52 protein-coding genes and 2 pseudogenes (1 of these 54 only partly in view) are annotated in these 56,751 nt (G+C 58.3%); 13 read left to right on the plus strand and 41 right to left on the minus strand.

Translation table 11 applies throughout. The annotated features are described in order from the left end of the window. Window positions 1-27: 27 nt before the first annotated feature. Window positions 28-363, plus strand: a complete 336-nt coding sequence (locus tag ACWKWX_RS14715; RefSeq protein WP_483828172.1) for a DJ-1/PfpI family protein — start codon at window positions 28-30, stop codon at window positions 361-363. A 606-nt stretch (window positions 364-969) separates the two neighbouring features. Here ACWKWX_RS14715 and ACWKWX_RS14720 read toward each other — a convergent pair. From ACWKWX_RS14720 to ACWKWX_RS14740, 5 genes are all read right to left on the minus strand, one after another. Further along, a complete protein-coding gene (locus ACWKWX_RS14720; protein ID WP_483828173.1) occupies window positions 970-2,478 on the minus strand; it encodes a hypothetical protein in 1,509 nt (502 codons plus the stop codon). 643 nt (window positions 2,479-3,121) lie between these two features. Next, window positions 3,122-3,367, minus strand: coding sequence for a hypothetical protein (locus ACWKWX_RS14725; RefSeq protein WP_483828174.1), 246 nt, complete (start codon window positions 3,365-3,367; stop codon window positions 3,122-3,124). A 184-nt stretch (window positions 3,368-3,551) separates the two neighbouring features. After that, a complete protein-coding gene (locus ACWKWX_RS14730) occupies window positions 3,552-4,217 on the minus strand; it encodes an HNH endonuclease (protein ID WP_483828175.1) in 666 nt (221 codons plus the stop codon). Beyond that, window positions 4,214-5,740, minus strand: coding sequence for an AAA family ATPase (locus tag ACWKWX_RS14735; RefSeq protein ID WP_483828176.1), 1,527 nt, complete (start codon window positions 5,738-5,740; stop codon window positions 4,214-4,216). Before ACWKWX_RS14735 ends, ACWKWX_RS14730 begins: the two co-directional genes overlap by 4 nt. 292 nt (window positions 5,741-6,032) lie before the next feature. Beyond that, window positions 6,033-6,509: a hypothetical protein gene (locus ACWKWX_RS14740; protein ID WP_483828177.1), complete on the minus strand. Its 477-nt coding sequence runs from the start codon at window positions 6,507-6,509 to the stop codon at window positions 6,033-6,035. Between the two features lie 549 nt (window positions 6,510-7,058). Between ACWKWX_RS14740 and ACWKWX_RS14745 the strand changes: the two genes are divergently transcribed. Both ACWKWX_RS14745 and ACWKWX_RS14750 read left to right on the plus strand, forming a co-directional pair. Further along, a protein-coding gene (locus ACWKWX_RS14745; protein ID WP_483828178.1) for an IS3 family transposase occupies window positions 7,059-8,221 on the plus strand; the annotation gives its coding sequence in 2 pieces (ribosomal slippage) (window positions 7,059-7,314 and window positions 7,314-8,221; 1,164 coding nt in all). Between the two features lie 806 nt (window positions 8,222-9,027). Next, window positions 9,028-9,672 (plus strand): hypothetical protein, encoded by a 645-nt coding sequence (locus tag ACWKWX_RS14750; RefSeq protein ID WP_483828179.1) that lies wholly within the window; start codon window positions 9,028-9,030, stop codon window positions 9,670-9,672. A 190-nt stretch (window positions 9,673-9,862) separates the two neighbouring features. Here ACWKWX_RS14750 and ACWKWX_RS14755 read toward each other — a convergent pair whose 3' ends face one another. The 13 genes and pseudogenes from ACWKWX_RS14755 to ACWKWX_RS14815 form a co-directional block, all read right to left on the minus strand. After that, entirely contained in the window at window positions 9,863-11,323 is a 1,461-nt protein-coding gene (locus ACWKWX_RS14755; protein WP_483828180.1) for a P-loop ATPase, Sll1717 family, read from the minus strand. 14 nt (window positions 11,324-11,337) lie between these two features. Next, window positions 11,338-12,177 carry a DUF4062 domain-containing protein gene (locus ACWKWX_RS14760; protein ID WP_483828181.1) on the minus strand — a complete coding sequence of 280 codons (840 nt, stop codon included), beginning with the start codon at window positions 12,175-12,177 and terminating at the stop codon, window positions 11,338-11,340. Window positions 12,178-12,628: 451 nt separating this feature from the next. Beyond that, complete coding sequence (locus tag ACWKWX_RS14765; RefSeq protein WP_483828182.1) at window positions 12,629-13,291, minus strand: hypothetical protein; 663 nt, start codon at window positions 13,289-13,291, stop codon at window positions 12,629-12,631. Between the two features lie 101 nt (window positions 13,292-13,392). Beyond that, window positions 13,393-15,807, minus strand: coding sequence for a hypothetical protein (locus ACWKWX_RS14770; protein ID WP_483828183.1), 2,415 nt, complete (start codon window positions 15,805-15,807; stop codon window positions 13,393-13,395). 188 nt (window positions 15,808-15,995) lie between these two features. Beyond that, window positions 15,996-16,355, minus strand: coding sequence for a DUF3732 domain-containing protein (locus tag ACWKWX_RS14775; RefSeq protein ID WP_483828223.1), 360 nt, complete (start codon window positions 16,353-16,355; stop codon window positions 15,996-15,998). Between the two features lie 82 nt (window positions 16,356-16,437). Continuing rightward, window positions 16,438-17,040 (minus strand): hypothetical protein, encoded by a 603-nt coding sequence (locus tag ACWKWX_RS14780; RefSeq protein WP_483828184.1) that lies wholly within the window; start codon window positions 17,038-17,040, stop codon window positions 16,438-16,440. Between the two features lie 15 nt (window positions 17,041-17,055). Further along, a complete protein-coding gene (locus ACWKWX_RS14785) occupies window positions 17,056-17,526 on the minus strand; it encodes a hypothetical protein (RefSeq protein ID WP_483828185.1) in 471 nt (156 codons plus the stop codon). A 622-nt stretch (window positions 17,527-18,148) separates the two neighbouring features. Beyond that, entirely contained in the window at window positions 18,149-18,349 is a 201-nt protein-coding gene (locus ACWKWX_RS14790; RefSeq protein WP_483828186.1) for a hypothetical protein, read from the minus strand. A 27-nt stretch (window positions 18,350-18,376) separates the two neighbouring features. Continuing rightward, entirely contained in the window at window positions 18,377-18,805 is a 429-nt protein-coding gene (locus ACWKWX_RS14795; RefSeq protein WP_483828187.1) for a hypothetical protein, read from the minus strand. A gap of 9 nt (window positions 18,806-18,814) precedes the next feature. Next, window positions 18,815-20,863: a hypothetical protein gene (locus ACWKWX_RS14800; RefSeq protein ID WP_483828188.1), complete on the minus strand. Its 2,049-nt coding sequence runs from the start codon at window positions 20,861-20,863 to the stop codon at window positions 18,815-18,817. Further along, window positions 20,860-22,752: a hypothetical protein gene (locus tag ACWKWX_RS14805; RefSeq protein ID WP_483828189.1), complete on the minus strand. Its 1,893-nt coding sequence runs from the start codon at window positions 22,750-22,752 to the stop codon at window positions 20,860-20,862. Before ACWKWX_RS14805 ends, ACWKWX_RS14800 begins: the two co-directional genes overlap by 4 nt. 1 nt (window position 22,753) lies before the next feature. Beyond that, window positions 22,754-24,100, minus strand: coding sequence for a hypothetical protein (locus tag ACWKWX_RS14810; protein ID WP_483828190.1), 1,347 nt, complete (start codon window positions 24,098-24,100; stop codon window positions 22,754-22,756). A 1,774-nt stretch (window positions 24,101-25,874) separates the two neighbouring features. Further along, window positions 25,875-26,579 (minus strand): annotated as a pseudogene (locus tag ACWKWX_RS14815) (mechanosensitive ion channel domain-containing protein); the annotation flags it as partial. Window positions 26,580-26,743: 164 nt separating this feature from the next. Here ACWKWX_RS14815 and ACWKWX_RS14820 point away from each other — a divergent pair. The 3 genes from ACWKWX_RS14820 (at window position 26,744) to ACWKWX_RS14830 (ending at window position 28,993) form a co-directional block, all read left to right on the plus strand. Further along, window positions 26,744-28,081, plus strand: a complete 1,338-nt coding sequence (locus ACWKWX_RS14820; protein ID WP_416422931.1) for a DEAD/DEAH box helicase — start codon at window positions 26,744-26,746, stop codon at window positions 28,079-28,081. Between the two features lie 218 nt (window positions 28,082-28,299). Beyond that, complete coding sequence (locus tag ACWKWX_RS14825; protein WP_416422933.1) at window positions 28,300-28,704, plus strand: transcriptional regulator; 405 nt, start codon at window positions 28,300-28,302, stop codon at window positions 28,702-28,704. Window positions 28,705-28,867: 163 nt separating this feature from the next. Next, window positions 28,868-28,993 (plus strand): PA1414 family protein, encoded by a 126-nt coding sequence (locus ACWKWX_RS14830; protein WP_416422934.1) that lies wholly within the window; start codon window positions 28,868-28,870, stop codon window positions 28,991-28,993. A gap of 54 nt (window positions 28,994-29,047) precedes the next feature. Here the strand turns inward: ACWKWX_RS14830 and ACWKWX_RS14835 are convergent, their stop codons facing one another. The 6 genes from ACWKWX_RS14835 to speB form a co-directional block, all read right to left on the minus strand. After that, window positions 29,048-29,296, minus strand: coding sequence for a phosphopantetheine-binding protein (locus tag ACWKWX_RS14835; RefSeq protein ID WP_416422935.1), 249 nt, complete (start codon window positions 29,294-29,296; stop codon window positions 29,048-29,050). Window positions 29,297-29,306: 10 nt separating this feature from the next. Then, window positions 29,307-29,534, minus strand: a complete 228-nt coding sequence (locus ACWKWX_RS14840) for a phosphopantetheine-binding protein (protein WP_416422936.1) — start codon at window positions 29,532-29,534, stop codon at window positions 29,307-29,309. A 137-nt stretch (window positions 29,535-29,671) separates the two neighbouring features. Then, the gene (locus ACWKWX_RS14845) at window positions 29,672-31,051 is read right to left on the minus strand and encodes a sodium:solute symporter family protein (RefSeq protein ID WP_416422937.1); all 1,380 of its coding nucleotides are present in this window, start codon (window positions 31,049-31,051) and stop codon (window positions 29,672-29,674) included. Between the two features lie 90 nt (window positions 31,052-31,141). Next, window positions 31,142-32,641, minus strand: coding sequence for a purine-cytosine permease family protein (locus ACWKWX_RS14850; protein ID WP_483828191.1), 1,500 nt, complete (start codon window positions 32,639-32,641; stop codon window positions 31,142-31,144). Between the two features lie 49 nt (window positions 32,642-32,690). Next, entirely contained in the window at window positions 32,691-33,098 is a 408-nt protein-coding gene (locus ACWKWX_RS14855) for a YybH family protein (RefSeq protein ID WP_416422939.1), read from the minus strand. A 10-nt stretch (window positions 33,099-33,108) separates the two neighbouring features. Next, complete coding sequence (gene speB, locus ACWKWX_RS14860; RefSeq protein WP_027977277.1) at window positions 33,109-34,059, minus strand: agmatinase; 951 nt, start codon at window positions 34,057-34,059, stop codon at window positions 33,109-33,111. 249 nt (window positions 34,060-34,308) lie between these two features. Here speB and ACWKWX_RS14865 point away from each other — a divergent pair, with 249 nt between their 5' ends. The 4 genes and pseudogenes from ACWKWX_RS14865 to ACWKWX_RS14880 all read left to right on the plus strand — a co-directional run bounded on the left by ACWKWX_RS14865 (window position 34,309) and on the right by ACWKWX_RS14880 (window position 37,617). Continuing rightward, window positions 34,309-35,202: a LysR family transcriptional regulator gene (locus ACWKWX_RS14865; RefSeq protein ID WP_416422940.1), complete on the plus strand. Its 894-nt coding sequence runs from the start codon at window positions 34,309-34,311 to the stop codon at window positions 35,200-35,202. A 165-nt stretch (window positions 35,203-35,367) separates the two neighbouring features. Next, a pseudogene (locus ACWKWX_RS14870) lies at window positions 35,368-35,673 on the plus strand (PAS domain-containing protein); the annotation flags it as partial. 138 nt (window positions 35,674-35,811) lie between these two features. Further along, entirely contained in the window at window positions 35,812-36,927 is a 1,116-nt protein-coding gene (locus tag ACWKWX_RS14875) for a methyl-accepting chemotaxis protein (protein WP_473006820.1), read from the plus strand. Window positions 36,928-37,026: 99 nt separating this feature from the next. Continuing rightward, window positions 37,027-37,617: a tRNA-uridine aminocarboxypropyltransferase gene (locus ACWKWX_RS14880; protein ID WP_483828192.1), complete on the plus strand. Its 591-nt coding sequence runs from the start codon at window positions 37,027-37,029 to the stop codon at window positions 37,615-37,617. On the opposite strand, the gene ACWKWX_RS14885 is transcribed toward ACWKWX_RS14880, so the two are convergent. The 6 genes from ACWKWX_RS14885 to ACWKWX_RS14910 form a co-directional block, all read right to left on the minus strand. Continuing rightward, window positions 37,602-38,255: an HAD family hydrolase gene (locus ACWKWX_RS14885; RefSeq protein WP_473005638.1), complete on the minus strand. Its 654-nt coding sequence runs from the start codon at window positions 38,253-38,255 to the stop codon at window positions 37,602-37,604. The genes ACWKWX_RS14880 and ACWKWX_RS14885 overlap by 16 nt on opposite strands. A 772-nt stretch (window positions 38,256-39,027) precedes the next feature. Continuing rightward, window positions 39,028-40,017, minus strand: coding sequence for an ABC transporter ATP-binding protein (locus ACWKWX_RS14890; protein ID WP_473005639.1), 990 nt, complete (start codon window positions 40,015-40,017; stop codon window positions 39,028-39,030). A gap of 1 nt (window position 40,018) precedes the next feature. Further along, window positions 40,019-40,816: an ABC transporter permease gene (locus ACWKWX_RS14895; RefSeq protein ID WP_483828193.1), complete on the minus strand. Its 798-nt coding sequence runs from the start codon at window positions 40,814-40,816 to the stop codon at window positions 40,019-40,021. Next, complete coding sequence (locus ACWKWX_RS14900) at window positions 40,803-41,645, minus strand: ABC transporter permease (RefSeq protein ID WP_483828194.1); 843 nt, start codon at window positions 41,643-41,645, stop codon at window positions 40,803-40,805. Before ACWKWX_RS14900 ends, ACWKWX_RS14895 begins: the two co-directional genes overlap by 14 nt. Then, a complete protein-coding gene (locus ACWKWX_RS14905; protein ID WP_483828195.1) occupies window positions 41,642-42,448 on the minus strand; it encodes an alkaline phosphatase family protein in 807 nt (268 codons plus the stop codon). The genes ACWKWX_RS14900 and ACWKWX_RS14905 overlap by 4 nt, the downstream gene beginning before the upstream one ends. Before the next feature lie 113 nt (window positions 42,449-42,561). Then, complete coding sequence (locus tag ACWKWX_RS14910; RefSeq protein WP_416422947.1) at window positions 42,562-43,626, minus strand: ABC transporter substrate-binding protein; 1,065 nt, start codon at window positions 43,624-43,626, stop codon at window positions 42,562-42,564. Between the two features lie 343 nt (window positions 43,627-43,969). Between ACWKWX_RS14910 and phnR the strand changes: the two genes are divergently transcribed. Beyond that, complete coding sequence (gene phnR, locus ACWKWX_RS14915) at window positions 43,970-44,689, plus strand: phosphonate utilization transcriptional regulator PhnR (RefSeq protein WP_476298873.1); 720 nt, start codon at window positions 43,970-43,972, stop codon at window positions 44,687-44,689. Here the strand turns inward: phnR and ACWKWX_RS14920 are convergent. From ACWKWX_RS14920 to minC, 8 genes are all read right to left on the minus strand, one after another. Next, window positions 44,664-45,146: an MEKHLA domain-containing protein gene (locus tag ACWKWX_RS14920; protein WP_416422949.1), complete on the minus strand. Its 483-nt coding sequence runs from the start codon at window positions 45,144-45,146 to the stop codon at window positions 44,664-44,666. The two genes, phnR and ACWKWX_RS14920, sit on opposite strands and share 26 nt — an antisense overlap. Window positions 45,147-45,235: 89 nt before the next feature. Further along, window positions 45,236-47,401: a mechanosensitive ion channel family protein gene (locus tag ACWKWX_RS14925; RefSeq protein WP_473005643.1), complete on the minus strand. Its 2,166-nt coding sequence runs from the start codon at window positions 47,399-47,401 to the stop codon at window positions 45,236-45,238. A 79-nt stretch (window positions 47,402-47,480) separates the two neighbouring features. Further along, window positions 47,481-47,648, minus strand: coding sequence for a hypothetical protein (locus ACWKWX_RS14930; protein ID WP_483828196.1), 168 nt, complete (start codon window positions 47,646-47,648; stop codon window positions 47,481-47,483). Between the two features lie 173 nt (window positions 47,649-47,821). After that, window positions 47,822-49,111 (minus strand): M18 family aminopeptidase, encoded by a 1,290-nt coding sequence (locus ACWKWX_RS14935; RefSeq protein WP_416422952.1) that lies wholly within the window; start codon window positions 49,109-49,111, stop codon window positions 47,822-47,824. Window positions 49,112-49,289: 178 nt separating this feature from the next. Beyond that, the gene (locus ACWKWX_RS14940) at window positions 49,290-49,925 is read right to left on the minus strand and encodes an RluA family pseudouridine synthase (protein WP_027977289.1); all 636 of its coding nucleotides are present in this window, start codon (window positions 49,923-49,925) and stop codon (window positions 49,290-49,292) included. A gap of 89 nt (window positions 49,926-50,014) precedes the next feature. Further along, window positions 50,015-50,266, minus strand: a complete 252-nt coding sequence (gene minE / locus ACWKWX_RS14945) for a cell division topological specificity factor MinE (protein ID WP_008366588.1) — start codon at window positions 50,264-50,266, stop codon at window positions 50,015-50,017. Further along, on the minus strand, window positions 50,266-51,078 hold the full coding sequence (gene minD / locus ACWKWX_RS14950; protein WP_027977290.1) for a septum site-determining protein MinD: 813 nt from the start codon (window positions 51,076-51,078) through the stop codon (window positions 50,266-50,268). The genes minE and minD overlap by 1 nt, the downstream gene beginning before the upstream one ends. A gap of 139 nt (window positions 51,079-51,217) precedes the next feature. Next, window positions 51,218-51,961 carry a septum site-determining protein MinC gene (gene minC / locus ACWKWX_RS14955; protein WP_416422953.1) on the minus strand — a complete coding sequence of 248 codons (744 nt, stop codon included), beginning with the start codon at window positions 51,959-51,961 and terminating at the stop codon, window positions 51,218-51,220. A gap of 112 nt (window positions 51,962-52,073) precedes the next feature. On the opposite strand from minC, the gene ACWKWX_RS14960 reads away from it, so the two are divergent. Together ACWKWX_RS14960 and ACWKWX_RS14965 are read left to right on the plus strand one after the other, a co-directional pair. Beyond that, the gene (locus tag ACWKWX_RS14960; protein ID WP_416422954.1) at window positions 52,074-53,009 is read left to right on the plus strand and encodes a lipid A biosynthesis lauroyl acyltransferase; all 936 of its coding nucleotides are present in this window, start codon (window positions 52,074-52,076) and stop codon (window positions 53,007-53,009) included. Window positions 53,010-53,122: 113 nt separating this feature from the next. Continuing rightward, the gene (locus ACWKWX_RS14965; protein WP_483828197.1) at window positions 53,123-54,259 is read left to right on the plus strand and encodes a patatin-like phospholipase family protein; all 1,137 of its coding nucleotides are present in this window, start codon (window positions 53,123-53,125) and stop codon (window positions 54,257-54,259) included. A gap of 78 nt (window positions 54,260-54,337) precedes the next feature. Here ACWKWX_RS14965 and ACWKWX_RS14970 read toward each other — a convergent pair whose 3' ends face one another. The 3 genes from ACWKWX_RS14970 to ACWKWX_RS14980 all read right to left on the minus strand — a co-directional run. Next, window positions 54,338-55,192, minus strand: coding sequence for a pirin family protein (locus ACWKWX_RS14970; protein WP_483828198.1), 855 nt, complete (start codon window positions 55,190-55,192; stop codon window positions 54,338-54,340). A gap of 185 nt (window positions 55,193-55,377) precedes the next feature. Next, on the minus strand, window positions 55,378-56,154 hold the full coding sequence (locus tag ACWKWX_RS14975) for an MlaA family lipoprotein (RefSeq protein WP_473005647.1): 777 nt from the start codon (window positions 56,152-56,154) through the stop codon (window positions 55,378-55,380). Further along, window positions 56,147-56,751: the 3' end of a serine/threonine protein kinase gene (locus ACWKWX_RS14980; protein ID WP_416422958.1), read on the minus strand. The gene runs 694 nt beyond the window's last position; the window shows 605 of its 1,299 coding nt (coding positions 695-1,299); its start codon lies beyond the right edge, outside the window; its stop codon occupies window positions 56,147-56,149. Before ACWKWX_RS14980 ends, ACWKWX_RS14975 begins: the two co-directional genes overlap by 8 nt.

Here is a 56,751-nt window from a genome sequence, read left to right on the forward strand (position 1 = left end):
CACAGCTGGAGGGGGAGGCACGAGTGTGTGATCTCCCCTTACAACTGGTCAAGCTGTGGCCATGATCATGGCTTGACGAAGATCCCGGGGGCTGCAGGCTTGCTGAAAGGCTACAAAGCGACCTCGCACTGGTCATGCCGAGAAGCCTTGGCCAGGTTCGGAGCGGTTCCCACAGATACGCGGGTGGTTCGTTATCGGAATAGGATCACCGGAGCAGGGGGCACGGCAGGGCTGGATTTCGGCCTAAGTATGGTTGCCGAGTTGCGTGGCCAGATCTATGCCGAGTGCACCCAGCTGATGAGTGAGTACGACCCTGAGCCACCTTTCAACGCGGGGTCAATGAAACCGCTCCACCAAACGTGAAGAAGGCCATGATCGATTTGGTGGCTGACTTTTCAAAGAAGGCTGAAGCACTCGCCGGTCTCACTAAGGGCTGATGTCCCCAGTGGATCGGGATGAGCCTGGATGGCGTCCTGATCCTTGAGCTTCAATTAAACTCAATGAGTTGAGTACGATTCGGCAAACTAAGAGAAGCCGTCGAGAGGTCGATTAATTCTAGTCCCCTACAGATGGACGAGCTCAAGATCGACAATCTCCCCCACGCAGACGTCATCCCAGATGACCTGCTTGGTGGAGACTGTTGAGGGTGATTTCGACCTTCGCATCGTCCGCCGTCCCCATGGGGTTTGGGGGGCCCCGGAATCACTTCCGGCGTCGGCCTAATGGCCAAAGCGTTCAGCGCATCATCCCAGGATGACTGCGACCTTGTACATGGCAACGACGGTTGTACAGGGAGAGCGCCGCTAAAACGGTGAGCAGAATGAGAGAATTCATTCGATCTGCTTGGCGTCTGGTGGTCGATGTATCTCGAGTGCTCCGTGCGGGCCTCGCGCTACTTGACTACTACGACCGTCATAATCCTTAACCAGCAACCCGCCTGAGGCTGCTCAGGCGGGTTCTACTCAGCGGTTATCGGGCCGTTCCTCCGTTGGTAGAAACGAAAAGAGAGAGTTTTTCGTCCAGTAGATCTAAGTCACGAGTGTCGAGGATGCGCGTAATACCTTCGTTAATAGAGTTTGTTATAAGGAGACGCGATTTGAAAACCTCCTGCTGACCGAGAATGGTACATGTCATGTAGTTTGCACGTGCCATCCAGTAACGAAGTGATCCTTCTGAAGCATTAAAGTTAATATGCTTAAAATCGACCTTATTCAGGAACTCGAAGAGTCCGCCTGAAATGTGCTTTCTGCCATACCAGAATGGCTTGAATGGCGTGCTTTTAGCTTGCTCTGTTAGTATTAACGCGACTGCGCCAATCAGAGGCATTAGAGATACTTTGTCATCAAGATCTGCACGGGCAAACATTTCTGAGAACTTGCCGACATGCGATATCGCTTTTTGGTAAGTCGGTTCGTCGATGAGTCGTCCAAATAGCCTGGAGTAGAAATGAATGAAGCCAGGTTGGTTATCCTGGAAGAAGCTCTCGCAGCTGCTGGTGTTTATGTAAATAAGCTGTGGGTGGTGATTGCCATAATTAACATTCCACATCAGCGTATCAATGTCTTCCATTGCTTTGCCGAACGGCGGCTCGATAGACACGACAACATCATGCAGCTCTGCATAGGCCTGCATGTGATGGTAATGCTCAAGCTGAATCATATAGGTAAACAAGTGCTCATCTAGTGCCAGCTTTGCAGGTTGGCGTTCTGGGAAGTGGAAAGTCTCCCTGACGCAGTCTGCAATGTACGTGGCTAGAGCACTATGGGCCCTGACGTCGCCATGGCTCTGATGCGCAGCTGTATTAGTAAGGAGCTCTTCTACGCCATCCAGTATGCTTCGCATCTGCCCATACGTAGACATGATGTTCTTAAGTCTTTCACGCGGTATTTCAAAGCTCAGATGTGCTTTGAGGTCAGCAATGATCTCTACTTCTTCAGTGGAGCCGTCGATGCCGTATGAGTCGCGAATTTCAAACGAAGGTTTTCCGCTTTTCTGGGGTGGGGCTAGAAGAGTAAATAAGGTCTTATACTCTCGCTGGAATCTGTAAAATGTTTTTAGAACTTTAAGCGCTTTTGATTTGTCTTCTTCGAAGAATTCCGAGAACTTTCTGTCAAGTAGTGATTCGATTCGGGTTTTAATGGTCTTTAAGGTTTCGTGCGGGTCTATCCCATTGTTGTCATTTAGTAATTCTTCTTCTAGGCTTACATACTTCCTGAGCTCTTCCGGAACCTCCCGAAAATTCCCAAGGTCGTATACGCCGGGGAATACTTTTTTCCTCTCATCATCAGTCAGCATCCTGTTGACCAATTCATGCAATTGACTCACCCCCTCCGGGCCCCCGCCTAGGAATCTGTTGCCAACGCGGTCTTTCCGAAATTTTCGGTGGTGTACATACTCATGAGAGGCAAAAGTGGCATCTTCGCCGAAGCATTCCTTGACCTGTTCTTCCATAATATCCCGAAACATCTCTATGTCCATAACATGCTCAATGTAAAAAGCTTGGGGTGGCATAGTGCCATATTTCTGGTTTTGATGATGCTGATGGCGAGTGCCAGATGGAGGCTCGGCTCAATGCGCCGGGGGGGACGTGCCGGTCGACCTCTCTTGGGGTGTGCGCCGGGAGATGGTGAGTCAGAACTGCGGCCAATGTATCCTAACGACATGCGACCTCATGGAGATCCGTTGGCGTGACTCGACAAACTTGCCCTGAGCCGAAGGAGATCCCCTCGGATGCCTACGAGCGCAAGACGGCTCGTCAACGCCCACCGTTCTTGAATCAGGAGACGTTGGACACCGTTGTCCGGGATCATCAGGCCTATCTGAGCGAGCTCACTAATCGCACACCTCTGAAAAGGGGGAGGGGAGGAAGAAAGACCTCGACAAGGTGTTACTGGCTGACGACCCTCTGTACAACAGCCAGGCCGTTACGGCTCTGAAGTCGTACCACCAGGCCCAGGCTGACGGAGTAGTGGGAGCAGAGCTGGGGCGCTTGGCCTTCCTGCAGGAGCCTCATTAGCCGCCTGAAGCGCCTTCTCGCCTGCGTTACGCTGATTACCTGCATGTTGAAGCTTCTCATGGCGAAGAAGGTGTGGACTGAGCTGAAGGTGGCCAGCATCCGTGGCTAGCTATCCCCAGCTTCCTTCATGTCGGGATGGACGTCGTCGAAGAAATTGACGTCCAGCTCGAAATCCAGAGGGCCCAACCAGGCCAGCAGGTCAGCCCGAAGCGCTCCCTCGGCATAAGGCTCAACGTCCACCCAGTAGCTGTAGATTCCGTCATCCGAGGTGGTCGCAGTTACTTTCGCGTCTATCAGAAGCTCCGCGTCCTCCTGGGATATCCGGAGCTCGCTCGCCAAAGCTTGCGCCATGCTACTGCGGGGACAGTTCTCTTAGGCTTCAGCGCCCTGCTGTCGCGCCGTGTGCTCCCATTCATCACCACGTCACGATCTGCATCCGTTTTTCTAACCTGCCTGACAGAGCGCTCAAACCGGCCAAAGGGTCGGTCTTTTGCTCTGGAAACGGCGTCATGATGCCTAAAAGATATGGAAATGTTTAGGGCGCATGGTTTTCAGCGAAGTCTGGATTAATGGTAAAATTTATTGTGCCGAGAAAATTTGATATTTCCTGGGGGGTTGTGTCTGGCTTGCATTTGTTCAGGAAGTCACTAACTTTCTTAGTTATTGCGTAACTAAAATCTTGCCACTCACCATAGTCATACGAGAACCTAAGTAGGTTGCACGTGATAAATGTCTCCCTGCCTTTGTGCTTGTTTTTTGGCATGTATATTACTTTTCCTGAAAAGCTGGCGATCTCCATGTGATCCTCATATTTGTCGTAGTGAGGGTGTATTATTTTGTAGGATTCTTTATCTCTAGGGTAGAGTGCTTTTGGTCTGAGTGCAAAAGTTAGCACGTCTTGGTCGAGCTTGCTTAAGTTGCATTCCTTACATGCTAGAGCAAGGTTTTCTGGCTCAAACAGAAATCTAGGATGTGCTGATTTTGCAATAATGTGTTCCACGTCCCAGCTCAGTCCATGGTTTTCTCTTTTCAGCATTCGGCAATAGGCGCATTTATAGCCTTGTTGTTTCAGATAGTGGCTCCGGATTGACGCTCTGAGGGGAACCATCGGCCCAGTGGTTTCGTTCCATATCTTATGGTTTGTCCCATCGTACTTTTTAATGTAGTCGGAATCGTCCACGCCAAAGACTATCGGCTTCATAAGTAAAGTGCTCCGAGCTGGCTGATCAGGTGGTAAACCGGATCTGTATTGCTCATTTTGAGCTGGATCTGAAATAATTTTTTTGCCGCTTCCCTATCGTCCTGATTAAAATTTTCTCGTTTAGCGATTTTTGTGAGGAGTATTAGGACGGTTCGCAATAGGTATTCGTTGTTCTGTCCTGGTGACTGAAATATCTCTGCGAGTTGGAAGTCCGCAGATCTCTTTGCGTACTCATAGGGTTTGTAAAGTCTGCCTTCCTCGAGGCCTAATACATATCCATTGTCAGTCACAAGTCCTGAAACTAATTGTGGTGAGTGCGTTGCAATTACGAAGTGACAGCCGCGAAAGTCAGCAAAAACTTCTTGAAGTTGCTTAACTAAACTGCTTTGCCATTGCGGGTGGAGACTGATTTCCGGCTCGTCAATACAAATTAATGAGCCGTTTTGAATAGAGCCAGCGATGCCCAGCATCATCGTAAGCATACATTGCTGACCTGAGCTTGCTTGGCTAAGTCGCAGTCGAGACTTGTTACTGTTCTTGAGTAGTGTTATATCGTATATTTTTATGATTCCGACTTTTAAAAATGTTGAAAGCTCACGGAGTAAATTTCCTCCAATGCCCGTATCTATATCCCAGAGGTAAACTTCGAGGTGGGATTTCTTTTGGCGCTTCAATGTGTCGTAAAATTTATATTGATGGTCGTCGTCGTAGGGGAGGTAGCTAAATTCATCTGATAGGAAATCAATAATTTCCGGGTTGCAATTAAAGTGTATTTCTGATTTTTCCGCGTCCGATAGCTTGTTGAACTGTTTTGCGTCTAGAGCTATCTTTATGTCTAGGTAAGGAGCAAATCCAAGATATTCGAATATTTTAGATAGCCTGTATGCATTTTGCTGCCCTTTCATAACTCCGTCTATTAGTGAAGAGAGGCTGCTTGGTACGCTGCTTCCATTTGGTCGATCTGATCCGATATAGCTGTACTTAACCCCACTAGGCTTTTTCTTCGATTGGCTCGAACTCGGGAATCGGTCATGGCGTCCTGTTGATACTGCGATGACATGTGTGGGGCAAACAGCAGACCCTGTAGATAGCTGTACATCATCGTCGTTGTGGTTGTTTATTGATTGGCCAAATTTTTGTGGAACGAAATAGAGGCTTGAAGTCTCTGCAACTTCCCTTGAAGGTCTCTGGCGAGGCGAATTATACGATTCTGAAGGGTTTGGAAGGCTTTTTAGATAATCTTGGGTTTTATAAGATGCCTTTAGGTGTTCATTCAGTGTCGCTGTATATCTCAAGGATTCTTCAGGTGAGCTAATGAAATGAGACGTCAACGCTTCAGAATAAGATATATCCTGCCTTGCGAATACATAGGTGCTAACAATTTTTCTCAATAGCCGACTCTTGCCGGCAGCGTTTTGACCTACGACCATCGTAAATGTATTGTCCGTCCATTCGCTTATCTGGCTGTCGCTCAGAAAAACTCTTTTTCCATCAGCCCAGACTGACTCTATTTGAAACCGCATCAATGATGATCCTTATCGATAGTCGAGCGCCGCTTGAAACCAAGTGTGGGGGGCGAGCCTCTGAGAAGGACTCAATTTCATCGACGTCAAGCAACGGATAGTGTCTAAAGAAGGCAATATGCCATCTTGCCTACTGCACCGCCAGTGGATTGTTATGCAAGCGCCATTTGGGCATCTGTGGATATGTCTAATCTTCTAAGCTTACCGGGGGAAGTGAGACGCTAAGAACGCTCGGGACTGCACAGCGGTTGCTGCCCCGTGGCTAGGCTCTGCAGTCGGCCACCCAGTTCACTTACATATCAGAATGGAAGTCGTCGAAGGGATTGACGTCCACCTCAAACTCCAACGTGCCGAACCGGGCCAACAGATCTGCTCGCAGAGCTCCCTTGGCATACGGCTCAACGTCCACCCAATAGCTGTGGCTCATCCCGTCATTCGAGGTGTGCGCTTTAACTTCCGAGTCTGCCAGAAGCTCCGCATCCACTAGGGATACCTCAAGCCCACTGGCCATCGCTTGCGCAATGCTAATGCTGGGACGGTGCTCCTCGCCTTCAGCGGTTTGCTGGGGCGTCATGTACTCCCATTCAGTCCTGCGATCACGGTCTGCATTCGTTTCGCAAGTGATGATGCAAACACCGTCCTCACCGAGCGACCACCTGCCATCCCGCCGAATCAGATTAACATCCGCCTTAAGGAAGAAAACCCTACCGTAGTAGACACGGTCAGGATCCAGCTGCCAATGAGAAGCACCTGAGAGCGCCACGGACATCCAAATGCCGCCTCGTCGTACCCGTTATTCTCTAATCAGAAAGCAAGCTCTTCAATTGCGGGCCCGAAAGCGTAATGTGCCTTGACCTCAAGCATTCGTTTCTAATGCATTCACATGATCGGAGCCAATGGCAACTGTCGGCAATGTCGACACATGATGTCGCGCTCAAGGCGGAAAAAGGTGTAGCAGGGAGCGCTCATCACCTGCTCCATCGAGCTTGGTTCGCCATTTAGCAGGCCTAAGGGAAAGCCGCACACATGCCATATCCAGGACAGCCAATCGTTGGTTTCATCGCGAATCTCAGCCCGCTTTATCAGTCCGAGGAAATGCTCGGCTTCCGTGCAGCCAGATCGCTTCGGGACGGGACTTTGATCCTCCCTTATCCTGAGGACGACAGGGAGGCAGAGGATGCGATGTTGATCGTCTGGTGGCAGGGTGATCCGAACAGAGCCACTGAGGTGCTGGGCTCTGTCATAGCGACTACTTGTAGTGGTCTAATGAAACCGGACACCCATTTAGGCGAGAATGCTCGCCATAGAGAGGTGTCTGATGACCAAGCAACGACGTACCTTTACCCCCGAATTCAAACGTGAAGCCGCCAGCCTGGTGCTTGACCAAGGCTACAGCCACATTGAGGCAGCCCGGTCGCTCGGGCTAGTTGAATCAGCATTGCGTCGGTGGGTCAGCCAGCTCCAGCAGGAGCGTGGCGGTGTCACCCCGACTAGCAAGGCGTTAACACCTGAGCAGCAAAAAATCCAAGAACTGGAAGCCCGAATCAATCGTCTGGAACGGGAAAAGTCGATCCTAAAAAAGGCTACCGCGCTCTTGATGGCCGAGGAGCACGAGCGCTCGCGTTAGTCGATCAGCTTCGCTCCGAGGAGCCGGTTGATCTGTTGTGCTCGGTATTTGAAGTCACCCGATCTTGCTACTACGCGTACTGTCGAAAACGCCGATCCCCTGACGCCGAACGGGTGGTTTTGCGCAGCCGTGTGAACGAACTGTTTACCCAAAGCCGAAGCGCTGCGGGCAGTCGAAGCATCATGCTGATGATGAAAGAAGACGGCATGCAAATCGGGCGATTCAAGGTACGTAAGTTGATGCGCGAGATGAACCTGATCAGCAAACAACCGGGCTCCCATGCCTATAAAAAGGCCACCGTTGAGCGACCTGATATCCTGAACGTGCTTGATCGAGAGTTCAGCGTGGTGTCCCCCGACAAGGTCTGGTGCGGTGACATTACGTACGTTTGGGCCGAAGGCCGATGGCACTATCTGGCAGCGGTCATCGATCTTTATGCGCGCCGGGTCGTAGGCTGGGCGTTCTCATCCAATCCTGACGCTGACCTGGTTATCAAGGCATTGGATATGGCCTATGAGCAGCGTGGCCGGCCTCAGAATGTGCTGTTTCACAGCGATCAGGGCAGCCAGTACGGCAGCCGGATTTTCCGCCAGAGACTATGGCGATACCGTTTCACACAGAGCATGAGTCGGCGTGGTAACTGCCATGACAACGCGCCAATGGAGCGGCTATTTCGCAGCCTGAAAACTGAATGGATACCGACGGTGGGCTACATGAGCGCCGCGTTGGCTAAACAAGATATCGGTCGTTTTCTGATGGAACGGTACAACTGGCGGCGACCGCATCAATTCAACGAAGGATTAGCGCCTGCCGTTGCCGAGGAAAAACTTAACGCAGTGTCCGGGATCAGTTGACCACTACAACTGCAGTCGTTGATTACGTCGGTTTCCACAGTCTGGGGAATGACGCTGATCACTCCACGGGCCTCTTGGCGCACCTCTATCAGCACTTTGAGGTTAAGACGGGCGCAAGCCTCCATTTGCCTTATCTCGAGGATGATATGCCCTGGTTGGTGAAGGTTTTTCGTCTGGCCAAGAGCATGGGGCCAAAGCTTGCTTTCGAGGTTTTGAAGAAAGCGGCGGGTGTGTAGGAGGGTACGTTCCGCTGCGCAATGCTGATCTAGTGCGTGCCGCTGCGCGGACGGTTGTCGTGAACCAAGCCGCGATGCGTCTTGGCCCTAGCGGGCTTCCATCCTTACGTCTGCGCGCTCCGCTTGCATTTGCGAGAAGTGAGTCTTCCAACTGGGGGCAGCGAGCATCAATTGCCCAAAGACAAACGGCTTGGGAGGGCGCAATGCCCGTACCAGATTTGGGCGGAGTTATCCATTTATCCACTCTCCATCCCAACCATCTAGCGCTGCATGGATGGATAACCTTGCTTTCCGCAGAAGGCGCTGAGGCGACCGAGCAATGAGGGGATTCATCGGAAGGGGATCGACGTGACTCGGGCTTGCCGGAAGAATCCCAAATGTTCCTCTTTGGTGGTTCAACGGAAGCCACGATTTTTTTGAGCTCTGAGCGCTCGAGGTGATGGCTCAATGATATCTTTCGCGATGCGGGCGATACCTAGCCGGGTGCCGCCTGAGCGATGGTACAGGCTAATCATTGAGTCAGGTTAGCGGCGCCGTTGAGCACTCCAGAACATTACAGGGATATTGAGCATGCAACTTTTCATGAGACTGGCGGCCTTGATCGGTGTTTTGATAATTGTTGGCAGCGGCATTAGTAAGTGTTCTATGGACGATAAACCAGTAGCCAAGGATGAGCCTCCTGTTAAGTCGGTACCTACCAATCCAGCCCCCGATGAGAGTACAAGTACGCCGACTCAAGCGGCCCCGCGCATAGCAGACGGTGCCAGCGGCGATGAGCTTGGCGAGCCTGGAAAACGCCGTTCAGCCAAGGTCAAAATGCTTGAAGAAGAAATCCGAGCACCTCGCCTTGAGGATGCGCTAGGCCAGCACGACAGCTCTGTACTTTCGATTGTTCCAGCCAAAGGGTTCAAGGATGGTGTTGCGGGGGTCTTCAAAAAATACCATCTGCATGTCAACCAGAACTCGTCGGTAGATTGCTTCCCAGGAGTAAAAGTCAGAGGAGAGTCGAGAGACGGTTGTCTCATCGGTATCTACGTAAGCCGTCAGAGGGCTTCCAACAGATATTCCGAGCTGGCCGGGTGGTCAGCTGTCTGGTTTAGAGGGGTGGATGATCCTTCATTCCGTCCGGTCAGTCCCTTTGCGGAACACCTCTCGAACGCTGATGATTCCATGCTGAGGATTGGCGGGTTCATGGAGATTTCGGATCGGCCATGACTGTACATGGATTTCTTCGGGAATAGGGCATACTTGCGCTCAGCGCACCGCGTTATGGTTTTCTAGCTTCAACCCAAACATAGCCGTTTACCTGTCCCTTAGCTTATGGGGGGAACGGTGCCCTCCCTTTCAGGGGGGACGTTTATTCTGAGCATGCCTCACCTCATGAGGCATGCAAGGAAGGAGGGGGTCAGTGAATATTCAGGAACTTTCTATAGGATGGATGCAGAGACCACTTCACATTATCCCTTCTGTTTTCGATTGAACGGTACAAATCAGGGTCGTCTGTGAAGTGGGTGAATTCGACACCGTCCAAGTGTATGTGGGAGATGAGGCCGAGTTTGTAGATGAAATCGGCTAGGTCTTCTACACCGACATAAGGCTTCCCATCAACCGTTGGTATGCTTTCCTTGTTGCGCCCTCGTAAGTAGTTGAGTTCAAGTGTCTCCTCTAACTCTGAGCAAGAGAATTCTTTTTTTGTGGCTCGCAATGCATCAATTAAGTGGTTCAGATCATCAAATTGATGTATGTGCTCTTTTATCAAGTCGTCTCGGCGGTTGGCCCCAAAATCCGACAATATATAGTTAATATGATCTAAGGTGATTTTCTTGGTGTACGGGTTTTCCTTGGCTTTTTTCGCGGCCATTCGACAAAGCTGCCCCATCCACCGAGGTCGGCGGTTAGAAAAAGCAGAAATTGCATCGAAAAGCTTAGCATCCTTACTATTTCGCCATTCAATTGGTGAGGTGAAAACCATGTCAAGAATTTTGTTGTAATCAGTTGCAAGCTTGAACCTTGCTTCCGTTGACTGAGGGTGATTGTTTACAATGTAAACAAGGATTTTTTGAGCTAGCATGTCTCGCATTTGGCGTTTAGTCCAGACGATGCTGATGATGTATTGCTGCAGTTTATCTAAATCTTCTAGGTGGCGTAGACATGACCATACATCACTCCTCACAGTTGTGCGAACATTCAAGCCCTGATAGTCGTGCGCGAGAGAGCGAATCGCGCTGAAGAATGCTCCAACTTTTGCTTGGCTTTCTCTGTTGTTCTGGAACTTGGCATCTATGTCATCAATGAGTAGCCAGACTTGCCGTCTTTCCTCGCTTTCTTGATAGCGCTTGAGTAAAAGTTCGACATTGGTAGGTATGGATTTTTTAATTTCAACGCCCAGTAATGGGATCTTTCCCAGCATCCTAGCACTCAGTGCGCCAATAATGTTCTTGCTTCTTATGCCGTCCAGTTCCGCGAGCTCTACCATGGACATGGTGTCGTCAGTAAGCGCCAAGCCAATTTGCGCTCCGATTTCCATGGCGATTCGTTTGCAAATAATTTGCTTCCAGTAGTTTTCCAAATAAGAATGATCATTTCCTGCGAAACTGCCTAGCCCTAAAAGATCGTTTCCTTTTACGCGGATGACGAGAGGGGTGTTGTAAAGCTGTTCATGTTTTAGCTTGTAGTCAAGTCGAGACAGGAGGGCGGATTTTCCCATTCCTTTACGAGCGCTTACAATCGATAGTTTTTCGCCTGGATCGTAGAAGTCGTCGAAGTCGTTGTTTTCTATATAGTAAGCATTGAGATGCTCTAAATCCTCATCCTCGCCTGCTTCGTTGCCGAAAAGTTTCTTGTCGCGTAAGTTTATAGAGATCATTTTAGGTTAAGATCTTATTGGGCAGGAATGGCATCGGCAAAAGTGTAACCTTGATTGGTAACTTGGTAGCTGTCCCCCTTGCTTCCGCGCGTTGTTACAAATCCAAGTTCAAGCAGTTCATTGAGAGCCCCTTCCCATTTGGCAAGTTCTCTAGGGGTGCGAGAAGTAATAAGGTTTTTGCCATTTGTCTGTAGGTCTGTCCCGCCCAGATAGCGGATGTGGAGGATCGTTCCTTGGCTATCAGCGCAGGCTTCCTTTAAAAGTATCTCTGCTTCAGAGCTCAGCTTTGGTACTGTTGAGTCTAGTGCAGTCCAGTTTGTAGCGGGCTCGCCAGCAGTCTTGAATAAGTTATTTTCATTAATAATGATTTGCAGTTGGCGGGCAAACTTGTTTCGAAATTCCGTTAAATCTTCGTAGCCCTCATACAGGCTTCGCTGTTGACAAGATACCTTGAAATCGCGCAGCTGCTTGTACTGGTCAGGATCAACAGTATCCAGCGCGGCAGGCTGGCTGGAAAAGTACAACATGGCCGGACGCCCGCTTTCAACGTGCTTCTCAATTTCCTCAACGGTACCGCTAGCGTACTCAGTAGTAGCAGTGCCCACCCGAGTCCAAAAGACGCCGACAAGCAAATCGCATTTATCCAAGATCTGTTTGTTAATAATTGTCTGAGGCGTTGCTCCCATTTCAGGTGCCGAATGGGTTTCCCATCCGGTAGGAAGAAGAACAATTTTTCGCGATCTAGAATGCACATCGTTCCATTCGTGAATGATTTCTCTAACCTGCGCCCTCTCCGCTTTGACATCCCCTGGGGAAGCGATCATGACGTTGAAGACGTCCGCTTTGTAACTCATGCTCATTCCTTGCAGTAAAGTGGTGTCATATTAATACTACAATGTGAAGGAAGGGGCTAGCAGACCGCGCCTGATTACCCGTTGTCCATACGCATGGACAGATGCACCGCTTGGGAACTTACTCAAGCATTATGGAGCGGCTGGCCAGCCGAGGTGCTCCTGCTTGATCTGAGCCAGCCTAGCGAGATCACGAGGGGATCTATTTGCGGCCTCACAGCCGGTAGCAAGCGAAAAGCTCATGGGCGTGATGGGCGTGATGGGCGTGATGGACGCGGTGAATGGGCGTTGGGTCAGGGGGGGCTATGCGCCTCGCAGGCGTCCCTGTGGATCCCTCATGGGGGATGAGGCGAAAGATTATGAGCAGAGCTTTACCACTCATATTGATCAGCTCTGGACTGTGTACTGTAAGTAAGGCCACATTTCCTGCTCGGGGGGTTGTCGATACCCGATACTATTCCTTTCCGATAAGCTCTAAGCAGTCCCCTATCAGGGCTGATGACTCATCCAGACCGTTGAGAGCATCCCGCACGTTCGATGCTACGTCACTGCCCCCGTTGTTCTCAGCCCAGAGGGCCAACTCCTCAATTGCGGCACCGAGTGCGTGATGAGCTTTTACCTGTGCGACCATTAGCTTCTGAAGCATCTCGATTGCTGTCATCTCACGCCCCTCTACTGGAAATTTGATGGTAGCACCACTATTGACGGAGGTGTTTTTGCAACCAGGACGGCGGTGGGCAACCTCTTTCAGCACTGATTGCGATGCAGCGGGATGAGGTTTGTCTGATTCTGCTATCCAGTTGTAAACGAGGTTGGCGAGCCTTTCCCAGCCCATCGACTTGCCATTTTGCATGTCCATCTGTCTGTTGAGTTGCCCAAAATTTCTAGGATGGAAGGTGTGTATCCAGAGCACCTCACGCCCGGAAAGCATCACTACCTTAACGGCAGATCCAAGCGCCCTCCTGACTTCAAACGACGGCAGGCTATTGCCTGTGTGATACGAGATTAACAGTATCCCCGTTGACTTGGGTGACCCTCCGGGTACGGCTGTCGTGAACCAAGCCCAGTTGAAACTGGGCTTGGCCCTGTGGGCTTCCATCCTCACCTCTTTGGCCATCGTGGCCTGCGCGGTACACCTGCTAGTTCGATGGTATTGCGTTGTTTGTGAGAGCCAAGACTCCCTTAGTGTGTCGTCGAATAGGGCCGGTTCTAGAGAAATTACGAACTTTCCAACGCTCTCATATGCCTGCGAAGAGTAGCCCTGAGGGTATCCTGTCCAGATAATATATTGGTTGCGGGGCAGAAGATCTCATCTTGAGAGAGTAAGTAGTTAACAAACGTCCCTGAGATCTTCACCCAGTCATCTCTGTCGAGCTTTCTGGAGCCAAACAAGCCGCGCAGAGTGGCTAAATGTTCACCGTTCCTTATTGGCGTCGCTAAACCAACATGTTCAATATAGGTTAGGTCGTCTGATCCAAGTTCGATATGAACTAAACCAGATGGGCTTATTTTGATTCTTGTGCTTTCGTCGAGTATTTCGCTCGTTGGGTCGTAAGCCTCAACCAGCCTATAGGAAAAAAGCGCCTCTAGATGCCTTGTGATAACCTTTCTAGGGATACCTATAGGTTCCAAATAGATGATCAGCTGGTTGACTTCAATGAATTTTGCTTCAGCATCTTCGGACTGAAAGTATTGCTGCTTAAGAGCTTGGAGTATGCTGAGCCTAGCAAGAGGGCTAGAAATATGGTCTGAGTATGTGTGGTAGAGGTTTAGGATGAAGTTGTTGTCATCTTGAGAGAACTGTGAATAATCTCCGAGGAAAACTGCTTTTTTAATTTTTTGTGGAGGGATTCTCAATCTATTAGCTTGAGAAAGATAAGTTTTAACTAGATCGTCTACTGCGATATGTGGGGATGTGAGAGTCCTTTTGGTAAGCTCGAGGCTTCGGCGTATGTCGTGATTACAAAGGGAGCTAATGAGACGTGATATAAAGTCTGTATCGATAAAAATGCTCTCAATGCAAGCAACAAATGCGTTCAGGTCTTGAACGCTCACCCTAATGCCTTTGGTCAGGAAATACTGATCTTGACTCGTAGAGAGGGTGAGATCGATCTTAGATTGAAGAAAAACAGCGCGCTTTTGCAGAATCTCCTTGGTGGATGGTGTTGGGAGATAAAATGCCTTGTACTGATAAGATTGGAAAGGCCCATGTTTGGATAGTTGCCAAATCGTCCGGTCTGTTACTGGGCAGATAATGAAGCAGTTCTTGATCGATCTGAATAAGGATTGGGCATACTGGAAAACTGCTTCTTGGAATTCCCGAGGGAAGTGATCTGCGTTGTCAAAGATTATGCAAGGCATCAGGCAGCGGGCGCCAACCGTATGCCATAGCAAGTTTGAAAGGTATAGGCCGGTCTCGTTGAGTCTTTGCTCCTTTATGAAAGTGCCGAAGTCAATTTTGAACTGATTTTTATCGGTCTCATACAAGTGTTTCATTTCGCCTTGCGACCAGCGTTTGTACTCCCGCCAATAAACCCCGCGAAGGTCATCGTAGGTTGGTTCATCAGGAAATAATGAAGCCTCGCATAGCTCGGATAGTTGGCTGTCTAGCCAGCGGGTTATCGATCCAGTATCCCCTGGTGATAAACGAAGGTCGACCTTTAGCACAAGGCATTTAGAGCGCAAGGCGCTCTCTAGTGTCAGCTTAAAGAAGCGGTCGATGTACGTTGATTTTCCGGCTCCCTTATTACCAATAATAAGCGCGAAGTCACCTTTTTCACTGACGACCGCGTCTCGTATATCAGCTTCGAGGCCATGGTTGGTGTCTATGTACGAAATGCCATCAATAATGTTTTTGGCTATGCGTTGGAGGCTGACGTCCGTCTCTCGACTTTCCTTGCTTTCTACAAAGCAGTTAATAAGCATTTCAGAGTCTTCATCTCCAGACATAGAGGTGAAGAATTTTGTGAAAACTTTTTCGATGTCTCTGGATATTTCAGTCTTTCGCATGAACTGCGGTGCGTCAGCTTTAATGGTTGCTAAATCTTCTGCTTGGCTAACTGAGTTTCCTTCCTGCTCGTTGAAATAGGTTTTGAATATGTCCTTGGATACAGCTTCGGATGAAAATAATTCGTAGAACTGTAAAAAGTTTTCCTGGATGGATTCGAGGGACGGGAAAACTGCTATTTTGTATTCCGATTTTGAACGGCCATCACCCCGGATAGCCCAATGTCCTAACCACTCTACGCCATTAGTAGCTGCGCAAAACTGTACTCCGGTATCGAGGCAATAGCCTTCGGCTTGCCGAAGAACAGGAGTGGCTGACTTGGCGCTAGGCCCATTGAATTTGAAAAAGTTTAACGAATCTGATTTGGTGTCGACCAGCGCCGCAGATGTCCGTTTGGCTTCAACGACAAATTTATTTCTGCCACCTTGTAGTATCAAGTAGTCTATGCGGCCTTCATCCAAATGTGGTTCTGTTCTGATCGACTCCCTGGGCCATCCTAGAACATCGACTAACATTATATCGATTAAATGAAAGCGTGCATCTTGTTCTGTTGTAATGGTGCTCATATTGTCTTGAGCATATTGTTTGATGCGCTGGAAAGCTACGTAAGCCTCATCAGATTTCATACTGCACCAGTCCCTAGCAAAAAATCTTAGTTGTTTAGCAGACAAATCAAGCTTAGCTCGTGGACAGAAAGTTGCTACAGCTGAAACAATAAATTCAGAGGTTGAAAGAATTTAGATCTAGAGGAGGTAGCGGCAGGAGGCGCAACGTTTGCCCTGGTAGCTCTGAACTACCAGGGCAGGAGCTTGGATCAGATCCAGTCTGCTGGAATGAGACCGTCGCCCTTCACGTTCCAGGACGCTGCGGAATGGGTGTTCTTGACGCTTCCCCAAATGTCCTTGCCCGCATGCTCCAGCACGATGATCTGCAGGTTGGAATTGGTACGCCTGATGCCCTCACTCAGCACCTCGAAGATCCGCCGCGTGGCGATGAGGTCTTCGGTTCTGGTTTTCCGCAGGTTGTTGATGTCTTCGTCCAATGTGTTGCTTCCGAGCTCACTGCTTGGGAAGTAGACCTGGCTAGGCTGGTCGATGACTAGGAAGCTCAGAGGAGGCAGTTCCAGGTTTTCCTCTTGAAGGAGGAACTCGTGAATGCCCAGGAAGGCTGCGATGTGGTAGACCTGTAGTAGACAGGGCTTGGTTCACGGCAGCCGTCCCTCCTAGGGCATGCCACAACAACCGTAGCGTCGATGGCTACCGAACGCTGCGCTGCTCGAATGACCTTGGCATAACGCCCTGCGCGTAAAGATCATACGTTTTGTGCAATGCTACTTCGTCGCCAGAAGACACCTTCGCGTGGCTAAAGATCGTCGACAAAAAACGCTTCCGCTCGCCATTATCAAGTTCAGACCAGATCCTCGGCTGACCTTGTGCATCTGGCACCGCAAGACGATCAAGGAAATACTCTTCAAGGCTATGAAGCCGTTGCTGTCCATCGACCAGAATCTCGCTGTTCTCCGCCAATGCCCTGCCAGTGCTCGCAGGCTCGCACCAGTCGTTTGTAAGGTAGCTTCCCAGGTCTAGCCCTGCCCAAACAGCGCTAATAAAACGAGCCTGCTGGCCTACGTTCCACTCCAATCCGCGCGCCCAGGTGGGTACGGGCATACCCATGACAAATCGTCCAGCCCACGGAAAACTATCGTGAGCGGAGGAGGGGTCTACCAGATACTTTTCCCAGTGGCCTACCAGAACATCAATTGGGTAATGACTGATGGTTGTAGCCAGAACCCGCTGGGGCATTTGGATGTACAGGTCTGGCGCTTCGTCGTCGGCATAGCGTTGAAAGATGGAGTCCATGGTTCTCACTGGTGACTACAAATAGGTGGGGGTGCTGGAGTTACCACAGACGCATCGCCAGGCGTCGACTGTTTCGATGATCAACAAGTCTCGTTCGATGGAAATCTCGATCTGGTCGCTATCGACCAAAGCATGCGCGTAGCCCTCTACATAAGCTGCTGCTTTATCAAATGCAGAAAGGGTTTCTGAAGACTTGATGACGCTGATCAGACGTTGCCAGGCACCGTGCTGGCGGTTGCCCAGAATCGTCTTGGGAAACGAAATGGCGGCACTCAAACGCTGCGCGTAGTCATCGGTTGGTGGGATCAAAGTGATTCGCTCGGAGGGATACATACCTATGACAAACGGTTGGTTTTGGAAAACCTTGAGCCTGAAACGAAAGAATTTTGAAAATGAGGAAAGCCGTGCATAGTGCCCAGCCCATTGCTTAAGGCAAGCGAAGCGCGCAGACCAAGGATGGATGGAGGCGCAAGAATGGCAGTCCATAGAGCCGAACCCTGGGCTCGGTTCACGCCAGCATGGCCACCGGGCGCAGCCAGCCCTTCGTGAGCTTCTAGCGCCGCTTCAAGCGTAGCGTGCCACTCCAGACGTAGCTCGCTAGCCGCACTCATAAGCCGCTGAGCGATCCGACGCTCCTCGTCATGTGCTGAGGCAGCCGAATCCCCAGCGGAGAAATAGCGTGCAGACGCATCACAGAACCCATGGCCATCAATCGCCTGCAGGCACACGTACCTGATGGCAGCTTGGTTGTTCAGGCGTCGCCAAGAGGTCACCTCAACACAGGCCCCAGCCGCGAGGCCTGAGGTGTCCACTAGAGGCATCTCACGATACTTCGGATCAACCAGGTGGCTGAGCTCCTGCCGGCGAGCAATGACGTAATTGCTGATCTCCTCGGGATCCATCGAAAGACCACCTCGGTCAGTCACATAGTAGTTTCCCAGTTTGTTGACGGCCTCGATGAATGCTCGCTCTCGCTTCCGCTCCCACTCGGATCGCTTATCTGGAAATAGCCATCTGTGGATTCGGTCAAGGAATGCTGGTGGTCTCACGGTAGGAACTCTGTCAGACAGGGGCCAAAGACCCCTGGTTAGGAAAGTGGTGATAGCAGTTACTTTTTCAAGAGGGCGTTCTTGCAGGGCAGGCACTCAAGCAGCTCCGGAAAGAACTCTTTGCGTATTCTAGACTCGCGGCCACATCCACCCATGGTGGCTTTAGAATAGTATTCAGTCATTTTATACATGTCGTGGGAAAAAAGGTGTTTCTTCAAGATATCTACAGGGGTGATAGTGAGTGTCTTGAGGTCTTTCATGTTGTTTCTCCATTAATAGGGTGGGTTTTAGTGGCTCACAGGCGAGCCGTTCGGCACGAAATCAACAACGTTCGTGTACTTCTTCCAGCGTTGCTCATAATCATCAACCTGTTCCAGAAGGAACAGTTCGCGGGCCAAGGCGGCTCTCCACAGGCCCTCAACACGTTCAACTTCACTACGGAGATGAGCGATACGCGCTTTGAGTTCACCGACCTGACCGTTCTTTTTGGCACTCTTTTCCTTCTGAATGGCGGCGTAATGTTCGATATCCGCGATCAGATGCGCGTAGATCTCGCGATCCTTCCTAATAAGGCTCGGATCTTTGCCTGCTTCAAGAGCAACGGTGCGGAGCGAAATCTTGGTGCCTTTTTTCACTCGCTCCGGATTGTTGTTTACCAAGCGGCGTAGGGCGTCGTAAAGCTCTTGCAGGCCTGCGCCTTTGATGTTGCTATTCATAGATGTAATTTAGTTCAGGTGGCTAAGGATAGTTTCGTAGTCCTGGATGTTGCGTTGCTCCATCCGGTATTCGAACGATTTCGGATCCAGATCAATGAGATCGATCTGGGCAAGCTCAATGACTGATTTCACATTGCTCACCTTGAGCACTGAGCTTGCGCACCCGAAACAGTTCGTGAAATTGCCATGGGCTCGTTCGTTGCAAGGTTTACTACTGGCGCATCCGCCCAGGGGAGTACGTTGGTAGGAAATCAGGCCATTCTTAGCCTTTTTCATTGTCTCTTCGGCGGTCTGCCGGTAGATAATCCTGTCAGGATCATTCGCTTTGCTCATGGTTGCTACACGCTCGCCATGACCACCATGCAGCTTTTCGGTCGAATACAGAACATCGTTGAGGTACGAGATCCACTGTGCGTCATTCGCGGCGTTTTGGAATTCTTTATCAAGCTCAGGGCTTCGTAGCTTCATGTTGTACCCACCCGCAGAGCAGCCACGTTGGTAATAGATACTCATGGACTCGGTCAGGTGGGTAAGAAGCCGTTTAAGCTCAGGGATATCCAGTACCTGGCTTTGAGCGCCAAAGACGGCCATAGTCCTGCGGAATTGGTGGGATGCAATTTTCCATGGTTCACCTACTTTGTATTTCGGATCTGAGCGCCAATCTGCGAGCGGGTCAATAGCTTCCAGTTCAAGGATGTCAGATTCTTCAATAATAATCGGAGGCAGGTATTTCTCTTGCCGGGTAAAATCTCTGATGATGACTGTATCTCCAGGATCGTTCTTACAAAATGGCAAGAAGCTTGGAGTCAGAAGCAGACAGTCACTACCATTCGTACCTACAGGTACATAAGGCGCAATGATAGACTTAATGGCCTGAAGGCATTTTATAGGCTCGTGGATTAGCTCGTTGGCAATCCAGGCCGTATCTTTCGCCGTTCCTGTAAGTTTGGTTGAAATGCCCATCAGGTACACGCCTTTTGAATTCCAGCCCTCTGCTTGCTGAACGCACTCGTCCTCAAGAAGTTTTGCTTCGTGATCTCTTACGAGCGTATAGATATGCACCAAGCATTTCGCGCTGTGTTGAGCCAGTGCGAGTTGCCGTGCCAGGCTAGGAGCTTGCCGGATGTTATATTTTTCACAGAAATCATCAAGATTGTGATCGCTAACGGCTTGTGAAAAATCCGGTCGCTTGATTTCGTCTGCAGGCCGATGGCCGGGCTCCATCTCGAGCCTGTAAACCTTACTAGGGCCTCGGCCATATAGAGGATCCTCCGCCAATTTATGCGAAAGCGCTTCGATCATGTCGCCGTGCTTGACGAAGTCAAGAACGATATTGTTGTAGTGATGGTAGCGAGCATGAAGAATTCGGCTTGGAATAACAGGGGTTTGTTTTTGACTGTTATACCTCTCGCTTTGTCGCTTGCGCAGAACCTGGAAAAAAAGCTTGTGCGGATTCAATTTGAGCGCATTGCAGGTCAGCTTAAGGTAGTCGGCAATCATTGTTCCTAGGCTAGACGCATTGTTGGCTGTGATGCCATCTGCGAAGTCCATATGTTTAGGCGAAGAAATCAGCTCTTGGATTGTGATGTTCTTTTCGTCAGCCCGTTTGGTAAGGAAGTTAAGCGCGATAAAGGCCATGTTAATCGTTGAGACCCTTAACGCCGTTCCTCGACGACTAGGCGAGAAGATATTCGTCGCCAGAATGATTTGTGAGGTTAGGATGTTGGCAGCGTTAAACTTGCCGTCTGTCCTGTAACGTTCAAAATTGAATGAAGTCGAATCTGTTGGCACAAGTCCAAGCTGCGGGAAGTCCCAATACATGTCTGCCAGCAGGATTGCCAGTCCGGTACGACTGTGGCTAATAATGCAGGAGCTACCCAGATTGTCCAAATTCATTCCGACATACGCCACACTGACAGTTGGCTTGCGGTGATCATCATGCTGAAGAACTCCGGAGTCAGGGCGAATTCCAGTACGTTCTGCAAGGCTGTCAGTGTTGTCGACAAGGCTGTCAATGTCGTGAGAGTAGGTTTTGGAGCTGCTTGAGGTCTTATTCATGGAATTACCTTTAATCGGACGAGTCGTTCTAGGTATCGCTGCCAGTAGTCGGTCAAGGTGTTGTTTTCATAGACTTCGGCCCGCAGTTCCTTGAGGGGTTCGCTGAGCGATGGATTGACGGTCAGCATTTCATTTAAAAGCCCTTGGATCTGGTCTAAAGTCGGCCCATGGATCAAATTAAAGTGATCAAGGCTAGCGCTTGAGTGAATCATTTCTTTGGTTACAAACTCTAAGCTGAGCAGTTTCCAGGCGTCCTCGCGGTTCGCGTGAACCTTGTGGTGAACGCAATTCAAACAACCGACTTCGCTCTTGCAGTCCGGTGCGGCAGTGATACTCGAGGTCTCACTTTTCAGTGGTGAACCTTCACTCATGCAACCACCAACTGGCGTAGCGCATGGGTGTGGGTTTCCAAAGAACTCGTTGACTACCGCATGGAATTTTCCAATCTGATCGACCGCACTGTGCTCGTTGGCCTTTAAGTAACTGGCCCTTTGCGTCCGCTCACTGTGCCCAAGCAGAATTCGAGAAGCTTCGTGGCCATGGTTTTTCGCCACATAACTGTCTTTGTAGTTTCGGAAGCTTTGATAGCTAAGGCATGGGACATCTGGGTCGATCAATCTGCTAATGCGGTTGTGAAGACGCCTAAGAATGTTGGTGTCGAGAATTCTGTAATTTGACAGGCTGTTGCCATCAAACCCTATAAAGAGATACGGGTGGTCAGACCCCTGGCACAGGTGATCTCTTAGGGTGATGTATTTCCGAAAATGCTTGATGAAGCTAGCCTTAACTCGAACAATGACTTCCTTGTTGTTGGCCCGAAATTTGATTGATCTGACCCCAATCTCTTCCGTGTTGGTGATTTCGAAGTCTGGATCCCAAGGGATTTCGCGCAGGGGTGATTCATTGATGGCTGTTGCTGCGACGAACATGGAAACAAAGCTATCGTGAGCAATCCTCGCAAGTGATGCTCGGTACTTGGCATCCCTAGAGGAATTGGCGGGTTTGAGTCTGGATTCATATTGTGCTTTTGCAATATAGTAGTATGTGAAATCTTTTGAAGTGGAGCGGTTTCGAAACTCTTGAAAGGTTCGCAGGCGGGCCTGGCTGTAGTCAAAATACACAGACCCAGCAGTCTTCTCGCCACCTTTAGCAAGTATTTTTTCGGTTATGAGCGGATACTGATCGTCCGGTAGTATCCATGCATAGCCGTCTTTTACCTTCAATTTGCATGGCATAACTTCATCTTTGATCAAGAAGTCCGTCAGTCCAGTGAAGAGTGGTTCACATGTCTGTAGGTGGTATTTGACCGCGTCTCGACTAGGCGGCTCTATTACCTTCTTGGCTTTGCCCTCAGGGCGTACAATCAAAGGTAGCCGTGAGAAGAGGAAACTTTCCTCCGGAAACATTTTCTCACCGCATGTTCTGCATACAGTTTGCATACGCCTGCGCGTGACGTATGCCCTGTTGTCGGTGTTCAGATGCTCACTGAACGCGACCAATGCTTTGTGGTATGAATCTGAATCATCGAGAAAATCCTCGAATCCGTTTGCTTCGCACCATTTGACCATGAGCACCCAGTCCGCAACTGCGGAGTAACCTGAGCTAAGAGCTGCTGTAGTGAGGCTCATAGTCATGATGTGACTCGCCAGGTTTTTCACTCTCGCTAGCCGCTTCGGGAGGTGAGTCCTTACATTGACCTCCCTTCTTGCTCTTGGGCCAGAACGCTCGCCAAAGCAGATAGCTCCGAAATCAAAGGCGTGACGATGGTTGAACCGCACGAGAATTGATTCGATTGGGTTTCTTGCCAGTACGCTATGAACCTCAGCAAGAAGTTCGGCGTGGTTGACCTGGACGTCTAGGCGAATTTCGCAATAAGGCCTGTAGTTCATTTTAATTCTCCACCAGGCTCATGATGTGCTTCTGATAGTCACTGTCAGCCTCATGCACCATTTCATTAACCCTCCGATAGTCCAAGTAACTCATGGTTGTTTTGCGGTTTGAGTGATTCAGGCGCTTAGCAACGTAGTCGATCAGTTCGAGATAGCCGATTTTGCCTTGGGCCAGAAGGTGCCTGCGTTCATCTACCAAATTCATGCCGAATGAAGCCCTTAGATCGTGAAAGCTGAATGAAAAATTGTGACCCAGCGCCTTTAGCAGAGGAGTCAATGTGTCTTTGATAAATTTTCGTACTGCAGAACCTTTCTCATGGCTCTTGTACTTTTCTTTATCGAGGTGGCTCACATAAAGTGGCTTTCCAGTTTTGCTCAGAAAAACATACTGCTCAGACTCATCTCTTACCATTGCTCGGGCTTTGCGGCTCTGGTAGCGGTCAGATTGGAGGTAGGTGAAAAGCCGATGATGTACCCAGCCTGGAGCTTGGATGCTCTGGTTCTTTCCATACTTTGTGTCTACCAAATAATCTTCACCAGCGCTGATCGGATACGTGCCAGTATCGTCTGCAGAGGCCTCAATCACATTGCCGACTCGGAGTGTCAGTGCCGTTTGTATCCTCATGCCGGAAAAGAGCGCCAGGATAAACAGGAGTAGCATTTCAATGTTGCTTACGAGGAGAAGTGCTTTGATCACCGCGTCTTGCTCAAATTTATGGAGGGGGCGAAGCTTCCCGCCGTCATAAATGAAATCACTTGACTCATCATTGTTTTTAGGAAAGGTTAAGTCGGTGGTGGCGACCTCTCGTGTTCTTGTGAATCCGTGTCTGTCAAGGCGGGATACATAAATTATTTTCTCTTTCCACGGCGGCTTCTCAGGTATGAAGTTTCGGTATTTCATTCGCCACCGGTAGTATCGAATGACGGCACGTATCTTGTTGTTGACACCGCCTGCACCTTTCTCGCTTCGTGCAACAGCTAGCTTGAAGTGTGCTTTGAATCGATAGGTTGGCCTTTCAAATTCTCTGCCCCTAAAATCTAGGTGGTCTAGCTCATGGTCGAGCATTACATTCATGAACTCGGTGAGATGGGCAGCCTCAGCTCCTAAGGTTTCCGTCGAGAGCTTGGGGTACTGCTTTGCCCGCGAGAAGAGATAGAGGTTGCCATCTACCCAAGGCGTTCCATCAGGTTGAAGAACGATCTTCATGCCTGGAATGTAGTCTTCGTTTTGGTACGCCACCGGGTAAACTACGGGAGGTTCTGTTGGAACAGATACCATCGCTTCTATGGGGAGTTTGTCGCTTTTGGTGAAAGGGGTGAGCCCTCTCAATTCTACAGTTGTGTACATGTTGCTCTTGCAGGTCGGACTTCAGGGTAAGAGTCAGAATCAGTGTTTCGACCCCGTTTCAGTGGGCGGGCAGAATATCGAGTGCCGAAAGTTTTGCAAGCGGTGGTTTTGTCGAATGCTTGAAAGTTGATTTTTAATTGGTTATATATTGTCGTGGGTGTTTTTCATTTGTTTGGTCATATGTTTAAGGGGTTTAGAGGTGGGGGGGGCTGGAAGGCGTGTACTTGATGGGTTTAGGGTTTTTATTTTTTCGTGAATTGACGCTTCAGAGTGTTGATTGTTTATATGGCCCGGGTTTGGCGCGACCTGAGGCTGTTTTGCTATATATCAATTAACGCCATTATTGAGCCTGTAAAGAATGTCAGGCCGTTCAAGTGCTCTTCCGAAGCAGTGTGCTAGACGGGTTTTTGCATTTTTTTTGGCTGATTATAAATAATTACCGAAAATTGCCAAGGCGGCCTTTATGGGGTTGTTTCCTGATCAATTGACATGGTTTTTTATATTGGTGAACGGAAAAAGACGGACGGTCGTTAACAACCGGCTACTGGACAATATTTGATCAGTGTTTTAGGCCGCTCGGTGGGTTTGGCACCGCCCAAGAGTGCTTAGGGGCTACCTGCTCGAGGGTGTCGGCACCTGCTGGAACTGCTCTCTAGGTAGAAGCTGTGCCCCAGGGCGGGGTGATGGGTGAGGCCTCTTGGAATGGACGGGCATGCAGCTATCCCTAGAAACGGTTGGACTGCAGGGCTACTTGAACCCTCAGGCTCTTGGTGTATCGATGTGTGGGGCTCAGGCCCTGACTCTGCACATCGATAAAACGCACTGCGCGGCGCGCTGTGCGCTCACTGGGAAAAGCGAAGGCCACCAAGCTGGTCAGAGGGGGTAATGCCATAGGAGGCTTGCGACGCGCTTCCAAGAAGGCCGGCGCCGACCTGGCCACTGTCAACGTGCATGATGATCCAGAGGTGACGGCGGAAGAGTGCTTGGGACTAGGGTTGATTGAGGCTACGTCGTCGCCATCTGCGGTTGCGGCGCGTGGGCATGAAGCAGAAGCACTCGAGCGTCATGCGGCGCTCCGCACCCCTGAGTACGGCATCAGCCTTGGCAGGGCAAGGTGCTAGTAAAGAGATCTTGGCGCGAGGTGTGCGGTCGCAGACCGTCATTGGCTGAGCGGCTGCCCACCTCCCGCTCGTGTCGATCAATAGGTGGACGTACATGGCACCCGTGAAGATGGAGCCGGCGATCAAATAACCTTGAGCTGGACGCACCTGGCGGAACTCAACAAGTTGGTGGATGGATAAGCGAAGCGAGTGCCGAGAACCACCTGACCTTGGCCGCTGGCAGCGACCAGCCGATACGTCACTGCAGATGGTGAGGTTGAACGTGTGCAGGCACCGGGCATACATCACCCAGTTGCTCTCTCCAGTCCCGGTCAGTCAGCACCAAGATGTGTTGAACGGAGGGTTGGATAGATATGTTCGTGGGGTCTCGGGTGCTCAGGAATGCACGACCTGCGATGGGATCACCACGCTCGCTCCGATGTCCCCACCCACGAGTGTTGCTGTCCAGAGAATCACTTTGGTTTCTCTCTTTTCTTGCTTAGGAAGAAAGCTTGAGCGAAGCCGGTTCTGAAGGAAGGGGGAGTGCCGCGCTGTAAGGCTTTAGGAAGGAGGGGGGGGCTCAGGCCGCCTCGCCTGCAATCCTTATGAGGAGGCTTGTTGCTGTCGGTACTGCCGGGAGCTCACGATACGTCGAAGTAGGCTTCAACTCACGCGTAATTCTGCACCTTCACCGTGTGCAGGGTGATGTCCACCACGTCGCCGTCGGCGCCCACCTGGGGCATCTCGATCCAGTCGCCCACGCGCAGCATGTCGTTGCTGGTGAGCTGCACGCTGGCCACGAACGACAGCAGGGTGTCCTTGTACACCAGCAGGATGACCGCCGACATGGCGCCCAGGCCCGACAGCAGCAACAGCGGCGAGCGGTCGATGAGGGTGGCGACGATGACGATGGCGGCGAAGATGTACAGGATCATCTTCGCCAACTGCACGTAGCCCTTGATGGAGCGGGTGCGGGCATGCTCGGTACGCGCGTAGATATCCAGCAGGCCGTTGAGCAGGGCGCCCAGGCCCAGGGTGAGGCACAGGAAGGTGACCGCCAGGGCCAGGTTGCCGATGAACAGCGCGGTCTTGTCGCTGAGGCCCGGCACCAGCGCCAGGCCGAACTGGATGACCAGCGACGGCACTGTCTGCGCCAGGCGGTGAAACACCTTGTTGCGGTGCAGGTCGTCCAGCCAGTGCAGGGCAGGCTGGCGGGCCAGCAGGCGCATGCCGTACAGCAGCACCTGGCGGGCCAGGCGGCCAAGGCCCAGGGCGATGGCCAGCAGCACGGCCAGGGCCAGGCCGGTGCGCAGCAGCGGTTGATGTTCCAGGGCGGCCCACAGGGCCTGGGCCTGGAGCCAGAAAGCGTGAATATCCATGGGGTGCGACGGGCGTCCGGTCAGCGGTCGGGCCGGTCATTAGAGCCCATCGACACGACAATTTGGCAAAAAGTGCGTTACCGCACGTAAAGAAGTTCGGCTTATTGCCGCGCAAACCGTTACGCTATGCAGTTGAATTTATGTACTTCGCCGAGGTAACACCCGTGTTTTCCCAATTCCCCTTGCATGAACGCCTGCTCAAAGCCGTGGCCGAGCTGAATTTCGTCGAGCCTACCCCGGTGCAGGTAGCGGCTATCCCGCTGGCAGTGCAAGGGCGTGACCTGCGGGTGACGGCGCAGACCGGCAGCGGCAAGACCGCAGCCTTCGTGCTGCCGATCCTCAACCGCCTGATCGGCCCGGCCAAGGTCCGCGTGGAAATTCGCGCGGTGATCCTGCTGCCGACCCGCGAGCTGGCCCAGCAGACCCTGAAGGAAGTGGAGCGCTTCTCGCAGTTCACCTTCATCAAGTCCGGCCTGATCACCGGCGGTGAAGACTTCAAGGTGCAGGCCGCCATGCTGCGCAAGGTGCCGGACATCCTGATCGGCACGCCTGGCCGCCTGCTGGAACACCTCAACGCCGGCAACCTGGACCTGAAGAAGGTCGAAGTGCTGGTGCTGGACGAAGCCGACCGCATGCTCGACATGGGCTTCGCCGAAGACGTCACGCGCCTGAGCGACGAGTGCAAGGACCGCGCCCAGACCCTGCTGTTCTCGGCCACCACCGGCGGCGCCGGCCTGCGCGACATGATCGGCAAGGTGCTGAAAGACCCCGAGCACCTGCTGATCAACAATGTCAGCCAGCTGGCCGAAGGCACCCGCCAGCAGATCGTCACTGCTGACCACAACGTGCACAAGGAACAGATCCTCAACTGGCTGCTGGCCAACGAGACCTACCAGAAGGCGATCATCTTCACCAACACCCGGGCCATGGCCGACCGCATCTACGGCCGCCTGGTGGCCCAGGAATACAAGGCGTTCGTGCTGCACGGCGACAAGGACCAGAAGGACCGCAAGCTGGCCATCGACCGCCTCAAGCAGGGCGGCGTGAAGATCCTGGTGGCCACCGACGTGGCCGCTCGTGGCCTGGACGTGGACGGCCTGGACCTGGTGGTCAACTTCGACATGCCACGCAGCGGCGATGACTACGTGCACCGCATCGGCCGTACTGGCCGCGCCGGCAACGAAGGCCTGGCCGTGTCGCTGATCTGCCACGGCGACTGGAACCTGATGTCGAGCATCGAGCGCTACCTGAAGCAGAAGTTCGAGCGCCGCGTCATCAAGGAAGTGAAAGGCACCTACAGCGGGCCGAAGAAGGTCAAGGCTTCGGGCAAGGCCGTGGGCGTCAAGAAGAAAAAGACCGACGCCAAGAAAGGCGACAAGAAAACCGCCGCCAAGGGCCCGACCAAGCGCAAGACGGTCAACAAGCCCAAGGCCGAGCAGCTGGTGAGCAGCGACGGCATGGCGCCGTTGAAGCGCCGCAAGCCGGCCGCTGACGCCGAGTAATCCGTAACACCCACCCGTAGCCGCTGCCGTAGGCTGCGCTGGCCCGTGCGAACCCTGGAGATCTCCAGCGTGGCACAGGGCCAGCGCGGCCTGCGGCAGCGGCTTCGGCGTTTTCAGGCATCGGCTTTCCTGAGCCAACAGTTCAGCGTGAACGGCTGCGCGGCGCGCGGGTCACAACCTATGTAGGCCCTTTCACTCTGTGTTGGAGGTAGCTCAGGATGACAACGTATAACTGGGATTTGATCGAACGCCTGCTGCATGAGGTGCAGAACGGCGCCGGGCACAGCTTCACCCCGCGCCCCTATGCCGAGCAGCATGCCGCCCAGGTAGCCGCAGACGGGGGCGCGCCAGGGGACCTGGACCACCTCAAGGCCCTGGCCGGCGAGTACGAGAAGCTGCTGCTGGACCGCGGCTACATCGCCCCGCGCCCCGAAGATGAGGGCGGCAACGGCGAGAACTTCGTGCTGACCCCGCGCGGTTCCAGCCTGTTGAGCCTGATCGACACCAGCATTCCGGGGCATGAACACCCCCGCCAGGTGCTGGATGAACAGCAGGACGCGCTGCTGCCGGACACCTTCGATGAGGTGGCCAGCAAGGCGCAGATCGCCGGTGGGTCGGTGTAACCGACCGATCGTCGGGCACACGCTGGCTGGCAGATGAAATCCGTCCTGATTGAGACCTTTTGCCGCACTTTACCCGGTGCGTATGATGGCAATCAGGACTATGATCTGCTTGAGACGACGCAAACATTGACCCGTCGCTCAGGTTTACCCTAAGGGGGGCTCTATGAACCGCACTCTGTACAACTGGCTCCACGACCTTGGCGTTGCCTTGGGCCTGATTCCGCCGCCGCTGCAGCCAATCCCGATTCCCACCGAAGACAAAGACCGTCGCCGCCAACCGCGCCGCTGAGTCTGCATTCAATCCACCGGTAGCCGCTGCCGCCAGGCTGCGGCTATGGGTTCGTCAGTGGCGCGCTATCTCGCGCAAGAATCGCCACAAGTCATTGGCCGTCACCGCCTGCTCCAGCAACCTGTCCTCCTCGATGGTAAACGCCGTCAGCCCGTACTCGTCCTCCAGGCGTGTGATCAATTCCATGATGTCCTTCTTGTCCAGCCCCAGGGATTCGAGGCTGACATCGTCGTCGAAGTCGCCGTCCCCCAGAAAGTCGCTGATGAAATTGTGCACGGTCTTGCGAATACCGAATCGCGGCATGGCGAGGCCCCTACGCGGAAGCGCGGTCGTGGGGATTCATCCGTTGAATCAAGCGGGAAAGGTCGTTGATGGTGCTGACCTGGCGCAGCACCCGGTCAGGGTCCAGCGGTACGCCGAAGAGTTTTTCCAGGCGGCGGAACAGCTCGGCCAGGTCCAGGCGGGGCGGGTCGCATTGCTGCGCCGCCAGTTGTTGCTCGATGGTGCTGTGGATATACAACTGAATGTCTGTGCGGTTCATGGCAGACCTCCGAAATGCGTGCACGCTCCGTCCGGCAATTCGTTTGCGGTACTGTCAGAACAACAGCGGCCTTCCTGGTGAAAGCGCCGCACCCCTTGGTTTATGCAACTACCAGGGACACGGCTTTTTTCAACATCTTAGGCCAGTTTGGCTGCCAGCGCCGGGCGGCGTGACAAAAGGCTGACGAGCACGAAGCTTACCAGGCCCACCGCCAGGCTGTAGTAGATGGGGGTGTTGGCATCCAGGCCGTCCTTGAACATGAACACCAGGGCGGTGATGAAGCCCAGGGTCATGCTGCAAATGGCCCCGGAAGTGGTTGCGCGTTTCCAGAAGATGGCGCCAATCAGCGGGATCAGCATGCCGCCCACCAGCAGGTTGTAGGCCAGGGTCAGGGCGCTGATCACGTCGTTCACCACCAGGGCGATACCCAGCACGCAGATACCGGTCAGCAGGGTGAACAGGCGGTTGATGCCCAGGCTCGACTGCTTGCCGCCGCGCAGCTTGGGCAGCAGGTCTTCGGTCAGCACCGTGGAGGCGGCCAGCAGGCCGGCGCTGGCGGTGGACATCATGGCGGCCAGGGCCGCGGCGATCACCAGGCCACGGATGCCATCGGGCAGGCTGGCTTTCACGATAGCGGCGAAGGCGTTGTTGACGTTGTCCAGGTCCGGCAGCAGCACGTGGGCGGCCATGCCGATCAGCGCGCAGGCCAGGCCGTAGACGATGCAGTACAGGCCAGCGGTGGTGCCGGCGTACACGGCGACCTTTTCGTTCTTGGCGGTGAACACCCGTTGCCAGATGTCCTGGCCGATCAGGATGCCGAAGAAGTAGATCATGAAGTAGGTGATGATGGTGTCCCAGCCGATGCTGGTGAAGCTGAAGCTGGACGCCGGCAGCTTGGCCACCAGCTCATCCCAGCCACCCACGCGGTACAGGCAGATGGGCAGCAGGATGAACATCAGGCCGACGGTCTTGATCACGAACTGGACGATGTCGGTCAGGGTCAGCGACCACATGCCGCCGATGGTCGAGTACACCACTACCACGCCGCCGCCAGCCATCACCGCCAGCCAGAACGGCAGGCCGAACAGCACTTGCAGCACGGTGCCGATGGCCAGGATCGAGGTCACGCCGATCATCAGCGCGTAGGCCAGCATAATCACCGCACTGGCCTGGCGCGCCATGGGGTTGTAGCGCTTCTCCAGCACCTGGGTGACGGTGAAGATCTTCAGCTTGAGCAGCGGCTTGGCCAGGAACAGGTTGAGGGCGACGATACCCAGGCCCAGGGCTGCGCACAGCCAGAAGCCGGAAATGCCGTGCACGTAGCCCAGGCGCACGGTGCCGACGGTGGACGCACCGCCCAGCACGGTGGCGGCCATGGTGCCCATGTACAGCGACGGGCCCAGGTTGCGGCCGGCCACCAGGTAGTCTTCATGGGTTTTTGCCTTGCGCATGCCGTACCAGCCAAGCAGCAGCATGCCCGCCGCGTAGATCGCGACGACGAAAATATCCAGAGCCATGGGGAGTTTCTCCGATCTTATTGTGTACGTAGCAGCTGCGGCAGGCTGCGTCCTGATGGACAGGACGCGGCCTGCGGCCGCTGCTACGGCTTAGGCGGGGGTGGCGCCGGCGGCGATCGAGGCGCTACCGGTCTTGCCGTTTGGGCCGTATACCGCCGCTGCTTCGGGCACCAGCTTGAGCAGTACCAGGTACACCACTGCCGCCAGGCCCAGGGTCACCGGCAGGCTGATGTCGATGCCGCCGGCCAGGTTGCCCAGCGGGCCGACGAACTGCCCCGGCAGGTTGACGAAGCACAGGCCTACCAGGGCGCTGGGAATCCAGGCCCCCAGGCCGCGCCAGTTCCAGCCGTGGTGGAACCAGTAGCGGCCACCCTGTTCGCCGCGGGTGAACACCTGCAGGTCATCGGGGCAGTACCAGCCGCGGCGCACCAGCAGGCCGATCAGCATGATCACCATCCATGGCGTGGTGCAGGTGATGATCAGCACCACGAAGGTCGACACGCTCTGCACCAGGTTGAAGGCGAAACGGCCGATGAAGATGAAGGCAATCGACATCAGGCCGATCAGCAGCGTGGCCTGCACCCGCGACAACAGGCGCGGGAACACGCTGGACATGTCCAGGCCGGTGCCGTACAGCGAGGTGGTGCCGGTGGACATGCCGCCGATCACCGCCAACAGGCACACCGGCAGGAAGAACCAGCCCGGCGACACCGCCAGCAGGCCGCCGACGTAGTTGTTGTTGGCGATGTAGTCCGGCGCCTGGGTGGCGACGATGGTCGCGGTGGCCAGGCCGAACAGCAGCGGCAGCAGGGTGGCCAGTTGGGCGAACACCACTGCGCCCATGATGCGCGCCTTGGAGGTGCTGCGCGGAATGTAGCGCGACCAGTCGCCCAGGAACGCGCCGAACGAGATCGGGTTGCTCATGGCCACCAGCGAGGCGCCGATGAAGGCCGCCCAGAAGCCGGCCTGGCCATGGCTGACGGTGCCGGCGTAGTTCACGTCGAAGGCCCCGGCGAAGGCGGCGATGCCCGACAGGAACAGGATGCTGGCGGTCCACACGGCGATCTTGTTGACCCACAGCATGAAGCGGAAGCCGTAGATGCACACGGCCAGCACCAGCACCGCGAACAGCCCGTAGGTCAGGCCCAGGGTCAGGTCGGTTTCGGGCAGGCCGATCAGGCGCTTGGCGCCGCCCACCAGGGCGTCACCCGAGCTCCACACCGACAGCGAGAAGAAGGCGATGGCGGTCAGCAGCGACAGGAACGAGCCGACAATGCGCCCGTGCACGCCGAAGTGCGCACCCGAGGACACCGCATTGTTGGTGCCGTTGATGGCGCCGAACAGGCCCATGGGCGCCAGGATCAGCGCGCCGACCAAGGTGCCCAGCAGCACGGCCACCAGGCCCGCCTGGAACGACAGCCCGAACAGCACCGGAAAGCTGCCCAGCACCGCGGTGGAAAAGGTATTGGCGCCGCCGAAGATCAGGCGGAACAGGTCGAGGGGCTTGGCATTCCTTTCGTGGTCCGGGATCTGTTCGACCCCGAAGGTTTCTATCTGGCTGATGCTGGTCGTGCTGTTGTTATTGTTCATGATCTGCTCCGATCATTGCGGGCGCCCGTCTACGCGGGCGTCGCGGCGGTCAAGGGGAGGGCAGTGTCGAGGGTGCAGCGGACAAGTGTTCGTGGCAGGCCAGCCAGCGGCCTTCTTGTTGTTGGCGAAACACAATGGTCTCGCGCTCCTGGCTAAAGTACAGCTCCCCTTGCATGCGCAGCTGGGTGGCCACGTCATGCATGAATATCGCCACGTCACCCTGCAGGCTGACGACGGCGTTGCTCGAGGTGCATTCAATCACCTCGAAGCCATCCTCGCGCCGCCAGCCGTCCCACACCTCACGATAGGCATCGCGGGACAACAGGGGCTGCGCAAGGGTGTGGAACACAAAGGTGGCATCGGCCGTGAAGGCGTCGAAATACGCCTCGCGGTCGTTGCTGGCAAAGGCGGTGACCAGGTCGCGGGCGGCTTGCAATACTTGTTCTTGTTTGCTCATGGCCATGTCCTCAGCGGTGGACCACGCCCGGCAGCACGCAGAGCATTTCGTACAGCAGGTTGGCGCCCAGCAGCGAGGTGTTGCCGGTGGTGTCGTAGGGCGGCGAGACTTCTACCAGATCGCAGCCGACCAGGTCCAGGCCCTGGCAGCCACGCACGATCTCGATGGCCTGGATGGTGGTCAGGCCGCCGATTTCCGGGGTGCCGGTGCCAGGCGCCCAGGCCGGGTCAATGCCGTCGATGTCGAAGCTCAGGTACACCGGGCCGTCACCGACCTTGGCGCGCACTTCTTCCATCAGCGGCGCCAGCGACTTGTGCCAGCACTCTTCGGCCTGCACCACGCGGAAGCCCTGGTTGCGGCTCCAGTTGAAGTCCTCGGCGGTGTAGCCCTGGGCGCGCAGGCCGATCTGCACCACGCGGTCGCAGTCCAGCAGGCCTTCTTCCACGGCGCGGCGGAAGGTGGTGCCGTGGGCGATTTTCTCGCCGAACATGTGGTCGTTGACGTCAGCGTGGGCGTCGATATGCACCAGGCCTACCTTGCCGTGCTTTTTGTGGATGGCGCGCAGGATCGGCAGGGTCACGGTGTGGTCGCCGCCCAGGGTCAGCGGGATGACGTTGTGTTCCAGGATCTCGTCGTAGGCTTCTTCGATGATGCGCACGGCGTCCAGCAGGTTGAAGGTGTTGATCGCCACGTCGCCGATGTCGGCCACCGACAGCGAGTCGAAGGGGGCGGCGCCGGTGGCCATGTTGTAGGGGCGGATCATGACCGATTCGGCGCGGATCTCGCGTGGGCCGAAGCGGGTGCCGGAGCGCAGGGAGGTGCCGATGTCCAGCGGAATACCGACGAAGGCTGCGTCCAGGCCGGCTGCGGTTTGCAGGTGGGGCAGGCGCATCATGGTGGCGATGCCGCCGAAACGCGGCATTTCGTTACCGCCCAGTGGTTGGTGAAGAATCTTGTCCACGGGTTACCTCATCGTTTGTATTTTTTCTTTGCGCTCGGTCAAGGCCGGCACGTTGAAGCGGAGTCTGCATAAAGGTAGTGACCCTGAAGAATCGCTACAGAGAAATACTTAGTTCAGATTTTTCTGAAGTAATGGCGTTACACTAATCCCACACCCCCCGTAGCAGCTGCCAAAGGCTGCGTCGCTTTTCCCCGCGCCGACGCAGCCTTCGGCAGCTGCTACGGGCCCTTGAACTCCTGATGTGATGCCATGGCCAACGCACTTCCCGACCTGAAACTGCTGCGCATCTTCGTCAGCGTCGTCCGCCACCAGGGCTTCGCCAACGCCCAGCAGGAGCTGAACCTGTCCACCTCGGCCATCAGCACCTACATGAGCCAGCTGGAGGCGGCGCTGGGCATCGTGCTGTGCCACCGCGGCCGCGGCGGCTTCAGCCTGACCAGCAAGGGCGAGCTGTTCCACCAGGAGACCCTGCGCCTGCTGGCGGAAATGGAAGGTTTCGAGCAGTACGCCGCCGCCCTCAAGGGCGAGCTGCGCGGCACCCTCAACCTGGGGGTCATCGACTCCACCGTCAGCGACCGCGCGCTGCCGTTCGCCGAGGCCATCGGCGCCTACTGCCAGGAGCACCCGGCGGTGCACCTGCACCTGTCGGTGTCCAGCCCCTACGAGCTGCAACTGGGGGTGCAGGAAAACCGCCTGGACCTGGCCATCGGCGCGTTTTCCACGCGCATGAGCGGCCTGGTCTACCAGCCGCTGTACCGCGAGCAGCACTGGCTGTACTGCAGCAACCGCCACCCGCTGTACGCCGAACGGCGCATTCCCGAGCAGGTCATCACCCAGCAGCGCATGGTCGGCCGTGGCTACTGGAGCCAGGCCGAGCTGGCCCGCCACGGCTTCAAGCACAGCGCCGCCACGGTAGAGAGCATGGAGGCGCAGTTGATCCTGGTGCTGTCGGGCGCCTACATCGGCTACCTGCCCGAACATTACGCCCAGCCTTGGGCCGACAAAGGCGACCTGCGGGTGCTATCACCGGCCACTTTCGGCTATCAGGCGCCATTTTCCATGATCACCCGCCGGGGTCGCAGCCGCGAGCCCTTGATCCAGACCTTCCGCGACCTGCTCAAGGCGCAGCTCACGCCGGTGTGAATCCAGCGGTGCGGCGCTGGGTCGCACCGCTAAAACGCCATTATTTGTGCGTTTGCCGATACTCGGCGCGTCGAACGCCCCTACAGCCCTGAAATGCTCTGCTACACCTTTCAGAGCTTGATGACACATTTTCTCATCGACAGCAGGGACGGCCCAACGATGCGCATGAATTTGCCCATTACCGAACACGAACGCACCTTTTCAAGCGACCAGCGGCTGATCTCCACCACAGACCTGAACAGCAACATCACCTACTGCAACGATGCCTTCGTCAGCATCAGCGGCTTCACCTACGACGAGCTGGTGGGCAAGCCCCACAACCTGGTGCGCCACCCGGACATGCCGCCGGCAGTCTTCGCGCAGATGTGGGAGACCATCAAGCTGGGCAAGCCGTGGATGGGCGTGGTGAAGAACCGCGCCAAGAACGGCGATTACTACTGGGTGAGCGCCTACGTCACCGCCATCTATGAGCACGGTCGCATCAGCGGTTTCGAGTCGGTGCGCTCGGTGCCCAGCCGCGAGCAGATCCGCCGCGCCAGTGAACTGTATGCACGCCTGCGGGCCGGCAAATCCCCGGTGGCGCCAGCGGCGCGTCTGGGCAAGGCATTCCTGCGGGGCTGGCCGATCCTGGCCGCGGCGGTGGTCTCGGTGGTCAGCCACTTCCTCCTCGATGGCTACCCGGCGTTGCTGGTGGTGCTGGCCAGCCTGGTGGGCGCCTGGGCGCTGACCGAACGGCGCCAGGTCCGTGACATCGAACGCACCCTGGGCGACCATCCGAAATCCTTCACCAGCCCGCTGGTGGCCCTCACCTACAGCGACACACCCGGCGCCCAGGGGCGCCTGGACCTGGCCATGTTCAGTGAAGAAGCGCGGTTGCAGACAGCGCTAACCCGGCTGGTGGACGCCGGCGTCAGCGTGCGCGAGCGCGCCTCGCAGTCGTCGGGCCTGTCGGGCGCCCAGGCCGAGCTGCTGGACCGCCAGCGCAGCGAGACCGACCAGTCGGCCACGGCCATCGCCGAGATGGCCGCCACCATTCAGGAAGTCGCGCACAACGTGCAGAACACCGCCGTGGCTGCCGCCGACGCCGACCAGCTCGCCCAGCAGGGCAGCGCCCTGGCCCAGCAGAGCCTGCAGGCCATGGGCCTGATGAGTGGCGCGGTCAGCGAAATTGGCCAGGCTGTCAACGCCCTGGCCCAGGAGACCCAGTCCATCGGTAGCGTCGCCGACGTGATCACCGCCATTGCCGAGCAGACCAACCTGCTGGCCCTCAACGCCGCCATTGAAGCGGCGCGCGCCGGCGAGCAGGGCAGGGGCTTTGCCGTGGTGGCCGACGAAGTGCGCTCGCTGGCCATGCGCACGCGCACCTCCACCGAGCAGATCCACCAGATCATCACCTCGCTGCAGGCCGGCGCCGACCGCGCCGTGCACACCGCCACCCGTGGCGAGCAGATCTCCAGGGACAGCGTGCAGAGCGTCGAGGCCGTGCAGACCGCGTTGGTGGGCATCACCCAGGCGGTGAGCCGCATCACCGGCATGAGCCAGCAGATGGCCACGGCCTCGGAGCAGCAGAGCCACGTGGCCGAGGACATCAACCAGCAGATCACCCGCATCGCCCAGCTGTGCGATCGCAGCGCCACCCAGGCGCGCGAGGGCGCGCAGATCAGCCAGGAACTGGAGCGCATGGCGGAGTACCTGCACGACCTGGCAGAGCGCTTTAGCCGCTGACCCGTAGCAGCTGCCGAAGGCGGCGTCCGGGGCCTGCGCGGTGCCCCGGACGCGGCCTTCGGCAGCTGCTACGGGGGCGGTTCTGTGGCAAAATGGGGCATGCCTCGAATCATCTGCCCCCGCTGCAACCGCCCCGAATCCCGCTGCCTGTGCGCGCTGATCCCCAGCCTGCCCAGCCGCACCCGCGTGCTTATCCTGCAGCACCCCAGCGAGGTCAACCACGCCCTCAACACCGCCCGCCTGGCGGCGCTGGGGCTGGTGAACGCCGAGTTGGTGGTGGGCGAAACGGTTGACGCGGCGCTGCTGGACCCGCCCGGCTACCGCGCCTGCCTGTTGTTCCCCGGCGAGGGCGCGCAGCCGCTGGCCGCCAGTGCCGCGGGGCAGCAGCCAATGCTGCTGGTGGTGCCCGATGGCACCTGGCGCAAGGCGCGCAAGCTGCTGCACCTCAACCCTGCGCTGGCGGCGTTGCCGCGGGTGACCCTCGACGGTGCGCCGCCTTCGCGCTACCGCTTGCGCAAGGCGCCCGCGGCCGGCGCGCTGTCTACCATCGAGGCCATCACCCAGGCCCTGGAAGTGCTGGAGGCACCTGCGTCATTCCAGCCGCTGCTGGCGCCTTTCGACGCGTTGATCGATGGGCAGATCGCGGCCATGGGCGAGGACGTCTACCGGCGCAATCACGTCCAGGAGTGAATCGGCCAGCCGGCCTTTTCGGCGTGTTCGCGCAGCACCGGGTCGGGGTTGACCACCTGGGGGTGGTCGACCTTGAGCAGCAGCGGCAGGTCGTTGCGTGAGTCGGAATAGAAGGTTGCGCCCTCGAGGTTTTCTTCTTCCTGGTCCAGCCATTCCAGCAGGCGGGTGATCTTGCCTTCGCGGTAGGTCAGGGTGCCCACGGTGGCGCCGCTGTACACGCCGTGCTGCACGTCGAGGTCGATGGCCAGGATCTCGTCCACGCCCAGGCGCTCGGCGATGGGGCCGACCAGGTGGGTGCCCGAGGCAGAGATGATCAGGATGCGGTCGCCCGCCCGGCGGTGGGCGGCGATGGTCCTGGTGGCTTCGCTGAAGATGATGGGCTCGATGAAATCCTCCACCCAGGGGCCCACCAGGTGCTCGACCTCCTCGGGGGTGCGGCCGATCATGGGTTCCAGGCTGAAGGCCATGTAGTCTTCCATGGCCAGCTTGCCCTGGCTGTAGGCGTCCATCAGTTCGTTGTTCTTGCGCATGAACGATTCGGGGTCGACCCAGCCCAGGCGGGCCATCTGTTCGCTCCACAGGGTTGCGCAGTCGCCGTGGATGAGGGTTTCGTCCAGGTCGAAGATTGCCAGTGCCATACAAGTAGTCCTTCAGATTGATTCACACAATAATTTCAGCCACGCCAATTTCAGCCGCACCGCTATCCGGCTTTTGATCTTGATCCCGTGCGGCTCTTGATCTTGATTGTGTGCCCCATAAAGCGCCAGGGCCGACTGGAGGCGTTGGCCAAGCGGTCCACGGCGTAGCCGGGGAAGACGGAACCGGAGGCGCTTCTATTCCGGGCCGTCGGCCGCTTGGGCGACGCCGGAGGGAGGGGACCCGCAGCGAAGCGGAGGGACCAAGCAGGGGCAAGCCTTTTTTGGTTACTTTTTGAGGCGTCTGTCAAAAAGTGACTCGGCGTAAGGCCGAAAAGGTGATTGTGCATCACCCTCGGTAATGGATATGTTCACGATATGTGGATCCCGCTTTTGAGGGTTTCGGACATATCCATTTTCGCGGTGCGATCACCGACCGTTTCGCCCTTACGGCGACTCACTTTTTTTCAAACGCCAAAAAAAGTAAGCAAAAAACGCTTGCCCCTGCTTGGGCCCTCCGCTGCGCTACGGGTCCCCTCCTTCCGGCGCCGCTCAACGGGCAGACGGCACCCGCTATAGAAGCCTGCGGGTTACCGTCTCTTCGGCCTGCGGCCTCGGCCCTTCGGGCAGCCCGTTGATCGACGCCTCCAGTCGGCCCTGGCGCTTTACGGGGCATACAATCAAAAGCCAGATCAAGATCAAAAGCCAGATCACAAGCAGATCAACAGCAGATCAACAGCGGATCAACAGCGGATCAACATCAAAAGCTCTTTTGTCAGGCTACCTCACAAAGTGCCTGTGCATCGATAGCCAGCGACACCCGTTGCCCGTTGGGCAGCAAATCGCTCGCCGAGCGGTTGAGCACGTCCACCACCAATTCCACGCCACGCGCATGCACCCGGTAGCGAATCACGTTGCCCAGCAGGCTGTGGCTACGGATCTCGCCTTCCAGCTCGCCGGTCAGGCTCAGGCTGATGGCCTCCGGGCGGATGGCCAGGCGGGTGTGCACCGGACGTTGCAGCAGTTTGCCGGCCTGGTCGCTGTCGAGCAGGTTGTAGTTGCCGATGAAGCCGGCGGCGAAAGCGTCGGTGGGCGCGGTGTAGAGGCTCTGGGCGTCGCCGCTCTGCACGATCAGGCCCTTGTTCATCAGGAAAATGCGGTCGCTCATGGTCAGGGCTTCTTCCTGGTCATGGGTGACGAAGATGGTGGTCAGCCCCAGTTCCTGCTGGATGGCGCGGATCTGTTCGCGCAGGTGCTTGCGGATGCGCGCGTCCAGCGCCGACAGCGGTTCGTCCAGCAACAGCAGGCGCGGGCGGGTGACCAGCGAGCGGGCCAGGGCCACGCGCTGGCATTGGCCGCCGGACAGCTGGTGCGGGTAGCGGTTGGCCAGGTCGTGCAGCTCCACCAGGCGCAGGGCCTCGTCCACGCGCTGGGTGACCTGGTCCTTGGCGACTTTCTGCATGCGCAGGCCGAAGGCCACGTTCTGCTGCACGGTCATGTTGGGGAACAGCGCGTAGCTCTGGAACACCATGCCGATGTCGCGCTTCTGCGGGCTCAGCGGCACCAGGTCGTGGCCGTCCAGCAGGATGCGCCCGCTGTTCACCGGGGTCAGCCCGGCGATGCAGCGCAGCAGGGTCGACTTGCCGCAGCCCGAGGGGCCCAGCAGGGTGACGAATTCGCCGCGGGCGATGGTGAAGTTGATGTCGCTGAACACCGGGGTGTCGCCGTAGTGCTTCTGCAGTTGTTCGACGCTGACGAAACTCATATCAGTCTTTGTCCTTGTTCAGGCGGTTGGCGGCCCAGGTCAGCACCAGCACGAACACGAAATAGGAAATCACCAGCGCGCTGTTGAAGTGCCCGCTGCTGTTGCGCATGTTGTTCAGGTACACCTGCAGGGTCTCGTAACGGGTGCCCACCAGCAGGTTGGCGAACACGAACTCGCCGAACAGGAACGAGAACGACAGCAGCAACGCCACCAGCAGGCCCTTGCGCAGGTTGGGCACCACCACCAGCAGCGCCGCCTTGAAGGTGCTGGCGCCCAGCAGGTGGGCGGCGTCCATCAGGTCGCGCAGGTTGATGGCCTGCAGGTTGTTGGTGATGGCCCGGTACATGAACGGCAGCGCCACGGTGAAGTAACAGCCGATGAGGATCCACGGCGTGCCGACCATGGCCATGGGCCCGGAGCCGTACAGCTGCAGCAGGCCCACCGACGACACCACCGGCGGCACCGCGAAGGGCAGCAAAATGAGGATGTTCATCAGCGCGTCCAGGCGCGGGAAGTGGTAGTGCACCACGAACAGCAGCGGCAGGATCAGCACCACCGACAAGGCCAGCGAGCCCACGCAGACGATCAGCGACTGGCCGAAGGCGTGCAGGAAACGCGTGTCGCTCCACAGCTGCACGTACCACTGGAACGTCAGGCCACTAGGCAGGATGGTCGCTGACCAGCTGGTGGCCAGGGAGTAGAGCAGGGTGCCCGCCAGGGGCAGCAGCAGGATCAGGAACAGCAGCCACACCACCACGCGGTGGTACAGCGCCGCCGGGCTGGCTTCAGCGCGCGACATGGTAGCTCCTCTTGAGTAGCCACTGGTGGACTACGGTGACCAGGGTCATCATGCCCACCAATATCATCGCCAGGGCGGCGGCCAGGTTGGGGTTCAGGCTGATGTCGCCGGCCACCATGGCGGCGATGCGGATGGGCAGCACGTTGAAGTTGCCGGTGGTCAGCGCGTACACCGTGGCGTAGGCGCCCAGGGCGTTGGCCAGCAGGATCACGAAAGTGCCCAGCAGCGCCGGGGTCAGCACCGGCAGGCCGATGTGCCGCCAGTACTGCCAGGCGCTGGCGCCCAGCAGCGCGGACGACTCGCGCCAGTCCTCGCGCAGGGCGTCGAAGGCCGGGTACAGCAGCAACACCCCCAGGGGTATCTGGAAGTAGGTGTAGAGGATGATCAGCCCGGTCTTGGAGTACAGGTTGAAGTCCTCGATGATGCCGGCCTGCTTGAGGATCATGGTCAGGCTGCCGTTGAAGCCCAGCAGGATGATGAAGGCGAACGCCAGGGGCACCCCGGCGAAGTTGCTGGTCATGTTGGCGAAGGCGCTGACGAAGTCGCGCAGCTTGGAGTCGACCCGGCGCAGGGAGTAGCTGCCCAGCACGGCGATGATGATGCCGAACAGGCTCGACCAGAAGCTGATCTCCAGGCTGAACTGCATGGCCTGGCGGTAGAAGCGCGAGCTGAAGGCGCTGATGAAGTTGTCCAGGCTCCAGCCGCTGTCGGTCTGCAGGCTGTGGATGGCGACCCACAGCAGCGGGGCGATCTGGAAGATGAAGAATACGGCGGCGAAGGGTATCAGCAGCAGGATGGCCCAGCCGCGCCCTCTGGTTGGCTGGCTCACTTGAGCAACTCCCGGCACAGCGGTTTGTCGTGGGGCACGCCCAGCAGCTCGCACAGCGTGCCGCACAGCTCGGTCTGGCGCGGGCGTGCCGCGAGGTCGAGGCTGAAGGCGTCGCCCAGCACGAACAGCGGCACTTGCCGTTCTTCGGGCAGCAGCCCGTTGTGGGAGCGGTCGTTGTTCATGCCGTGGTCGGCGGTAATCAGTACCTGGTAGCCGGCGTCGAGCCAGCCTTGCAGGTAATCGGCCAGGATCACGTCGGCGCCGCGGGCGCTGTTGCGGTACTGGGCGCTGTCGAGGCCGTGCTTGTGCCCGGCATCGTCGATGTTCATGGGGTGGATCAGCAGGAAGTCAGGCTGGTGCTTGAGACGCAGGTCCTCGCCGTCGGCGAACAGGTGCGAGTCGGGGTAGTTGTCCGCCCAGTAGAAGTGCCCGAACTGGATGGGCAATTGCGGCGCCTGGGTGTGGCGGTCGCGGGCGGCATTGAACGGCGAGCGGTTGTACAGTTCGCTGACCCAGTGGTAGGCGGCCGCGGCGGTGACCTTGCCGGCCGCGCTGGCGTAGTGGAACACGCTGCGCTGGTTGGACAGGCGGCTGACGTTGTTGTGCACCACGCCGCTGTCGATGGGCGCCACGCCGGTGAGAATGCATTCGTACAACGGCCGCGACAGCGCCGGCAGCTCGCACTCAAGCTGGTACAGCGCGGCCTTGCCGGCGCCGACGTAGGCCTGCAGGTGGCCCATGGCGTGCTCGGCGACCTGGTAGCTGAGGCCGTCGAGCAGGACCAGGATGGTTTTGTGGGACATGGTTTCGCCTCTGAATACTCTGTTGCCAGGGCTTGCACAGATGTGGGAGCTGGCTTGCCAGCGAGCTTTTCAGCGCCCCAAAAAGCTCGCTGGCAAGCCAGCTCCCACAGGTATCAGTTCATCTCGATGATGACCTGCTCGTTCCACTTCTGCGGCAGCTCCTTGGAGCTCTTCTCCCAGGCGTCGGCGTTCTTGATCGGCTTGGCGTTCTTGTACTGCTCGTTGGGCAGCAGCTTGGAGGCGACGTCATCCGGCAGCTTCAGGTGCTCGGCACGAATCGGCCGGGCATGGCCGCGCGCCAGGTTGAACTGGCCTTCGTCGCTGAAGATGTATTCACGCGCAAGCTTCGCCGCGTTCGGGTGCTTGGCGTATTTGTTGATGATGGTGGTGTAGCCGGAAATCACCGTGCCGTCGGAGGGGATCAGCACCGTGAAGCGGGTGGGGTCGATCTTGTCGCGGTAGCTCAGGCCGTTGAAGTCCCACACCACGCCCACTTCCACTTCACCCTTTTCCAGGGTCTGGATGGTGGGGTTGGCCAGCGACAGGCGCTTCTGCTGGGCCAGCTTGGTGAACAGCTCCAGGCCCGGCTGCAGGTTGCTTTCGTCGCCACCACGGGCGATGGCTGCGGCCAGCACGCCGTTGGCCGCCTGGGCCGCGGTGCTCACGTCACCGATGGCCACCTTGTACTTGCCTTTCTCCAGGTCCGCCCAGCTCTTGGGCGCGTCTTCATCCTTGACCAGCTGCTTGTTGATGATGAAGGCGATGGTGCCGGTGTAGGCCAGGGCCCAGTGGCCGTCCTTGTCTTTCGCCCAATCCGGCACCTGGTCCCAGGTGGTCGGCTTGTAGGGCTGGGTCACGCCCTGCTTCTCGGCGATGGGGCCGAAGGCGGCGCCCACGTCGCCGATGTCGGCGCTGGCGTTGTCTTTCTCGGCGGCGAACTTGGCCACTTCCTGGGCCGAGCTCATGTCAGTGTCCATGTGGGTCAGGCCGTACTTGGCCAGCAGCCCCGCCCAGGTGCCTTTCCAGTTGGCCCAGTCATCGGGCATGCCGACGCTGTTGACCGCGCCTTCGGCCTTGGCGGCCGCTTCCAGGGTGTTCAAATCGACGTCGGCAGCCATGGCGTTGATGCTCATGGTGATGCCCATGCCTACCAGTGATGCCAGGAAAAGCTTTTTCATCCGAAGCTCCTTGGGCGCGTTCAGCGAACGCTGGTTTTTATCTGGACGGTGTCGCGAGGTGGTCTAGATCAGCAAGACCTGAGCCAATCTAGGTGGGGGTGATGACAATTTGATGTATGGCGGGCTGGCGCGGGCCTTGCAGCGGCCTTGGCGCTGCCCGTGGGGAATAAGCGTAGTTCAGATTTAACTGCCTGATCTGCAACGGCTTGCGCTGCTTGATGTAGGGCTTTTCCGCGATGCTTGTCATCCCGCGGTCATTTATTTTGCCTAGGCTGCAGCCATGGCCCACCGCCGCCAGCGCTGCCCCTTTTTGTCGCTGGTCTAGTCCAGACAGGTTGAAACGATGCGTAACAGTGCACCCCGAGCCGTCACCGCCATCTGCCAGGCGCTGCAAGAGCAAATCCAGCATGGCCTGCTGGCCGCCGGTTGCAAGCTGCCGGCCGAGCGCAAGCTCAGCGAAGTGTTCGACACCACGCGCATCACCCTGCGCGAGGCGCTGGTGCAACTGGAGGCCCGGGGGCTGATCTACCGCGAGGAGCGCCGCGGCTGGTTCATCTCGCCGCCACGCCTGACCTACGACCTGATGAAGCGCAGCCACTTCCACGCCATGGTCCGCGAGCAGGGCCGCGAGCCGTCCACCCAGCTGCTGTCAGGCCGGCTGGTGCCCGCGTCGGCGGCGATCTGCGCCAACCTGCAATTGCCGCCGCTGTCCAGCGTGATTCAGCTGTGCCGCACCCGCTGCATCGACCAGCGCCTGGTGCTGTACGTGGAGCACTACCTGAACCCGCAGTATTTCCCCGGCATTCTCGATTTGGACCTGAACCAGCCGCTGACCGAGATCTACGCGCGTCACTACGGCATCGAGTATGGCCGGGTGCGTTTTGAAATGGCGCCGACGGCGCTGCGGGCCGAGGCCGCCAGTGCGTTGCGGGTGTCACTGGGCAGCCCCGGGTTGCGCATCACCCGGGTCAACCATGACCAGCAGGGGCGGCTGATCGACTGTGACCTGGAGTATTGGCGGCACGACGCCATCCGGCTCAGTGCCGATGTCTCGCCGCCTTGATTTCCACTTCCGTCAGCCAGAACAGCGACGCCTGGCCGATGCGCAGCGACGCCTCGGGCGGTGACAGTTCCCAGATCTCGCCGTCGTAGATCTGGAAGGTCTGGCCGCTGCGCGAGTAGCGTTCGCCCTGGTAGTTGAAGCTGTAGCCGGCCTTGCGCACGCGCTCCAGGTAATGCTGGCGCGCGGCGCGCTGCTCGGGCGGTGAGCTGAGCTCCGAGACCATGCCGATGAAGCTGTCCAGCGGGTAGTCGAAGCAGCGCAGCGCCTGGCGGTTGGCGTAGATGAAGCGCGGGTTGTCACTGCCGTCGTGGGCCAGCAGGCCGTAGGGCGCCTGGTCGTGCACCCACGACAGGTCCACCGGCGCGCCGGGGATGGCCATGGGCAGGTGCTTGCCGGTGTGCCTGAAATACGCCTCGTCGATTTGCATCAGCTGGCTGGCAAGGTCGGGGCCAAGCATCGCGGGTTCCCTCTACTGCACTTGGAAGAAGTCGAAGCCACAACGCTAACCCGTGTGGCGCCCTAGGTCTATTGTCGGATCGGACAAACTCAGGTCGAAGGTGCAGCGGCCTCCGCTGTCACCGTGCCACCGGCACTGGTCACCACCTGCACGCTCAGGCGCGGGGTGGCCAGGTCCAGGCCGGACTCGTCCAGCTGGCGCTTGAGCGCCAGGTTGAACGCCCGCGACACTTCCCATTGCTTGATGGGCGCGGTCTTGAAGCGGGCACGCAGGATGGCTGTACCAGACTCGAAACTTTCCACGCCCTGGATCTCCAGCGGCGACCAGATGTTGCGCCGTTGCAGCGGGTCGGTGCGCATTTTCTGGCCCACGTCGCGCATCAGCTTGATGGCGGTGTCGATGTCCATGGTATGCGGCACGTTGACCCGGAAAATCGCGTAGCCGAACTCCCGCGAGTAGTTCTTGATGCTCTTGATCTCGCTGAACGGAATGGTGTGGACGATACCGTCGATGTCGCGCAGGCGCACGGTGCGGATGGTCAGGCCTTCCACCGTGCCCAGGTGGCCGCCGACGTCCACGTAGTCGTCGATGGCCAGGGAGTCCTCGATGATGATGAACAGGCCGGTGATCAGGTCGGCGACCAGCGACTGGGCGCCGAAACCGATAGCCAGGCCAATGACGCCGGCACCGGCCAGCAGCGGCGTGACGTTCATGCCCATGTTGGCCAGGGCGACGATGGCGGCGATGATGAAGATGGCGATGAACAGCACGTTGCGGATCAGCGGCATCATGGTTTGCGCGCGGGCGTTGGCCAGGCCCTTGCGCGAGTGCGTAAGGGCGTGGTGCACGGCGGTGTCGGCCAGGATCCACACCAGCCAGGCCAGGATCAGCGTGCCGGCCAGGCTGAACAGCTTGACGCTGATGTCATGGCCGTCGCCCTCGGTGAAGCGGATCAGCGACATGCCCCACACCCGCAGGCCCAGCTCGATGAAGCACAGCCAGATCAGCAGGTGCACCAGGGTGTAGCCGAAGTTGCGCAGGCGTTCGGAGTACACCGCGTGGCGCTTCATGCGCTTGTGCGGGCGCACGGCGTGGCGGCGTACCAGGCCGTTGCAGACCATGCACAGCACCAGCAGCACCGTGCACACCAGCGACTGGCGCAGCACCGTGCTGGTGTCGCCGGCGTCGATGAAGGTGGCCAGCAGCGAGATGCCCACCAGCACCAGCGCCGGCAGGTACCAGAAGGTGCCGAGGATCTCGATGGTGTCGCTCAGCGCGCGGCGGGTGAGGCGCCGGGCCAGCGGCTGGTTGCGGATGAGGTGGGCCACCGGGCGGCGGAAGCGCAGGATGAACATGCCGGTGCACAGCGCCGCCAGCATGTTGGCCAGGGTGGCGGCGGTGTGGGCCAGGTGCGAGCCCAGGCTGGCCACCAGGCGCGGGTCGTTCAGCGCTTCGCCGAAGGCGGCGAAGCTGCCGATCAGCCACAGCGGCCGGAACGCCTGGTGGCGCAGGATGTACAGGGCGCGGTGGCGGTGCGGGCCGTCGAGCAGCGAGAAGGCCACCACGCAGATGGCCGAGAAGCAGGTGCCCACCACCAGCGCGTAGGCCAGCACCATGGCCAGGTCCTTGCCCAGCGACGAGGGCAGGGCGTAGCCCACCCACACGGTGATGATCAGCGCCACCAGCCACGGCCCCAGCTTGCGCAGGGCGAAGCGCAGCAGGTCGAGGGTGCGCGGGTGCTGGGGCAGTTCCTCGCTGAGGCCGAAGCGCATGCGGATGTGGTGGCTGATCCAGTTCAGGGCGTAGGCCAGCAGGCTCCACACCAGGATGATCAGCACGAAGCCGAAGATGATCGGCGGCCACTGGGCCACCGGCAGCATCAGGTCGGACAGCTCTTGCCCGGCCTGGTCGAACTCGTTGGACCAGCGGTTGAACGGGCTGTCTTCGCCGGCGAACTGTTTCTCGAACTGCCCCAGGGTGCTGCCGATCAGCCCCAGCACGCCTTCTTCACCGGCCGGCTGGGCCTTCTTGGTGGTGTCGCGCAGGCGCTTGAGGTCGGTGAGCAGTTGCGTGCGCTGCTGGTCGTTTTCCAGGGAGTTGATCACCTGGTCCAGTGACTGCGCCAACGGCTCGGTGGGTTGTGGCTGGGCTTTCTGGCCGCTGCCGAGCAGGCTCGGCAGGCCGGCCGCCTCAGCCTGTGGCAGCACGGCCAGCAGGCAGGTCAGCAGGAGGAAAAACAGGGCAGGCAGACGCAAGGAGACAGACACTCGACAATGAACCCAGGGTAATTCTGATCGAGGGAGTGTACGAGGCGCCAAGGCCCAAGGCGAGCGGTTATGCGCCGATTCGCACGAGGATTTTATACAGGACTATTCCGAGCAGGCAGAGCATGCCGAGCCAGAGCATCAGCACGCCGATATTGCGTTCGCGCAGGCTGAAGCCGAAGGTCAGCAAGCCGAGGCTGGCACTGACCTGGATGAGCAGGGCGGTGAATTCGTCCATGACCGTTGTCCTTGTGCGAGGGGGCCTGTACTAAGTTTAGGCCCGCCAGCGCAGCCGGGTTTGATCCGGATCATGAAATTTACCCCGTAGCAGCTGCCGCAGGCTGCGTCCGGCCCTGACGCGGTTCGGCGCCATTGGACGCGGCCTGCGGCCGCTACTACGGGGTGGCGGGGTTACGGCAGCTCGCGGCTGCGGTAGAACGCTTCCAGCACCTTCACCAGGTGTGCCAGGTCCTGGCTGCCGCACAGCTCGCGGATGGAGTGCATGGCGAACGTCGGCAGGCCGATGTCCACGGTGCGCACGCCCAGGTGGCTGGCGGTAATCGGGCCGATGGTGGAGCCGCAACCCATGTCGCTGCGCACCACGAAGCTCTGCACCGGCACTTCCTCGGCCATGCACAGGTGGCGGAAGAAACCGGCGGTCTCGCTGTTGGTGGCGTAGCGCTGGTTGCTGTTGACCTTGATCACCGGGCCGGCGTTGAGTTTCGGGCCGTGGTTGGCGTCGTGCTTCTCGGCGTAGTTGGGGTGCACGCCGTGGGCGTTGTCGGCCGACACCAGCAAGGAACGCTGGATGGTGCGCACGAAGTCGTCGCCGTCGGGCAGCAGGCGCCGCAGGGTCTGCTCCAGCATCGGGCCGTCGGCACCGCAGGCCGAGCACGAGCCGATTTCCTCGTGGTCGTTGGCCACGAACACGCAGGTTTCCTCGCTGTCGGCGTTGAGCAGCGCCTGCAGCGCGGCGTAGCACGACAGCAGGTTGTCCAGGCGCGCGCCGGCGATGAACTCGCCATGCAGGCCCACCACCGCAGCGTTCTGGGTGTCGTAGAAGCTCAGTTCATAGTCCAGCACCACGTCGGCGTTCAGGCCGTGTTCGCGGGCCAACTGGTCGGTGAGCAGGGCGCGGAAGTCCGGGCGCTCGTCGCCGGCCACCTGGGCCAGGATCGGCGGCAGCTCGGTCTGGGCGTTGATGGCCCAGCCCTGGTTGGCTTCACGGTTGAGGTGAATGGCCAGGTTGGGGATCACGGCGATCGGCAGCTTGAAGTCGATCAGCTGGCTTTCCACCTTGCCGTCGCGGCGGAAGGTGACACGGCCGGCCAGCGACAGGTCGCGGTCGAACCACGGCGCCAGCAGGGCGCCGCCGTAGACTTCGACGCCCAGCTGCCAGAAACCCTGGCGCTGCAGCTCGGGCTGCGGCTTCACGCGCAGGCACGGGCTGTCGGTGTGGGCGCCCACCAGGCGGATGCCGCCCAGCAGGGGCGAATGACGGCCCAGCTTGAAGGCGATGATGGAGGAGTCGTTGCGGGTCAGGTAATAGCGCCCGCCGGCCACGGTGGCCCAGGTGTCGCGCTCGTCGAGGCGTTGGTAGCCGGCCGCTTCCAGGCGCATGGCCAGGCTGGCGGTGGCGTGGAAGGGCGTGGGGGAGGCCTTGAGGAAGTCGATCAGGCCCTGGTTCAAAGCTTCGCGCATAGTTGGCTCCAGACAGCAATGGCGCGAGTTTAACGTATTGAACGCAGCTGTGGGCGCGTTTGTAGCCGCTGCAGTCAGGCTGCGCTGGCCCGCTTGTGCACTGGAGATATTCAGTGTGGTCGAGGGCCAGCGCAGCCTGCGGCAGCGGCTACGGTGGAAGGTTTCAAGGCGGGCGCCGTCAGAACGGCGCGGGGCACTCGAAGCGCACGCGCTCACCGGTGGTGGGGTGGGTGAAGCTCAGCATGCTGGCGTGCAGGCACAGCCGCGGGTACGCCGCCAGGGCCTCGGGGTGCGCATACAGGCCGTCGCCCAGCAGCGGGTGGCCGATGGACAGCATGTGCACGCGCAGCTGGTGCGAGCGGCCGGTGATTGGCGTCAGCTCCACGCGGCACCAGTCGCCGCAGCGCTCCAGCACCTTCCAGAAGGTCAGGGCGTGCTTGCCCTGCTCGTGGTCCACCACGTGGCGCGGCTTGGTGGGCGGGTCGTAGCGCAGCGGCAGGTCGATGCTGCCACTGTCCAGTTCCGGCTGGCCCCAGGCCAGGGCGGTGTAGGCCTTTTCGGTTTCGCGGTCATGAAACTGCCGCGACAGCTCGCGGTGGGTGTCGGCGTCGCGGGCCAGCAGAATGATGCCCGAGGTTTCCCAGTCCAGGCGGTGCACGATGCGCGCCTCGGGGTAGCCGTTTTCCTGCAGGCGGGTGATCAGGCAGTCCTTGTTGTCCTCGGCACGGCCAGGCACCGACAGCAGCAGGGTCGGCTTGTTGATCACCAGGATGGCGTCATCCTGATGCAGGATGTGGATGTTCGACAGCGGCATTGAAATTGTCTCGGTAGAAACGCCAACGGCGATTGTCGGTATTCCCACCAGGGGACACCGGCAATCGCCGCGGGTGCTGCCAGGCCGTGTTAGCGGTCAGGCAGGGTGATGTTGAGTTCCAGGATCGAGCAGCTGCCCTGGTTTTCCAGCGCCACCTGTACGTCCTCGTTGCCGATATTGACGTACTTGCGGATCACTTCCACCAGCTCCTTCTGCAGGGCAGGCAGGTAGTCCGGGGTGCTGCGCTGGCCACGTTCGTGCGCCACGATGATCTGTAGACGCTCTTTCGCTACCGACGCGGTATTGACCTTTTTGGAACGAAAGAAGTCAAAAATGCTCATCAGTTACCCCCAAAGAGCCGCTCAAAGAATCCTTTCTTCTGCTGTTCGAGGAAGCGGTGTTCCACGTTCTTGCCCAGCAGTCGGTCGACGGCGTCGCTATAGGCCTGGCCGGCGTCGCTCTGGTCGTCGAGGATGACCGGCACGCCCTGGTTGGAGGCCTTGAGCACCGCCTGGGACTCGGGAATCACGCCCAGCAGGGTCACCGACAGGATCTCCTTGACGTCTTCCACGCCCAGCATCTCGCCCTTGCTCACGCGCTCGGGGTTGTAGCGGGTCAGCAGCAGGTGTTCCTTGATCGGGTCTTCGTTGCGCTCGGCGCGGCGCGACTTGCTGGCCAGCAGGCCCAGCATGCGGTCCGAGTCACGTACCGAGGACACTTCGGGGTTGGTGACGACGATGGCTTCGTCGGCGAAGTACATGGCCAGGTGGGCGCCAGTCTCGATGCCCGCCGGGGAGTCGCAGACCACGAACTCGAAGGTTTCCTTGAGCTCCATCAGCACTTTTTCCACGCCTTCCTTGGTCAGCGCGTCCTTGTCACGAGTCTGGCTGGCCGCCAGCACGTACAGGTTCTCAAGGCGCTTGTCCTTGATCAGGGCCTGCTGCAGGTTGGCTTCGCCGTTCACCACGTTGACGAAGTCGTACACCACGCGGCGTTCACAGCCCATGATCAGGTCGAGGTTGCGCAGGCCCACGTCGAAGTCGACGATGACAGTCTTGTGGCCGCGCAGGGCCAGGCCGGTACCGATGGCGGCGCTGGTGGTGGTCTTGCCCACACCACCTTTGCCGGATGTAACCACGAGAATCTTGGACAAGGTGTATCACCCCTAATGAAAAAGGATTGCTAGTCCCTGAATGAAAGCATGACTTGTAAACAACTGCAGTCGGCAGGCCGTGATAATGGCCGTTTGCCGCCAAGTTTAAAAGTTGTACGGAAAATGGCGGCAGTATCCGTTAAAGGCGGGTGATGTTCAACACATCACCAGACAAGCTGACTTGTACGCCTGCCCCCCACAAGGGGTCGCGGCGCAGGTCTTCCGAGACCTTGTACTGGCCGGCGATGGACAACAGCTCGGCGCCCAGGTGCTGGCAGAAGATGCGCGCCTTTGTGTCGCCCTTGATACCCGCCAGGGCACGGCCGCGCATTTGGCCGTACACATGGATGTTGCCATCGGCCAGAAGTTCCGCACCGGAGCTGACGGTGGCCATGACCACCAGGTCGCCCCCCGGAGCATAGACCTGTTGGCCGCTGCGCACCGGCAAGGTAATGATTTTCGTCGGATTTACCACCGGCGCCGGCGGTTTTTCCGGCGGCTTGGGCTTGGGCGGCTCCAATTCTATCGGCCGTTCGCGCGCGCCCGACGGCGGCAGCACCGGCAGGTCGATGGCGATGGCGGCGGCAATGTCCTCGATGCGGCTGGCGCGAATGGCCAGGGTGCGCAGGCCATGCTGGCGGCACACGCGCATCAGGCCGGGCAGGTCGACCGCCCCTTCACTGGCCGGCAGCTTGTCCAGCGCCAGTACCAGCGGGGTGTTGCTGAAGAAATTCGGGGCCTGGGCAACCTTGGCCGCCAGCTGGCGGTCCAGGCCTTCAAGGTTGTTGCGGGCCAGTTCCAGCACGGTGATGGCGAGCATGCTGCCCTTCAGCTGGAACACGTTTTCCTGGTCTAGCGGTTCGGTCTGGCTCATGGTCGGCAAAAAGGCGCCTTGTAACGAAAAGTGCCGAGACTTATAACGAGAACGCCCGCCAGCCGCAAGCCGGGCGAACCCATGTAGAATGCGCGGCCATGTTGTCTGTCCGGAATCTGTAATGGATCGCCCGCGTTTTAACCGAACCTTTCTTCACCCCCGTTTCTGGCCGCTGCTGCTGGGCCTGGGCCTGTTGTGGCTGGTGGTGCAGCTGCCGTACCGCGCCTTGCTGGTGATCGGCCGCCTGCTGGGCCTTGGCATGTACCGCATCGCCGGCGAACGCCGCCGTATTGCGGCGCGCAATCTGGAGCTGTGTTTCCCCGAACTACCGCTCGTCGAAAGAACCCGTTTGCTCAAGGAAAATTTCGCTTCCACTGGCATCGCCTTCTTCGAAATGGCCATGAGCTGGTGGTGGCCAAAGGCCCGCCTGGCGCGGCTTGCGCACATCGAAGGGCTTGAACATTTACAGGCTGCCCAGCAGGCCGGAGAGGGTGCCATCCTCATGGCACTGCACTTCACCACCCTGGAAATCGGTGCCGCGTTGCTGGGCCAGCGCCACACCATCGACGGCATGTACCGCGAGCACGGCAACCCGCTGTTCGACTTCGTCCAGCGCCAGGGCCGCGAGCGTCATAACCTCGATTCCCTGGCCGTGGAGCGCGAGGACGTGCGCGGCATGCTCAAGCTGCTGCGCAAGGGCCGCGCCATCTGGTATGCCCCCGACCAGGACTACGGCGCCAAGCAGGGCATTTTCGTGCCGCTGTTCGGCATTCCGGCGGCCACGGTCACGGCCACGACCAAATTCGCGCGGCTGGGCAAGGCCCGGGTCATTCCCTTCACCCAGCAGCGTCTGGCCGATGGCAGCGGCTACCGGCTGGTGATTCACCCGCCGCTGGCGGATTTCCCCGGCGAGAGCGAAGAGGCCGACTGCCTGCGCATCAACCAGTGGGTGGAAGCCTCGATTCGCGAGTGCCCGGAGCAGTACCTGTGGGCGCACCGGCGCTTCAAGTCGCGGCCGCCGGGCTCGCCTAGACTCTACGAAAAGCGCCGCCGGTAGCCCGTCGCAGCGACTGTCTTTGTGGGAGCTGGCTTGCCAGCGAGCTGTTGGGGCCCTGAAAGCTCGCTGGCAAGCCAGCTCCCACAGGATGTTTGCCGCTACAGGAGCACGCAATGCCTGCAATCACAGGCCTGATCCTCTCTGGCGGTGGCGCCCGCGCCGCCTACCAGGTGGGCGTGGTGGCGGCTATCGCGCAGCTGCTACCCACCGACGCCCCCAACCCTTTCCCGGTGATCGTCGGCACCTCGGCCGGCGCCATCAACGCCGTGACGCTGGCCAGCGGCGCCCGTCAATTCGTGCCCACGGTGCAGCGCCTGGAAGCGTTCTGGCGCGGTTTCGCCAGCCACCAGGTGGTGCGCAGCGACTGGCCCGGCGTGGTGCGCCAAGCCAGCCGCTTCATCCGTCACAGCCTGTTGGGCATTGGTGGCAGCGTGCCGGTGGCGCTGGTGGACAACGCCCCCTTGGGCGCGCTGCTGCGCGAGCGCCTGGACCTCACCGGCATCGAGGGCGCCCTGGCCGCTGGCGTCCTGCATGGGGTGGCGGTGACGGCGTTCGGCTACAGCTCCGGGCAGGCGGTGACCTTCTACCAGGGCAGCCGCGGCATCCAGCCCTGGCTACGCCACCGCCGTATCGGCGTGCCGACCCGCCTGACCGTCGAGCACCTGTTGGCCAGCGCCTCCATCCCACTGCTGTTCCCGCCGGTGCGCATTGGCGATGACTTCTACGGTGACGGCGCCATGCGCCAGTCCGCGCCCATCAGCCCGGCGCTGCACCTGGGCGCCGAGCGGGTGCTGGTGGTGGGCGTCAGCGGCAACGCCCGCGGCCCGGACGGCGGCCAACTGGCCGGCAGCGACCAGCAGCCGAGCCTGGCGCAGATCGGCGGGCACCTGCTCAATAGCGCCTTCATCGACAGCCTGGAAGACGACCTGGAACTGCTGCAGCGCCTCAACCAACTGGGGCGGTTGTTGCCGGCCGACGTGCACAGCGCGCCGCTGGGCTTGAACCCGGTGGAGGTGATGGTGGTGTCGCCCAGCCAGCCGCTGGACGAGATCGCCGCGCGGCACCGGCATGAACTGCCAGCGGCGTTGCGTCTGTTCCTGCGCGGGCCGGGGGCGACGAAAACCAGTGGGGCGGGGTTGCTGAGTTACCTGCTGTTCGAGGCGGGGTATTGCAGCGAACTGATCGAGTTGGGGCGGCGCGATGCGCTGGCCAAGCAGGCTGAAATCCTGGCCTTCCTCCAACCGCTATAACCGTCTGTGGGAGCTGGCTTGCCAGCGAGTTTTTCGGGCCTCAACAGCTCGCTGGCAAGCCAGCTCCCACGGGTGGGGTCAGGCCGTCAGGCGGTCGTCGCGGAAGTCGCGCAGGGCCTGTTCGATCTCTTCGCGACTGTTCATCACGAACGGGCCGTATTGCACCACCGGCTCGTTCAGCGGCTTGCCGGCGAGTACCAGTACCCGTGCGCCCTCGGCGCTGTCGATGCGCAGCTCGCCACTGTCACTCAAGCGCACCAGGCGGCTGGCCGCCACGCTGCCGGCATGGCCGGGCAGCTGCACCGCGCCTTCGTACACGTACAGCATCACCCGGTGCCCCTCGGGCAGGCGCGGGCTGATGCTGGCGCCGGCTGGCAGGCGCAGGTCAAACAGGTGCGGCTCGGTGTGTGGCCGCTCCACGGCGCCCAGTTGCTGCACTTGGCCGTCGTCGAAGGTGCCGGCGATGGCCACCACGTCGATGCCGGCCGGGGTGGTCAGGCGCGGAATGTCCTCGGGCTGGATGTCGCGGTAGCCGGGGGTGCCGAGCTTGTCCTTGCCAGGCAGGTTGAGCCACAGCTGGAAGCCGCGCATCACGCCTTCTTCCTGCTCGGGCATCTCGCTGTGAATGATGCCGCGGGCAGCGGTCATCCATTGCACGCCACCGCCTTGCAGCAGGCCGACATTGCCCAGATGATCTTCGTGGCGCATGCGCCCTTCGAGCATGTAGGTGATGGTTTCGAAGCCACGGTGCGGGTGCGGCGGGAAGCCGGCGATGTATTCGTCGGGGTTGTCGGAGCCGAACTCGTCGAGCATCAGGAAGGGGTCGAAGCGTTCGATGCCGGGGCCGCCGATAACGCGGGTCAGGCTTACGCCAGCGCCGTCGGAAGTGGCCTGGCCGGCTTGGATGCCGATGATCTTGCGAAATTGAGTCATTGCACAACTCCTGTAGGAGGGTGGGAATGGCTCTATTGTTACGCGGGAAATATCGAACGAATAGCGACTATTTTGGCTATCAACTATCGATGGAATTGATGCTTTGTGAAGGCGACGCCGCCTGGCGGCCGCTGCTACGGGTTTTGTAGCAGCGGCCGCCAGGCCGCGTCCGAAGCGCCGCGCTATTACTCGGCGATCTGCAGCTTGCGCGATTCGGTGTAGATGTAGCGCACCTTCTCGTACTCGAACGGCGTGTCCAGCGAGCCATAGCGGAAGCTGGTGGTGTAGCGCTTGTCCACCGCGCGCAACGCCCAGATTTCCGGGTGGCGGCTGCTTTCCTGGGACACGTTGAGGAAGTTGATCTGCGACTCGGCGCCGTAGTCGAACAGCAGGCCGGTGGTGTCACGCAGGTTCGACGGCCCGAACACCGGCAGCACCAGGTACGGCCCGGCCGGCACGCCATAGAAGCCCAGGGTCTGGCCGAAGTCCTCGGTCTGGTGCGGCAGGCCCATCTTCGTTGCCGGGTCCCACAGGCCGGCCACGCCGATGGTGGTGTTGAGCAGCAGGCGGCCGGTGATCTGCAGCGAGCGCTTGCCCTTGAGCTGCAGCAGGCTGTTGACCAGGTTCGGCACGTCGCCCAGGTTGCTGAAGAAGTTGCTCACGCCGCTGCGCAGGAAGCCGGGGGTGATGTAGCGGTAGCCGTTGACCACCGGCAGGAACACCCACTCGTCGAAGCGGTAGTTGAAGTGGTAGACGCGGCGGTTCCAGTTCTCCACCGGGTCGTAGACGTTCAGCGCGGTCAGGCTCGAACGCTCGAACTCGCGCTGGTCCAGGCCGGGGTTGAACTTGAGCTGCTTGAGCGGCTCGGTGAAGCCATCGGCGTCGGCGTGGGTCGGTTGCTCGTCGGCGTGGGCCATGCCGGCACACAGCAGTGCGGCGGCCAGGAGGAAGGTCTTAGCCACGGAAGAACTCCAGCATGGCGTCGGCGTTGACGCGGTAATTGAGGTTGCCGCAATGGCCACCGTGGGGGTAAACGGTCAGGCGGTCGCCGAACGTCTTGCGCAGGAAACCCAGGTCGCCCGGGCCGAGGATGATGTCGTCGGCGTTGTGCATCACGGCGATTTTCGGGCTGTCGTGCAGGTAGTCCTTGAGGGCGTACAGGCTCACCTCGTCCACCAGCTGCAGCAGGCTGCCGCCGTCGGTGCGGGCGCGCCACATGGGGATGACCTGGTCGGTCAGGTAGCAGTCGAAGTCGCACTGCAGCGCGCGCTTGAGGAACGGCGTCAGGCTGGTGCCCTCGGTGATCGGGAACTTGGGCGGGGTAATCAGCCCGCGGCGGTTGATCAGGTCCGAGGTGAAGGCAATGTCGGCCGCCGAGAAGCGGAACGAGGTGCCGATCAGCATGGCCATCTGCTCGTTGGACAGGTGCTGCTTGGACTGCTGGATGTCATACAGCAGGGCATCGTTGAGGTCGATGTAGCCCTTCTGCTGGAAGTAGCGGGTGAGCTTCTGCAGCACCACTTCATAGAACGTGGTGGTGTTGTTGATGCCCTTCACCT

This window comes from Pseudomonas imperatae (assembly GCF_057128625.1).

What these genes read in the sequence shown, in the direction of transcription:
- ACWKWX_RS14765 (WP_483828182.1), bottom strand. Translation starts at nt 13,291, where the DNA reads ATGGCCAAAGAGGTGAGGATGGAAGCCCACAGGGCCAAGCCCAGTTTC.
- ACWKWX_RS14935 (WP_416422952.1), bottom strand. Translation starts at nt 49,111, where the DNA reads ATGCGCGAAGCTTTGAACCAGGGCCTGATCGACTTCCTCAAGGCCTCC.
- ACWKWX_RS14830 (WP_416422934.1), top strand. Translation starts at nt 28,868, where the DNA reads ATGAACCGCACTCTGTACAACTGGCTCCACGACCTTGGCGTTGCCTTG.
- ACWKWX_RS14730 (WP_483828175.1), bottom strand. Translation starts at nt 4,217, where the DNA reads ATGAAGCCGATAGTCTTTGGCGTGGACGATTCCGACTACATTAAAAAG.
- ACWKWX_RS14920 (WP_416422949.1), bottom strand. Translation starts at nt 45,146, where the DNA reads ATGCTTGGCCCCGACCTTGCCAGCCAGCTGATGCAAATCGACGAGGCG.
- ACWKWX_RS14805 (WP_483828189.1), bottom strand. Translation starts at nt 22,752, where the DNA reads ATGAACTACAGGCCTTATTGCGAAATTCGCCTAGACGTCCAGGTCAAC.
- ACWKWX_RS14755 (WP_483828180.1), bottom strand. Translation starts at nt 11,323, where the DNA reads ATGATCTCTATAAACTTACGCGACAAGAAACTTTTCGGCAACGAAGCA.
- ACWKWX_RS14850 (WP_483828191.1), bottom strand. Translation starts at nt 32,641, where the DNA reads ATGAACAATAACAACAGCACGACCAGCATCAGCCAGATAGAAACCTTC.
- ACWKWX_RS14960 (WP_416422954.1), top strand. Translation starts at nt 52,074, where the DNA reads ATGGATCGCCCGCGTTTTAACCGAACCTTTCTTCACCCCCGTTTCTGG.
- ACWKWX_RS14770 (WP_483828183.1), bottom strand. Translation starts at nt 15,807, where the DNA reads ATGAAATCTGATGAGGCTTACGTAGCTTTCCAGCGCATCAAACAATAT.
- ACWKWX_RS14940 (WP_027977289.1), bottom strand. Translation starts at nt 49,925, where the DNA reads ATGCCGCTGTCGAACATCCACATCCTGCATCAGGATGACGCCATCCTG.
- ACWKWX_RS14720 (WP_483828173.1), bottom strand. Translation starts at nt 2,478, where the DNA reads ATGGACATAGAGATGTTTCGGGATATTATGGAAGAACAGGTCAAGGAA.
- ACWKWX_RS14835 (WP_416422935.1), bottom strand. Translation starts at nt 29,296, where the DNA reads ATGCCGCGATTCGGTATTCGCAAGACCGTGCACAATTTCATCAGCGAC.
- ACWKWX_RS14825 (WP_416422933.1), top strand. Translation starts at nt 28,300, where the DNA reads ATGACAACGTATAACTGGGATTTGATCGAACGCCTGCTGCATGAGGTG.
- ACWKWX_RS14785 (WP_483828185.1), bottom strand. Translation starts at nt 17,526, where the DNA reads ATGGACTGCCATTCTTGCGCCTCCATCCATCCTTGGTCTGCGCGCTTC.
- ACWKWX_RS14965 (WP_483828197.1), top strand. Translation starts at nt 53,123, where the DNA reads ATGCCTGCAATCACAGGCCTGATCCTCTCTGGCGGTGGCGCCCGCGCC.
- phnR (WP_476298873.1), top strand. Translation starts at nt 43,970, where the DNA reads ATGCGTAACAGTGCACCCCGAGCCGTCACCGCCATCTGCCAGGCGCTG.
- ACWKWX_RS14780 (WP_483828184.1), bottom strand. Translation starts at nt 17,040, where the DNA reads ATGGACTCCATCTTTCAACGCTATGCCGACGACGAAGCGCCAGACCTG.
- ACWKWX_RS14725 (WP_483828174.1), bottom strand. Translation starts at nt 3,367, where the DNA reads ATGGCGCAAGCTTTGGCGAGCGAGCTCCGGATATCCCAGGAGGACGCG.
- ACWKWX_RS14735 (WP_483828176.1), bottom strand. Translation starts at nt 5,740, where the DNA reads ATGCGGTTTCAAATAGAGTCAGTCTGGGCTGATGGAAAAAGAGTTTTT.
- minE (WP_008366588.1), bottom strand. Translation starts at nt 50,266, where the DNA reads ATGAGCATTTTTGACTTCTTTCGTTCCAAAAAGGTCAATACCGCGTCG.
- ACWKWX_RS14885 (WP_473005638.1), bottom strand. Translation starts at nt 38,255, where the DNA reads ATGGCACTGGCAATCTTCGACCTGGACGAAACCCTCATCCACGGCGAC.
- ACWKWX_RS14865 (WP_416422940.1), top strand. Translation starts at nt 34,309, where the DNA reads ATGGCCAACGCACTTCCCGACCTGAAACTGCTGCGCATCTTCGTCAGC.
- ACWKWX_RS14890 (WP_473005639.1), bottom strand. Translation starts at nt 40,017, where the DNA reads ATGAGTTTCGTCAGCGTCGAACAACTGCAGAAGCACTACGGCGACACC.
- ACWKWX_RS14970 (WP_483828198.1), bottom strand. Translation starts at nt 55,192, where the DNA reads ATGACTCAATTTCGCAAGATCATCGGCATCCAAGCCGGCCAGGCCACT.
- ACWKWX_RS14740 (WP_483828177.1), bottom strand. Translation starts at nt 6,509, where the DNA reads ATGTCCGTGGCGCTCTCAGGTGCTTCTCATTGGCAGCTGGATCCTGAC.
- ACWKWX_RS14930 (WP_483828196.1), bottom strand. Translation starts at nt 47,648, where the DNA reads ATGGACGAATTCACCGCCCTGCTCATCCAGGTCAGTGCCAGCCTCGGC.
- ACWKWX_RS14905 (WP_483828195.1), bottom strand. Translation starts at nt 42,448, where the DNA reads ATGTCCCACAAAACCATCCTGGTCCTGCTCGACGGCCTCAGCTACCAG.
- ACWKWX_RS14845 (WP_416422937.1), bottom strand. Translation starts at nt 31,051, where the DNA reads ATGGCTCTGGATATTTTCGTCGTCGCGATCTACGCGGCGGGCATGCTG.
- ACWKWX_RS14795 (WP_483828187.1), bottom strand. Translation starts at nt 18,805, where the DNA reads ATGAATAGCAACATCAAAGGCGCAGGCCTGCAAGAGCTTTACGACGCC.
- ACWKWX_RS14910 (WP_416422947.1), bottom strand. Translation starts at nt 43,626, where the DNA reads ATGAAAAAGCTTTTCCTGGCATCACTGGTAGGCATGGGCATCACCATG.
- ACWKWX_RS14810 (WP_483828190.1), bottom strand. Translation starts at nt 24,100, where the DNA reads ATGTACACAACTGTAGAATTGAGAGGGCTCACCCCTTTCACCAAAAGC.
- ACWKWX_RS14790 (WP_483828186.1), bottom strand. Translation starts at nt 18,349, where the DNA reads ATGAAAGACCTCAAGACACTCACTATCACCCCTGTAGATATCTTGAAG.
- ACWKWX_RS14840 (WP_416422936.1), bottom strand. Translation starts at nt 29,534, where the DNA reads ATGAACCGCACAGACATTCAGTTGTATATCCACAGCACCATCGAGCAA.
- ACWKWX_RS14880 (WP_483828192.1), top strand. Translation starts at nt 37,027, where the DNA reads ATGCCTCGAATCATCTGCCCCCGCTGCAACCGCCCCGAATCCCGCTGC.
- ACWKWX_RS14855 (WP_416422939.1), bottom strand. Translation starts at nt 33,098, where the DNA reads ATGAGCAAACAAGAACAAGTATTGCAAGCCGCCCGCGACCTGGTCACC.
- ACWKWX_RS14750 (WP_483828179.1), top strand. Translation starts at nt 9,028, where the DNA reads ATGCAACTTTTCATGAGACTGGCGGCCTTGATCGGTGTTTTGATAATT.
- ACWKWX_RS14895 (WP_483828193.1), bottom strand. Translation starts at nt 40,816, where the DNA reads ATGTCGCGCGCTGAAGCCAGCCCGGCGGCGCTGTACCACCGCGTGGTG.
- ACWKWX_RS14800 (WP_483828188.1), bottom strand. Translation starts at nt 20,863, where the DNA reads ATGAATAAGACCTCAAGCAGCTCCAAAACCTACTCTCACGACATTGAC.
- ACWKWX_RS14760 (WP_483828181.1), bottom strand. Translation starts at nt 12,177, where the DNA reads ATGAGTTACAAAGCGGACGTCTTCAACGTCATGATCGCTTCCCCAGGG.